The following is a 55360-nucleotide window of genomic DNA, read 5'->3' as shown; positions in this document are numbered from 1 at the left end:
CCCGGCGGCCTGGTCGGCAGCCGCGGCCAGCGCTACCAACTGGTGCTGGGCGGGCCGGACTACGCCGAACTGGCGCAGTGGCGCGACCGGGTGCTGCAGCGGATGGAATCCAACCCAGGCATCCAGGACCCGGACTCGGACTACAAGGAGACCCGGCCGCAGATGCGGGTGAACATCGACCGCGAGCGCGCGGCCGACCTGGGCGTGTCGGTGCAGGAGATCGGCAGCACCCTGGAGACCATGATGGGCTCGCGCCGGGTCACCACCTACGTGCAGGAGGGCGAGGAGTACTACGTGATGCTGCAGGCCGGGCGCGACAAGCGCATGGACCCGTCCGACCTGGCGCGCACCTACGTGCGCGGCGGCGGCGGCGAGCTGGTGCCGCTGTCCAACCTGGTGACCCTGAGCGAGCTGGCCGAGCCGGGCACGTTCAACCGCTTCAACCGCCTGCGCGCGATCACCATCAGCGCCGGCCTGGCGCCGGGCTATTCGATGGGCCAGGCCCTGGCCTGGACCCGGCAGGTGGTGGCCGAGGAACTGCCGGACTACGCCCAGATCGACTGGAAGGGCGAGTCGCGCGAGTACCAGGAGGCCGGCGGCGCGGTGGTGCTGACCTTCGCCCTGGCGCTGCTGATCGTGTACCTGGTGCTGGCCGCGCAGTTCGAGAGTTTCCTGCACCCGCTGGTGATCATGCTCACCGTGCCGCTGGCGGTGCTGGGCGCGCTGATCGGGCTGTGGGCCACCGGCGGCACGCTCAACCTGTTCAGCCAGATCGGCATCGTGATGCTGATCGGCCTGGCGGCCAAGAACGGCATTCTCATCGTCGAGTTCGCCAACCAGTTGCGCGACCAGGGGCGCAGCGTGGCCCAGGCCATCGCCGGCTCGGCACGGGTGCGGCTGCGGCCGATCCTGATGACCTCGGTGGCCACCGTGGTCGGCGCGGTGCCGCTGGTGGCCGCCGGCGGGCCGGGCTCGGCCAGCCGGGCGACCATCGGCATCGTGATCATCTTCGGGGTGAGCTTTTCCACCCTGTTGTCGCTGTACGTGGTGCCGGCGTTCTACGCGCTGCTGGCGCCGTACACGCGCTCGCCCGAGGCGCTGGCCCAGGCATTGGAGAAGCTGGAAGCGGAAACGCCGGCGGTGGGCGGGCACGACTGAGCGCATGACTTCCGTCACGTCTGCCTCGCGGGCGGACGTGTTCCACTCCGGCGATACGTCTTCGGAGGTACCGCCATGCGCCATGTCCTTGGCCTGCTGCTGGCGCTGACCAGCGTGTCCGTCCACGCCGTCCCGTCCGATGTACCGCGAGGGCGCCTGCCCGGATGGGCCGTGCCGCGCCACTACGCGCTGGAGCTGAAGGTCGACCCGCGCCAGGACGCCTTCCAGGGCCAGGCCCGCATCGAGCTGGCGCTGGAGCAGCCTTCCGACCACGTCTGGCTGCACGGCAAGGACCTGGAAGTATCCCGGGTGGCGGCGGTCACGGCCGACGGCGGGCGCGTCCCGGCGCAGTGGCGGGTGGCCGACGCGCAGGCCGGCGTGGCCCGGGTGGACTTCGGCCGCCGCCTGCCGGCGCAGACGCTGATTCTGGAGCTGCATTACTCGGCGCCGCTGAACAGGCAGTTGCAGGGCCTGTACAAGGTCGTCCACCAGGGCCGGGCGTACGCGATGACGCAGATGGAGCCGATCAGCGCGCGCCATGCCTTCCCCGGCTTCGACGAGCCGGCCTTCAAGACCCCGTTCGACCTGAGCCTGACCGTGCCGCAGGACGACGTGGCCCGCGCCAACACCGCCGCGGTGGAGACGCGCGCGGCCGGGCCGGGCTGGAAGACGGTGCGCTTCGCCACCACGCTGCCGCTGCCGACCTACCTGCTGGCCTTCGGCGTGGGCCCGTGGGACGTGGTGGATGGCCCGGCCATCGCGCCCAACCGCTGGCGTGGCCAGGCCGTGCCGTTGGCCGGGGTGGCCGCCCTGGGGCAGGGCGGGCGGATGCAGCGCGCGCTGGCGCAGGCCCCGGCGATGATCGAATGGCTGGAGGCGTACTTCGACTACGGCTACCCTTTCGGCAAGCTCGACCTGGTCGCCGCGCCGGACTTCTCGGCCGGGGCGATGGAGAACCCCGGCTTCGTCACCTTCCGCGACTGGCTGCTGCTGCTGGACGGCGATTCGCCGGCCCGCAACGTCAAGGGCTCCTTCAACGTCACCGCGCACGAGCTGGCGCACCAGTGGACCGGCGACGTGGTCACCATGGCGTGGTGGGACGACCTGTGGCTCAACGAGGCCTTCGCCACCTGGCTGCAGCAGAAGATCACCATGGCCCTGCGCCCGGAGTACAAGGCCGGGCTGGACCGCGTGGGCAGCGCGCAGCGGACCATGGGCGGCGACAGCCTGGTCAGCGCGCGGCGCATCCGCCAGCCGATCACCGGCAACGGCGACATCGAGACCGCCTTCGACGGCATCACCTACCAGAAGGGCGCGGCGGTGCTGGCGATGTTCGAGGCCTTCGTCGGCCCGGACGCGTTCCGCCAGGGCATGCGCGACTACCTGCGCAAGCACGAGTTCGGCAACGCCACCGCGCTCGACCTGATCGACGCCATCGCCGCCGCAGCCGGCAAGGGCGAGGACTTCAAGGCTGCCTTCCGCAGCTTCCTCGACCAGCCCGGCGTGCCCTACCTGCACGCCCGCCTGGCCGGCGCCGATGGCCAGGTGCGCCTGGAGCTGGAGCAGCAGCGCTACCTGCCGGTGGGTTCCACCGGCAGCGCGGCGCAGCGCTGGGGCGTGCCGGTGTGCGTGCGCTACGGCGCGGCCGGCGGCGCCCGTACCGCGTGCGAGCTGGTGGACGAGGCTCGCGGCGAGATCCCGCTGCCCGGCGCCGCCGCCGACACCTGGGTGATGCCCAACGCCGGCGGCAGCGGCTACTACCGCTTCAGCCTGCCGCGCGCGCAACTGGCCCGCCTGGCGGCGCAGGCACCGTCGCTGGACGAGGCCGAGCAGCTCACCTACGCCGACGCCCTGGGCGCGGCCTTCGCCCGTGGCGACGCCGATGCCGCCGACGTGATCGAGGGCTTGCGCGGGCTGGCCCGCTCGCCCTCGCCGGAGGTGGCCACCGCGCTGCTGGACCGCTTCAACTGGATCTGGACCCACCTGGCCGCCGACGACGCCCAGCGCGCGGCGCTGCGCGAGGCGGCCAGCGCCGCGTTCCTGCCGCGGCTGCAGGCGCTGGGCTACCGCCGCCAGCCCGGCGAGGCCATGGAGGACGCCGAGTTGCGCGTGGAACTGGCGGGCCTGCTGGGCATCCGCCTGGAACTGCCGCAGGTGCGCCAGGCGCTGCTTGCCCAGGCCGAGGCGGTGCTGGCCGGGCGCGACGGCGCGCTGGATTTCTCCGCGGCCGACCCGGACCTGCTCGGCAACGTGCTGGCGGTGGCGGTGCAGGAGCGCGGCGAGCCGGCGGTCTCGCGCCTGATCGCCGCGCTGGGCCGCAACGGCGATGCGGTGCAGCGCAACGCGATGATCGCCGGCCTGGCGATGGCCCGCGATCCGGCGCAGTTGCGCCGGGTCCGCGACCTGGCCCTGGGCGAGCGGGTCAAGGTCGGCGAGATGGCCGGGCTGCTGATGGGCGGCCTGGGCGATCCGCAAATCCAGCGCAGCCTGTGGCCCTGGTTCAGCGCCCACTTCGACCGCATCGTCGCGCGCACCGGGGTGTTCGCCGCCGGGCGCCTGCCGATGCTGGGCGCCGCCGGCGGATGTTCCGTGGCCGCGGCCGAGCGCCTGGAGGCGTTCTTCCAGCCGCGCCTGGCCACGCTGTCCGGGGCCGACCGCGGCCTGGCCCAGGCCAGCGAGTCGGTGCGGCTGTGCGCGGCGCTGAAGGCGGCCCAGGACCCGGGCGCGATCCTGCGCTGAGCGGGCGCGGCGCGCGGGCGCGCCAGGGCCTTCCCGCGGCCGCGCCACGCGCCGCCGCCGGACGTTCCCGGCACGCCGCGGACTCCGGGACGGCGCCGCGCATCTCCCCAGGACGGTGCGCGTTCCCGCCGCGGCCCGCATGGGGGATCATGGGCCGCTTCGGGGAGCGCACGGGGAGCGCATGAAGAAGATCGACTACGTCTCGCGGATGGAAGGCCTGGACGCGCTGCGCGGCTTCGCCCTGTTCGGGCTGTTCATCGTGCACATGCCCGAGCTGTTCGAGCTGTACTGGGTGAACCCGGCGACCGACCCGCTGCAACGGGCGGTGCACGACGCGGTATGGCTGCTGTTCGCCGGCAAGGCGTTCGCGCTGATGGCGCTGTGCTTCGGGGTGAGCTTCTTCATCATCATGGACCGGTCCGCGCAGCGCGGCGTGGACTTCACCGGGCGCTTCGTGTGGCGGCTGCTGTTGCTGGCGCTGATGGGGCTGGCGCACGGGCTGTGGTACCGCGGCGACATCCTCGAGGTGCTGGCGCTGATGGGCCTGTTTCTGGTGCCGTTCCACCGGGTGCGCAGCAACCGCGCGCTGGTGGCGCTGGCGGTGCTGTGCCTACTGCAGCCCTCGATGCTGGCGCAGATCGTCGCCGGCCTGTGGGGCGCGGAATGGGCCAACCGCCCGCCGGCCTACTGGGACATCGCCATCTCCGGGGTCTATCTCGATGGGAGCTTCCTCGACACCGTGCGCATCAACGTCGTCGAGGGGCACGCGCAGAAGTGGAGCTTCATGTCCGGGTCCGGCCGCCTGAGCCAGATCATGGGGCTGTCGCTGATCGGCATGGTGCTGGGCAGGATCGGCTTCTTCGCCCGGCCGCAGGCCTTCGCGCGCGCGCGCCATCTCGGCCTGGCGCTGGCGCTGGCCGCGGCGGTGGCGCTGTATTTCGCGCGCGGGCCGCTCGGCGGCCTGGTGCCGGCCAGCGAGGCGATGTTCATGCCGCGCGACCGGGCCTGGGCGCTCCTGGGCAGCCTGTTCGACCTGTCGGCGATGGCGGTGCTGATGCTCGGCTTCCTGTCGCTCTACCACGGCCCCGGACGGCGTGCGCTGGGATCGCTGGCGCCGGCCGGGCGCATGACCCTGAGCCTGTACGTGGGGCAGTCGCTGGTGTTCGTGCCGGTCTTCTACGGCTACGGCCTGGGCCTGTACGCCAGCATGAGCCAGGTGCAGGCGGTGCTGCTGGGCCTGGCCGCCTTCGCCGTGCAACTGGTGTTCGCCCACCTGTGGTTCCGCCGGTTCTACTACGGGCCGCTGGAGTGGCTGTGGCGCGCCGGCACCTTCCTGACCACGGGCGTGCCGTTCGTGCGTCCGCGCACCGGTGCCGTGGCGCCGCCGCTGCGGCCGGCGGCCGAGGCCGAGGGCGCCGGCTGAAACCGGCCGTGCAGTCGCAGGCGGCTACCGGGGTGGCCTCCATGGCGGCCGGCGCGCCGCAGGTCCGGCGCTGCGCGTCCCTGCGGATGCGGTTATCTTTCCGGGATGCGGGCGGCGTGGTGCCGCCCGCGTCCTTTCCCGTTCCCGCACCGCCAACACCCGGAGATCCGCGCCCGTGGAAGCCCTTTTCGTGTGGTTGAACGGCGTCATCTGGAGCAAGGCGCTGATCGCGCTGTGCCTGGGCGCCGGCCTGTGGTTCAGCTTTCGCACCCGCTTCATGCAGGTGCGTGGCCTGGTCGAGATGACCCGGCTGACGTTCAGCGGCCAGTCGTCCGAGGCGGGCGTGTCCTCGTTCCAGGCGCTGGCGCTGTCCATGGCCGGGCGCATCGGTATCGGCAACATCGCCGGCGTGGCCACCGCGATCTACTACGGCGGCCCCGGCGCGATCTTCTGGATGTGGGTGATGGGCTTCCTCGGCGCCTCCACCTCGTACATCGAGTCCACCCTGGCCCAGATCTACAAGGAGAAGGACGCCGAGGGCCGTTACCGCGGCGGCCCGGCGTACTACATCGAGAAGGCAATGGGGCTGAAGTGGTATGCGCTGGCCTTCGCCTTCGCCACGCTGGTGGCGGCCGGCCTGCTGATGCCGGGCGTGCAGGCGAACGCCATCGCCGACAGCATCGTCAACGCCTGCCGCGGCGGGTTGTGCGGAAGCCTGGAGGGACAGTGGCTGGGGATGCCGGCGCTGACCGCGTTCAAGCTGGGCATCGGCCTGGCGGTATCCGCACTGCTGGCCGTGATCATCTTCGGCGGCGTGCGCCGCATCGCCACCTTCGCCGAGGTGGTGGTGCCGTTCATGGCCGTGGGCTACATCCTGATGGCCATCGTGGTGATGGTGGTCAACTACGACTTCGTGCCGGAGATGTTCCGCATCATCTTCTCCAGCGCGTTCGGCATGCACGCCGGCTTCGGCGCGATGCTGGGCCTGGCGGTGGAGTGGGGCGTCAAGCGCGGCATCTACGCCAACGAGGCCGGCCAGGGCACCGGGCCGCACGCGGCCGCGGCGGCGGAGGTCTCGCATCCGGCCAAGCAGGGCTACGTGCAGGCGTTCGCGATCTACTTCGACACCATGCTGATCTGCACCTCCACCGCGTTCCTGATCCTGGCCACCGGCATGTACAACGTGGCCGGGCCGGACGGGACCATGCTCCAGCATGCGCTGCCGGGCGTGGAGCCGGGCTCGGGCTTCCCCCAGCACGGCATCGAGTCGGTGCTGCCGGGCTGGGGTGCGGGCTTCGTGGCGATGGCGCTGTTCTTCTTCGCCTTCACCACGATCATGGCCTACTACTACATGGCCGAGACCAATCTGACCTACCTCAACAACCACCGCGCGCGCCCGCGCCGGGTGCTGCTGCTGCGGCTGGGCATCATCGGCATGGTGGTGTTCGGTGCGGTGCGCACCGCCGAGATGGCCTGGACCCTGGGCGACATCGGCGTGGGCCTGATGGCCTGGCTGAACATCGTCGCCATCCTGATCGTGCAGAAGCCCGCGCTGCTGGCGCTGCGCGACTACGAGCGGCAGAAGAAGCTGGGCCTGGACCCGGTGTTCGACCCGGACGCGCTGGGCATCCGCAACGCCGGCTTCTGGAAGGGACGGGGCTGAGATGGCCGGCCCGTGGGATCGCGGCCCGCGGCCGCCACGGCCGCGACCGCCCCGCGGCGATGCCCTGCCGGGTGCACGTGCGCGGCCGGAGGCCGCCACCGGCCCGCGTGCGGACGGACTGCGTCCTGCATCCGCGCCGCCGGTGGAGGGCCGCCCACCACGATGGCCGGACCGGCAGGCGCCGGCCGAAGCCACGTCGACGTCGACGCGACCGGCGCGGCGCGAGGAGTTGCGGCTGTACGGGCTGAATGCGGTGCAGGCGGTGTTCGAGCGCCGTCCCGGGGCGATCCGCAAGGTCTACCTGGCCGAGACGCGCATCGGCGCGCTCAAGTCGCTGCTGGCCTGGTGCGTGAAGCAGCGGGTGGGCTACCGCGTGGTGGAGGCGGCCGACCTGGACCGGCTGGCGGGCAGCGCCCATCACGAGGGTGTGGTGGCCGACGTGCTCAGGCCCGAGCCGATGCCGCTGGCCGCTTGGCTGGATGCGTTGCCGGCCGGTGCGCCGGCGCCGGCGATCTGGCTGGACGGCGTCGGCAACCCGCACAACTTCGGCGCGATCCTGCGCTCGGCCGCGCACTTCGGCGCGGCGGTGCTGTTGCCCGCGCACGCGCCGCTGGCGCTGTCCGGCGCGGCCGCGCGCGTGGCCGAGGGTGGCGCCGAGGCGGTGCCGCTGGTGCGCCTGCCGGAAGGCGCCGCGGCCCTGGAGCGGTTGCGCGGCGCCGGCTTCGCCCTGGCCGCCACCGTGGTTCGCGACGGCGGCGACCTGTTCGCCGCGACGCTGCCGCCGCGGCTGGTGTACGTGATGGGCGCCGAGGGCGCGGGCATGGACGCGGCCCTGGCCGCGGCCTGCGACCTGCGCCTGTCCATTCCCGGCAGCGGCGCGGTGGAAAGCCTCAACGTGGCCGCGGCCACCGCCGTGTTCCTCGCGCAATGGGCCGCGTCGCGTCGCTGACCGCACAAAGACGTGGCGGTTGGCGAGCGCTGCGTGGCATGCCCGGCATGTCCTCGCTCCGGAGCCTTTTCGCCGGTTGAAGTGGGCTTCTAATAAGGGGCGCGGTGCGGGATCAACGGGTCAGGCGCACCGCCGCGCCGCCGCTGGGGGACAGGTCCAGCTTCAGCGTGCGGTGCCCGGCGTCGATGCGCCGTTCCTCGCGGCGCACGTCGGTGGGCGCCTGGCCGTCGTGCCACAGGGTGGCGCGATGGCCGGCATCCGCCAGGAAATCCAGCGGCACTTCCAGGGTGCGCGCGGTCTCGTCGGTCATCGCGCCGATGTACCAGTCCTCGCCGGCGCGGCGCGCGACCACGATGTACCGGCCGATCTCGCCGGCCAGCACCCGGGTTTCGTCCCAGGTGGCCGGCACCGCGGCGATGAAGTCGGCGCCGGCTGCGTCCACGTACACGTCCGGGCTGTCGGCCACCATCTGCAGCGGGCTCTCGTAGACCACGAACATGGCCAACTGGTGGGCGCGCGTGCCCATCACCTGGGGGCCCTGGAAGTGCACCTGGAACGCCTCCGGCGTGGCGTTGCGGAAGCCGCCGGGGGTGTAGTCCATCGGCCCCAGCAGCATCCGCGTGAACGGCAGCACCAGGTTGTGGGTGGGAGTGATGCGCCGGCTCCACTTGTTGTTCTCCGCGCCCAGCACGCCTTCCTGGGTGAGGTACTGCGGCCAGGTGCGGGCGAGCCCGGTGGGGCGGTAGGCGCCGTGCAGGTTGAGCATCAGCCGGTGCCGCGCGGAGCTGCGCATCATGCGGTGGAAGAACTCCACCATCTGCTGGTCGTCGCGGTCCATGAAGTCGACCTTGACGCCCTTGACGCCCATCCGCGCGTACTGCGCGAACACCGCGTCCATGCGCGGCTCCAGCGATCTCCAGTGCGCCCACACCCAGATGCCGACGCCGCGCTGGCGCGCGTATTCGATCAGGCCGGGCAGGTCGAGCTGGGGGATCGGGCGGGTGATGTCGGCGTCTTCGTTGTAGCGGCCGTTGCCGGTGCTGCCCGCGTACCAGCCGTCGTCGATCAGCATGTACTCCAGCTTCAGCGCGGCGGCGTGGTCGATGTAGCGGCGGATGGTGGCGGTGTTCATGCCCGGCTCGGGCACGTCCGGTGCCAGGCCGCCGGACCACCAGTCCCAGGCGGTCTTGCCGGGGCGGATCCACGAGGTGTCTTCGATCGGCGTGGGCGGGTTGAGGCTGGAGATGAGGTTGGACTCGACCAGCGCGCCCGGGCCGTCGCCGAGCATCAGCACGCGCCACGGGGTGAGGTGGCCATCGCGCGCCACCTCCCCGCGCGGCAGGCGCACGGCGAGCTGCGGGGTGTCCAGCCGCGGCGAGAGCCTGGCTTCCACGCCCAGGCGGCCGTCGCCGCGGCCGGACAGGTACATGCCGGCGTAGCGGTCCAGGTCGGCCTCGGCGATGGCGAGGGTCGCCGTGCCCTGGCCGGTGCCGCACACCAGGGGCAGTTCGATCAGGTGGTGCGGACGCAGGCGCGAGGCGGCGATCGGATCGTACTCGCCCTCGTGGCTGGTGCCGAAGCGGCCCAGGTTGAGCGCCCAGCAGGCGTAGTCGCGCGGGAACACGAAGCCGGTCAGCTCCTCCTTCACCACCAGGTCGCCCTGGGCGGGCAGCGGCAGGCGGTAGCGCAGGGCGATGCCGTCGTCGTAGGCGCGCACGACCAGGCCCAGGCGGCGGCCCTGCGTGTCGGCCAGGTCCACCTCCATCTGGCGGTAGTGGTCGCGCACCCGGCTGGCCTTGCCGGCGACCAGGGCGTAGGTGGAATCCGATTCGCTGCGGCGGCTGGCGACGATGCGCAGCCCGCGCTCGATGCGGTCGTCCTCGCCAAGCTGCACGCCCAGCGGCGAAGGCAGCAGCACGGGCTGGCCGTTCCAGGCCACCGCGTAGTGCGCGTGGCCGCCTTCGTCCAGCGACAGTTCGACCACGGCCTTGCCGTCGGGCGACTGCAGGCGCAGCGGCGCGGCCTCGGCGGCGCTGGCGCGCGGCAGCGTGGCGGCCAGCAGGGCGATCAGTGCAAGCGTGCGGTGTATCGGCATTCCCGGCGTCCCCCCATCCATAACGAAAGCGGAGGGTAACCGCCCATGCGCGCGGTGTCTGGAATACCTGCTCTGCGCGTGCGGCATAACGGCCGCCGTGCGGGGCCACCGCGCGCCCGGCCGGCGCGCGGGCCGGCTCAGTCCTTCGCCGAGCTGCCGAAGTCGCCCTCGGCCTCGGCCGCCAGGTAGGCGAATACCGCGTAGGCGGCCACGTTCTGCGCCAGCGCGGCCGGGTCGATCTTGTCCAGGGTGTCGTCGGCGGTGTGGTGCAGGTGGAAGTAGTCGCTGCCGTCCTGCGCCAGCCAGGCCCAGGTCGCGCCCTTGGCCGCCAGCGGGATGATGTCCGGGCCGGGGCTGCCCTGGCCGGGCGCGTACTCGATGCCCAGCGGCGCCAGCGCCTGGGCGATCTGCGCGGTGGCCGCGCGCGCATGCGCGGGCGCGCCGGTGTCGAAGGCGTAGATGCGGCCGGCGCCGAAATCGCTCTCGGCCGCCAACTGGTGCAGGGCGATGTCGGCCGCGTGCTCGGCCGCATACGCCCGGCCGCCGTGCAGCCCCTGTTCCTCGTTGGCGTAGGCGACCACGCGGATGCTGCGCGCCGGGCGCCGCGGCATCCGTCCGATCAGGCGCGCGGCGGCCAGGGTGATGCCGATGCCGGCCGCATCGTCCACCGCGCCGGTGCCCAGATCCCAGGAATCCAGGTGGGCGCCGATCAGCACCACTTCCTTCGGCCGGCTACGCCCGGTGATCTCGCCGATCACGTTCTGCGAGGTGTACCGCCCGTCCCAGCCGCAGTCCAGCGCCAGGCGCACCGTCACCGGTCCGCGCGCGGCCAGGCGCGCGAGCTGGTCGGCGTCGGGGATGCTCAGCGCCGCGGCGGGCACCGGGGCGAGCCCTTCGTCGTAGCGGGTGATGCCGGTATGCGGCACGCGGTGGTTGTCGGTGCCGGCCGAGCGCATCAGGAAGCCGATGGCGCCCTTGCGGATCGCCGCCGAGGGCCCGCGCGAACGCACCGCGCCGCCATCGCGGTAGCCGCTGCCGTCGCGCGCGGCCTGCATCTGGAAGTCGACGAAGGCGATCTTGCCGGCCAGCGAACCCTCGGGCGCGGCCTCCAGCGCGGCCAGGTCGGCGAAGCGCGCCACCTGCGCCTGGACCGTGCCGCCGGGGCTGCCGCCCAGCGCGGTGATCGCCAGCGGCTGCGCATGCGCGCCGACCACGGCGGCGCTCTCGCTGCGGCGCTCCCACTTGGGGAAGGTGACCGGCTCGGTCCAGACCCGGTCGAAGCCCAGTTCGCGGAACTTGGCCTGCGCCCAGGCCACCGCGCGCGCGTCGGCCTCGCTGCCGGCCAGGCGCGGGCCGATCTCGGTGGTCAGCGATTCGGCGATCTTCCAGCCGGTGTCGTCGGCCAGCGCGCGCTCGCGCAGTTGCGCGGCCTGTTCCAGCGCGGCGGCGGGGATGCGGGTTTCGGCGGCGTGCGCCGGTGCCGCGGCGAGGGCGGCGGCCAGAGCGGCGGCGAGCAGGGCGTTGCGCATGGCGCGGGCTCCGATGAAACCATGGAGCCTAGCAAACGCGTCCTTGCCGCTCACGTGCAGGCGGTCACGCATCGGCGCGCCGGCCCGGCGTTCCTGCGGGCGCCCTGCGCAGGGCGGCCCCCGCTCTTCTCGCCACCGCGCCTGCGTCAGCGCCTGAGCGTGTCGCGGATCTCGCGCAGCAGCAGCACTTCCTCGGTCGGTTCCGCGGGCGCCGCCGGGGCCTCCTCGTGCTTGCGCGACAGGCGGTTGACCACCTTCACCAGCAGGAAGATGGCGAAGGCCACGATCACGAACTGGATCATGGTGTTGAGGAACTCGCCGATGCCGATGGTCACCGCCGGCACCGCCTCGCCGGCGGCGTCGACGCCGGCTGCCTTGAGCGTCCATACCCACTGGGAGAAGTCGATCCCGCCGATCAGCAGGCCGATCGGCGGCATGATCACCTTGTCCACCAGCGCGGTGACGATCTTGCCGAACGCCGCGCCGATCACCACGCCCACGGCCAGGTCGATCACGTTGCCGCGCATCGCGAATTCCTTGAACTCGCCGATCATGCCCATGTCGCTCTCCTCTCCAGTCGATGGCTGTCTTGGCGTGCCCGCGCGCGGCGGGCACGGGCGCTAGCCTAACCCGGGCGGCGGCGCCCGGGTCAGCGGCCGATGCCGCCATGCAGGGTGGCGATGCCTTCCAGTACCGCCTCGTAGCGGTCGCCCGGCCGCAGCGCGGCCACGCCGGCGGGCGTGCCCATGAACACCAGGTCGCCGGCGCGCAGCGCGTAGAGCCTGGAAAGCTCGTGCAGGATCTCCGCCACGTCCCAGATCAGGTCCGACAGCGGCGCGCGCTGGCGGCGCTCGCCGTTGACCCGCAGCTCCAGCATGCGCGGCGCCAGCGCGCCGGCCTGGCCGGCCGGCACCAGTTCGCCCACCGGCGCGGAATGGTCGAAGCCCTTGGCCGTGTCCCAGGGCAGGCCCCGAGCCTTGGCCGCGGCCTGCAGGTCGCGGCGGGTGAGGTCCAGGCCCACGGTGTAGCCGAACACCAGCGCTTGCGCGCGTTCCACCGGCAGCACGCCGGCCGGCGCGTCGCGGCCCAGCGCGACCACCAGTTCCACCTCGTGGTGCAGGTCGGCGGTCGCCGGCGGGTAGGGCACCTGGCCGTCCACGACGATGGCGTCGGCCGGCTTCATGAAGAACACCGGGCGGCCGCGTTCCTCCTTCGAGGCCGGCGCGGCCGCGCCCATCTCGCGGGCATGCTCGGCGAAGTTGCGGCCCACGCAATAGATGCGGCGCACCGGGAAGCCGCCGCCGCCGCGCACGGGGATGCGCGGCACGGGCGGGACGGGGATCACATCGGTCATGCGGCGGTCCGTGGGATGGGCGCAGCCGCGCCCGGCGTCAGTGCGGCGAGGGCAGCACCGGCTTGCGCAGCACGCGGTATTCGGCGTCCATCACATGCCCGGCCTGTCCCGTCGCGGGGCGCGCACGGCCGCGCAGCAGCTTCCAGGCCAGGCCGGCGGCGATCATCGCCGCGCCGACGAATACGCTGAAAAACACCAGCAGCGCCAGCAACGCCACGCCGACCAGGCCCAGCGCCACCCGCAGCAGCGGCGCGCGCGGCTTGCGCGGCGAGAACAGGGCGCCGAGGAAGGCGGTGTCGAAACGGAACGTGCGGAATCGCATGAAGGGATCGCGTGCCAGAATGGCGCAGGCCGGCAGTATCGGCCGGATGCCTGGCGAGGTTGTGATGGGTTCGTTAAGCGATGGCGTTGCGGCGGGGGCGCCGGGCACGGCGCCGTTGATCGATCTTGCGGCCCTGGCCGAGGGCGGCCTGGCCGAGGTCCAGGCGCGGCTGGGCGAGGACGAGGAATCGCTGATCCTGCACCGGTGCGGCGACGCGGTGCATGCCTGGATCAACGTCTGCCCGCACGCCGGGCGGCGCCTGGACTGGGCGCCGGGACAGTTCCTGAAGAGCCGCGAGGGCCACCTGGTCTGCGCGGTGCACGGCGCCGCGTTCGGCCTGCCCGGGGGCGTGTGCGTGGCCGGCCCGTGCCGGGGCGATGCGCTGCGCCCGGTGGCCGTGGAAGTGCGCGACGGCCAGGTCTGGCTGGCCGCCGCCCGCCTCACTTCCAGAACATCAGGTTGACCACCGTCACCGCGATCACCGTGTACAGCAGGCACATCGGGGCGCCGACGCGCCACATCTGGCGCGCGCCGTAGCCGGCCGGGCCGGTGATCATCGAGATGATCGGGTTGGAGCCGGTCATCAGGTTGTTGGAGGCCGACAGCGCGGTGATCAGCGCGAACGCGGTGGGGTCGCCGCCCACCGCCAGCGCCAGGCTGATGGCGATGGGCACCATCACGATGGTCGCGCCGACGTGGCTGATGACCAGCGAGAAAGTGGTGGTCAGCAGCGCCAGCACCACCTGCAGCGCCCATGCCGGGGTGCCGTCGGGCAGGTTGGCCAGGGTGTTGCCGGCCACCCAGGCGGCCGCGCCGCTGCTGTCCATCGCCCAGCCCAGCGGGATCAGGCCGGCGGTCAGGAACACGGTCTTCCAGTTGATCGCCGAATAGGCCTCGTCCATCTTCAGCACGCCGGTCAGCAGCATGCCGGCCACGCCGGTCATCAGGGTCAGCGCCACCGGCAGCTTGGCGGTCAGCGCGATGAGGATGGTGACCGCGAAGATCGCCATGGCGATCTTGAACTTGTGCGGGCGCTGCTCGCCCTTGGGGTAGTCGGTGACCACGGCGAAGTCGCGGTTGCCGGCGGTGCGCCGCAGGTCCTGCCAGAAGCTGTGGAACACCAGCATGTCGCCGGCGCGCAGCTCCACCGCGCGCACGTCCTCGCGGATCACCTTCTTGTCGCGGTTGATCGCCAGCAGGCTGATCCCGGAGGTGTGGCGCAGGCGCAGTTCGCGCGCGGTCTTGCCGATGTAGCGAGAGGTCGGCGGCACCACCGCCTCGGAGATGCCGGCGCGGGCCGGGTTGAACAGGTCGCCCAGGTTGCGCAGCCGCGAGGACATGCGCAGGAACTGGTTCTGGGCGAAGTCGGCCACCTGCTGGCGCGGCCCCATCGCGCCGATCACGCTGCCCACCCAGATGCGCATGTCGGCCGGCGGCGCCAGCCGGGTGTCGTTGCCGGACTTGAGCGCCAGCAGCAGCGGGGCCTCGTGCAGCGACTCGGCCTCGGCCACCGACATGCCCACCAGCGGGCTCTCGGCGGTGACGGTCAGCTCGAACACGTCGCCGTCGATGCCGTAGGTGCGGGCGAAGTAGCCCTCGGTGCTGGACGGGGTGACGTTCTCGCCGGAGCCCTTGCCCTCGGCCTCCGCCTCGGCCAGCTTGCGGTTGCCGTAGAAGCGGAAGTACAGCAGCGAGGCGATGAGCAGGGTCACGCCCACCGGCGCCGGGGCGAACATCGGCAACGGCTCCAGGGTGGCCATGCCCGAGGGCAGGTTGTTGTTGGCCGACACCAGCAGGTCGTTGAGCAGGATCAGCGGCGAGGTGCCGACCATGGTCAGCGCCGCGCCCATGATGATGGCCGAGGTGATGGGCAGCAGCAGCCGCGACAGCGCCATCCCGGTGCGCGAGGACAGGCGCGCGGCGACCGGCAGGTACAGCGCCATCACCGAGGGGTTCTGCATGAACGCCGAGTTGATGCCGGCGATGGCGCTGGTCATCAGCACCAGCCGCTGCTCGATCCCGCGGCCGCGCCGCAGCAGCCAGCTCGCCAGCCGGTTCAGCGCGCCGGTGCGGTCCAGGCCGGCGCCCAGGATCATCGTGGACATGATGCTCATGACCGCGTTGCTGGAGAAGCCGCTGAAGATCTCCTCCGGGGCCACCAGCCCGGTGATGCCCAGCACCACCAGCACCACCAGCGCGATCAGGTCGGCGCGGATGCGGTCGAACAGGAACATCGCCATCGTGAACCCGACCAGGCCCAGTACCAGGCGCATCTCGTTGGTCAGGGTCAGGCCGGAGTCCATTGCGCGCCGGGGTCCTTAGGGCGAGGCGGTGGCGGGGCGGCCGCGGGCGGCGCGGGCGCGGGAGGTCGCTGCGGTGTTCATGCCGGGTCCGAGTCTAGCGCCGGCGCGCCGGTGCGGTCGTAGAGCAGGTCCCACACGCCATGGCCCAGCTTCAGGCCACGCTGCTCGAAGTGGGTCTGCGGCCGCCACGGCGGGCGCGGCACGTGGCCGCGCGGGCCGGCGCGGTTGGCCAGGCCGGGGGTGGCCTCGAGCACGTCGAGCATGTGCACGGCGTACGGCTCCCAGTCGGTGGCCAGGTGCAGGCGCCCGCCCACGCGCAGCTTGCGCGCCAGCAACGCGGCGAACTCCGGCTGCACCAGGCGCCGCTTGTTGTGCCGCTTCTTGTGCCAGGGGTCGGGGAAGTAGATGCGGATCTCGTCCAGCGCGCCGTCGGCGATCTCGTCGCGCAGCACCTCGACCGCGTCGTGGTGGTACACGCGCACGTGGTCGCTGCCGTCGGCGGCCAGCGCGTTGAGCAGGCGGCCCACCCCGGGCGCGTGGACCTCGATGCCGATGTGGTCGCGCGCCGGGTCCTGGCGGGCGGCGAAGCGCAGCGCCTCGCCGTTGCCGAAGCCGATCTCCAGCACCTTCGGCGCGGCGCGGCCGAAGGTGGCGTCCAGGTCGCGCACCGCGCCGGCGTAGTCCAGGCCGAAGCGCGGCCAGGCCTGCTCGAACGCGCGCTGCTGGGCCGGGGTGAAGCGGCCCTGGCGCAGGACGAAGCTGCGGATCGCGCGGCGGCCTTGTTCGACCGTGTAGGGTTTTGGAGGGGCCTTGTTCAAGGTCTGCTCGTCATTTTTCCGGAGGGGCGGCCGCCTCCCATGGCGCCCGCGCGGCGGCCTGTGGGAAGCACGCCCCGGCGCGGCGGTGCCGCCGCGGGGCTCACCCGATCAGGCCGTCCACCGGCGAGGAGGCGCTGGCGTAGCGCTTGCGCGGGACGCGCCCGGCGAGGAACGCCTCGCGCCCGGCCTGCACCGCCTTCCTCATCGCGCCGGCCATCAGCACCGGGTCCCTCGCGCCGGCGATGGCGGTGTTCATCAGCACGCCGTCGCAGCCCAGTTCCATGGCGATGGCCGCATCCGAGGCCGTGCCCACGCCGGCGTCGACCAGCACCGGCACCTTGGCGTTCTCGACGATCTCCAGCAGGGTGTAGCGGTTCTGGATGCCCAGGCCCGAGCCGATCGGCGCGGCCAGCGGCATCACCGCGCAGCAGCCGATCTGCTCGAGCTGGCGGGCCAGGATCGGGTCGTCGGAGGTGTAGACCATCACGTCGAAGCCGTCGGCCACCAGCAGTTCGGCGGCCTTGAGGGTCTGCACCACGTCCGGGTACAGGGTGCGCTGGTCGCCCAGCACTTCCAGCTTCACCAGGGTATGGCCGTCAAGCAGCTCGCGCGCCAGGCGGCAGGTGCGCACCGCCTCATCGGCGGTATAGCAGCCGGCGGTGTTGGGCAGGATGGTGTAGCGCTCCGGCGGCAGCACGTCGAGCAGGTTCGGCTCGCCAGGAGTCTGGCCTATGTTGGTGCGGCGGATGGCGACGGTGACGATCTGCGCGCCGGCGGCCTCGGTGGCGCGGCGGGTCTCGTCCAGGTCCTTGAACTTGCCGGTGCCGGTGAGCAGGCGCGAATGGAAGGTCCGGCCGGCGATGACCAGCGGATCGGGCGTGGGGGCGGTGTCCATCGCACGATTATGGCGCGATGCGCCGCCGGGGAACAGGCGAGGGCGCGGGTGGGTGCGGAGTGCCGCTCAGCCGCCGCCCAGCGCGTGGACGATTTCCACCTGGTCGCCGTCGGCCAGCGCATGCCCGGCATGGCGGCCGCGCGGGACGATCAGGCCGTTGACCTCCACCGCCACGCGGCGCTCGGCCAGGCCCTCGGCATCCAGCAGCGCCGCCAGCGTGATTCCCGCCGCGAGCGTGCGCGGCTCACCATTGAGGACGATGTGCATGGGCGGGATTGTCGCATCGTTCGCCGCGTGCCGCAGCGCGGCGCGGGCGGGACCGCGGGCGCCTGCCGGCCATTCGTGTCCGTACGCCACGGCCGCTAAACTCCCGGCATCTCCGGCGCCGCGCGCCTTCACCCGAATCCCGACCCCCAAGGAGTTGCACATGTCCTTCCCCCGCCCGATCCGCTCGGCGCTCGCCGCCGCCCTGGCCCTGGCCTGCGCTCCGGCGCTGGCCGGCGAGTACGCCGGCACGGTCTTCTTCGGCGACAGCCTCACCGACGCCGGACACTTCAAGGACCAGTTGCCGGCGCCGCTGCAGCCCATCGCCGGCAAGTTCACCACCAATCCCGGCCTGGTCTGGGCCGAGCACGTGGCCGACTACTACGGCGGCGATGGCCGTACCGACAACCAGGGCGGCGACAACTATGCGCAGGGCGGTTCGCGGGTGGCGGTGGCCAATGGCGTCGCCGAATCCACCGTGTCCCAGGCCGCCCGCTACCTGGCGGCCAACGGCGGCAAGGCCGACCCGGACGTGCTGTACACGGTATGGACCGGCGCCAACGACATCTTCGCCATCGCCGGCGCCGGCGCGCCGGTGCAGGAGACCCTGGCCACCGCGGTGGGCGGCGTGGTCCAGATCGTCGGATCGCTGGAGGCGGCCGGCGCGCGCTACGTGCTGGTGCCCAGCATGCCGGACATGGGCATCACCCCGGACGCTGCCGCCGCCGGTCCGTTGGCGCAGGCCGCGCTGACCCAGTTGGCGTCCGGCTACAACGACGCGATGTACGGCGCGCTGGCCCAGGCCGGGCATCGCGTCATCCCGCTGGACACCTTCAACATGCTGCGCGAGGTGCTCGCCAGCCCCGCCGCCTACGGCCTGCGCAACGTCACCGAGACCGCGTGCCTGCCGCCGGGCGGAAGCTCCCTTGCCTGCTACCCGGCCGCCTACGTGGCCCCGGACGCGGCCGACACCTACCTGTTCGCCGACGGCGCGCACCCGACCGGCGCGGTGCATGCGTTCCTGGCCGACTACGCGGTCTCGGTGCTGGAAGGCCCGCGGCTGGTGTCGGTCGTGCCGCATTCGGCCACCGTCATCGGCCGTTCCCGCGCCGACCAGGTGGCCGGCCACATCCTCGCCCGCCCCGAGGCCGAAGGGCTGCGCTGGTGGGGCGGCCTGCGCGCGGACAACCAGCGCTACGGCCATGCCGACCTGTACGACGGCGTCGCCCCGGCCGGCCTGTTCGGCATCGACTGGAGCGACGGCAGGGGCCTGGTCGCCGGCACGTTCGTCGGGCATGGCCGGCTGGACGCGGACTTCGGCCTGGGGCGCGGCGACTTCACCCAGACCGAGTCGACCCTGGGCGGCTTCGTGGGCTGGTACGGCGAGCGCGCCTGGGTCAACGCCCAGGCCAGCTACACCCGCCTGGACGTGGAGGTGAACCGCGAGGTGGCGATGGGCCCGGCGGTGCGCCGCCACGCCGGCGACACCGACGGCCGCAACACTGCCTTCGGCGTGTCCGGCGGCTACGCGTTCGGCGAGGGCGCGGTGCGCCACGGGCCGGTCGCCGCGCTGCTGTGGCAGCAGGTGGAGCTGGACGGCTGGCGCGAGAGCAACCTGTCCTCCAGCGCGCTGGCCTACCCGGAGCTGTCGCTGGACTCGCTGGTCGGCAGCCTGGGCTGGCAGGCCAGCTACGACGCCGGCGCCTTCGTCCCCTACGCGCGCGCCACCTGGGACCACGAGTTCGAGGACGCGCCGGCGCAGGCCCGCGCGCGCCTGCAGACCCTGCCGGACCTGGAATACGCGGTGCCCGGCCTGGACATCGACGGCGACTACGGCACCCTGGTGCTGGGCGCGCGCTTCGGCCTGTTCGGGCTGGCCGCCGACCTCGGCGCCCGTACCACGGTGGGCCGCAAGGGCGGCAGCGACAACGGCGTGTTCCTGAGCCTGTCCGGCGGCTTCTGAGCCGCGGTACCGCGGCGCGACGGCCGTCCTGCGTTGCGCCGCGGTACCGCCGCCGCATAGACTTCATGCCTGTGCGGGTGTAGTTCAATGGTAGAACTGCAGCTTCCCAAGCTGCTAACGTGGGTTCGATTCCCATCACCCGCTCAAATCCACTGAAGGCCATGGAGCGCCACTGACGTCCATGGAGCGCTACGAATCATTGGCCAATCAGGGGCTTAGGCCCCTTTTTCGTGGCTGTGACGTTCCAGGGACGTCCACCGAATTCCACCTACAGCCAGTCCTTTTTAGTCCACTTTTGGGGCCTTTTTCCAAGGGCCGTAAGCGATGGACTCGCTTGGGTGTCGCTGGCCGGCAGCGCTAGGATCTTCGTTTGCGACTCGGGTCAGGAGCGAGCGTCATGCCGCTCACGGACATTGCCGTCCGCCAAGCGCGCGCCACCGGCAAGGCCTATACCCTTGGGGATGGGCGTGGAATGGCGCTCAACGTGGCCGCCAACGGCAGCAAGAACTGGCACTTCCGCTACCGGTGGCTGGGCAAGCAGCGGCGCATGTCCTTGGGGACCTACCCGGAGGTCAGCCTCAAGGAGGCGCGAACCCGTAGGGAGGCTGCTCGGGCTCTGGTGGCCCGCGGGGTGAATCTCCAGGAGTATCGTAAGCACGAACGACTCGTCCGACACATGGCGGAGGAACAGGTCTTCCAGACAGTCTTCGACACTTGGGTCGAGCATCGTCGTCTCAGCCTGAAACCCAAGCGCCAAGGCAGCTTGCTGCAGATCCAGCGGATCTTCCGGAAAGACATCCCGCCAACGCTCAGGAAGCGGTCGATATACGACATCAGCCGAAGCGATCTGGTCGCCGTGCTGGCAAAAATTGAAGCGCGCGGTGCACTCACCATTGCCCAGAAGTGCCGGCTCTGGCTCCGGCAGCTCTTCCGGTTCGCCATGGTCAAGTTCCCGGGACTCGAGCGCAATCCCGCGCTGGATCTGGATGCCGTTGCCCTGCCGAGGGTGCCAGTTGCCCACAATCCCTTCCTGCGGGTGGAGGAATTGCCGCTGCTTCTGCAGGGTCTGTCAGGCTATCGGGGCGACCAGCAGATTCGACTTGGCCTGCGCCTGCTGTTGCTGACAGGCGTACGCACGGGCGAATTGCGGTCCGCGACGCCGGATCAGTTCGATCTCGAGCGGGGGCTCTGGGTTGTTCCTGCGGTACTCGTGAAACAGCTGCAGTTGACGATACGCAAGCAAGGCAAGCAGTCGCAGGACGTGCCGCCCTACGTCGTCCCCTTGTCGAATCAAGCTCTTGAAGTTGTACGCCAGTTGCTTGGTTTCGTACGACCAGGTCAGCGCCACCTTCTGTCGCAACGCGGCGATGTAAAGAAGCCGATCAGCGAGAACACGCTGAACCAGGCACTCGAATCATTGGGGTTCAAGGGGCGTCTGACTAGTCACGGCATCCGCGCCACCATTGCCACCGCGTTGAACGAATACGGCTACCCCAAGGCTTGGATAGACGCCCAACTGTCGCATGCGGATGCTGAAGGTGGTGGTACAGCCTACAACCATGCCGAGTACATTGAGCAGCGTCGGCGCATGATGCAGGACTGGGCTGATCGTTTGGATCAGATGGAGCAAGGCGCTGTCGCTGTGACGAGTGCGTCGACAATGGGACCTGCGGTTGCTTCGCGAGATGCAGAAAAGGAGCAGGTCGCCCGCGTCCTTTACTTGGAGGGCGGCACGATGGTTATCATAGTTCCGCCTGGTTCCCCAGATTTGGTGAAGGGATCCGCCATTTCTGTTTCGGACTCTTCGGCATTACGGTTGCCGCCATCAGCCTGCGATAGGCTGGAGGCTTACGAAGCACCGCACAACCTTCCGCTGTCGGCGTACGCCGTGCTTGCAAGGAAGTCTTGCGAACAAATCATTGGGGATATCAAGGCCAGACGACTGCTTGCGCTTTCCCTGGATGACCGGGGATGCCGGATTCCTGATTGGCAGTTAGATCCAACCAAGTATCTGTTGACCCTTACCGTGTTGACCCATGCGGATCAGGCTGATGCTTGGGATGTCTATTGGGCGCTTTCCAGGTCAATGGGGCGATTGGGATCACGAGCGCCCTTAGAGATGGTTACATCGAGCACAATCCTTGAAGTTGGCGAGATCGTGTGTGCTAGCCTTCGTGAACGAAGATTAGATGCCTAGTCTTTGGATAGTGAGTGTGGTCTGCTTCCGACCCAAGGCGGTCATTCAGAAAGTCGTTTGCAGTGTATACCGGCACACAACGTTTAGCCGGATGACGGATCAGGCTTGGAGGATTTCGTTGGACAATCCCTACGTCGTCGCAGGGCCTTCGCGAGACAGTTCGGCGATGCCGAATACGCTTTGAAGCGATCCGGCCGGATTCGGCTAAACAAGAAGACTGCCGAAGCCGATTGGGATGCGTTCGCCCGTGATCTCGGGCCAGAATTCTTCGCCGCGGTCGTCGACAATGGCATCGCTAAGACCCTGGTCGGCGAGCCGCCGCGTCGGCTGATGAACGACCTTGTATGGGCACCCGAAATACCCGTGCCCTTAATGAACGTGCACGAGTTAATTATTCAAGGCGTTTGCCGAGTGCGAAATAGCTACCTGCATGGCGAGAAATTCCGCGGTGGGCCGGATGGCCAGTGGGAGCGCGACGTGACACTCATAAAGGAAGCCCACGTCGTGCTGCAGGCGGCCCTTGCTTGGTCGGGCCGCGCGAACGCCTGACGCGTTAATCGCTATGCTAGCGGGGTTGAAAACCAGCGAAGGGGCGACCGGATATTTGAGGGTGCCGAACATCGTTCTGCCGGTTAAGATTGAGCCGGCGGCGGCCGAGAACTTCTAGCGCATAGCGAGGATCGGGAGTTCCTGACCAGGGGGAGGTATTTTGAAATTCATCCATTCTGCTGACTGGCAACTCGGCAAACCGTATGGGCGCTTCGAGCCCGAAGTCCGGGCCGGCCTTAGCGAGGCGCGGTTCGAGGCAATCGACACACTTGGGCGCGCAGCGGCCGAACATGGGGCACAGCACGTCGTCGTTGCCGGTGACATCTTCGACACCGAAGGGCCCGAGGACCGGACGATCGTGCAGGCTATATCCCGGATGAGCCGTCATAGCTGTCGCTGGTGGCTGCTTCCCGGCAACCATGATTTCGCGCGCAATGGCGGATTATGGGATCGCGTCCGTCAACGGGCGAGCGATAACATCGTCATCTTGTCGACGCCCGAGCCGGTCGAGATGAACCCCGGCGTCTGGCTGCTGCCGGCGCCGCTTGAGCATCGCCACAATCTCGAAGATCCCACCGCCCGTTTCGACGCCATGGAGACGCCCGGCGCGATGCTGCGAATCGGCCTCGCGCACGGTTCGATCCGCAACTTCGGCTCACAAGGCGAAACGAAGAACCAGATCGCGCCAGATCGCGCACGCCGATCGAACCTCGACTATCTGGCGCTCGGCGACTGGCATGGGGCACTCCGCGTCGATGGTCGCACTTGGTATGCCGGCACGCCCGAGGTCGACCGCTTCCAGCGGGATGATCCCGGGCAGGCCCTGGTCGTCGAGCTTTCGACGGGTGCGGAGCCGTCCGTCACGCCGATCCGCACGGGCCGATTCCAATGGCTTCTGCGGGATTGGATGGTCGGCGACCAGGCCGCGTTCGATGCCGAGTGCGAATTGCTCCTCGGCGCGATCGACGCGCCCACAACGCTCCTGCACCTGACGCTGGCTGGTATCACCAGTCTCGGGGATCGGATTGGCATGCTAGCGCGGCTCGAACACGATATCGGGCATCAGCTGCGCTATCTCGACGTGCGCGCGGATGATCTGGTGGGTCGGCCGAGCGAGGAAGACATTGCAAACTTGGCCGTCGAGGGCATGCTCGGGGCGGCGGCGGCGATGCTCAATACCAGGATCGAAGGTGGTGGCGAGGATGCGGTGGTCGCGAAGCGGGCCCTCGAACGCCTCTTCGTCGAATATAGCCGAGAGGAGCCGGCATGAGCCTCGTCATTCGTCGCATCGCGGTGGAGAATTTCCGGAAATTCCGCGCGCCCGTCATGATCGAGGGTCTCACCGACGGCCTCAATGTCGTCATCGAGCCCAATGAGACGGGCAAGTCGACGCTTCTCGAAGCCTTGCGCGCGGCCTTTTTCGTCCGCTTCAACACGCGCAATCAGCTTGCCCAATCCTTCGCACCGCATGGCGATGCGGTCGGTCCCGAGGTCGAGGTCGCTTTCGAGGTCGATGGCGCGCCGTGGTCGGTGACCAAGCATTTCTTGCGCAGCGCATCGGTCGAGGTCTCGGGGCCTCAGGGCCGTGCGCAAGGGGAGGAGGCCGAGGCGCGCTTGAATGCGCTGCTCGGTTCGGTCCGCGACACGAGCCGGGGCGGCGATGTCGCGACCTATGGCGCACTCGGTTTACTCTGGGTCGCCCAGACCGAGGCCTTGTCTGTGACCGCGCCCGGCCAGATCGTTCGCGACAGCGTCACCTCTACGCTCGAGGCGGAAGTCGGGTCGATCATGGGCGGCGCTGCCTATCGCCGCGTCAGGGATCGCGTCGAGGCCCAGTATGAGCTCTACTGGACACCGACGGGCCAGAAGCGTGGCCGGCAAACCGACGCGCGTGAGCGGCTCGAGGCCGCCGAGACCACGGCGCGCGAAGCCGCGGATCGATTGGTCACGCTGGAGCGCAGCTTCTCAGATGTCGAGGCGGCTCGTGCCCGCCTGAAGATTATCCAGCGCGAGATGGCGGACAACACGGACGCGCAGACGCGTAGCGACCTGGTTGCATCGCTCGATATCGCGCGAGCGGCGGCCCAGATCCTCACCACCCGTCGTGCCGAGCAGGAAGCGATCAACGGCAAGGTAAAGGCTCTCGCGGACCTTCGGCAACGCCACGACGATGCGACGCAGGCTCGGACGAAAGCGGACGCCGCGCTGACCCAGGCAAGCGAGCGGCGTCTCGGGGTCGCCGACACATTGTCGGCCGCGAAGCAGAAGGTGGTGGATGCGCGCACCGGGCTCGATGCCGCGCGCACGGACCGCCAGGCCGCGCGAACGGCCCTGGTAGAAGGCGAAGAGCGGATCCGACAAAGCCGTCGCGGTGTAGCGGTCCAGGCCGCGCGCCGCCGGCATGCCGACCTCCTGAAGCTCGAGGAACAATACAGCACCGCGAAAGCGCTTTCCGACATGGCGATCGCTCCGAAAGTGCTGACGTCGCTTGAAGATCATGACCGCGCCGTTGCGGAAGCGCTGGCAGTGGTGAACGCCGGCGCGACCCGGATTGCGTTGTCCGGCTCAGCGGACGGCATCACGATCGATGGCGAGCCAATGGTACTCGGTGCGCGCACCCTCGACCGCGAGGTCCAAATCCGCTTCGGCGCCGCCGAGCTTCAGATCACGCCGCCGGCGTCTGCCGCCAGCGCCGCAGAGGTCTTGGCGTCTGCGCTTCGTAAGCGGAAAACGGCACTCGACGATCTCGGTGTCGTCGATCTTGCTGCCGCGAGAGCCCGCAACGAGATCGCCAGGGATGCCGCAGCCGACCTGCGAGCCTTGGAGGCGCGCATCGAAGCCGCGACGCCCGCCGACGATGTCCTTCAGCTCGCCGCTGGATCCGCCGCGCTCAAGCTGTTCGTCGCCGAGCTCGGCGAGGAACGGGCTGCAGGGGAGGAGGAGCTTCTCGATATCGCGGCGCTCACGAAGGCGATGGAGACGGCCGATAGCGCCGCAGCTCGCGCCGAAGGGGCCCAGGACAGCGCCATCGAGGCCCTGCGTCGCGCCGAGCAGGAGGAAGCACCGCTTGCGACGGCAGAAGCAAGGGCCGCGAGCGATGTCGCCAACGCCGTCAGCGCGCTCGAGGCGATCGAGCGGCGAGTTGAATGGGCGACGCTCACCCAAGATCTGGCCAAGGCGCGCGAGCAGGCCGCCGAGGCTTCGGTCAAGGTTGAAGACGCACTCCGCGATGCCTCTGCGCACGACGTCGCGACCATTACGCGCAAGATAGAATTGATCGATGCGAGGGTGCGCACGGCTGGGGAGACCCTCACGCGCCTCGAGACCGATATCGCGCGCCTTGAAGGGACGATCGAGAGCGAGGGCGGGCTTGGCCTCGCCGATCGGACAGCTGCGGCCTCCGAGGAAGTCGAGGCGGCTCGTCTTGCTCTTCAGCGCATCACCGATGAAGCGGAAACGCTGAAGGTGTTACGGAGCACCCTCGACGCCGCCCGTAACGAGACGTCGGCAAAATTTGTCGGTCCGGTGGCGGCGCGGGCGAAGCGTCATATCGAGCGCCTGCTGCCTCAATGCGAGCTCACCTTTTCAGAGGATCTCGGTCTCGAAAGCGTAATCCGTGGGGGCGTGGACGAAAGCTGCGCAAGCCTGTCGCGCGGCACGCAAGAGCAGCTTGCCGTCCTAACGCGGATTGCATTTGCCGATATGCTGTTGGAGCAGGGGAAGCCCGTGTCGCTGATCCTCGACGATCCGCTGGTCTATTCCGACGATGCCCGTCTCGACACCATGATCGAGATTCTGTCGGAGGCCGCGACCCGCATGCAGGTCGTCCTTCTCACCTGCCGCGATCGCGCATTCAGACATGTCGCTGGAAATCGGATCGCGTTGTGACCATAAAGTCATCAATCGCCGGTATGCGATCATCGAGAAACGGGAACGACCGAAAAATGGGGATTTCGATGACGAACGAATGCGAACGTGACGTCCGCGCGGCAGATCACCGCAGGGGGTAATGGTGGCCGATCGGAGCGCAGTTTCAACGATTGCTGGCTATTTCTATCAGTTCGATCGCTCGATCCTTAGCATCCTGGGTCTAACGGGTGCGAATGACTCGGTGGCGATCGAATGCATTGAGGATATCGATGTCCATACGGCTACGGAAACGACCGCCGTCCAGTGCAAGTATTACGAGAAATCCGAGTATAATCATTCAGTTATCAAGCCCGCCATCATGTTCATGCTCGCGCATTTCAAAGCGGGCCTCACGGCCGGCCGGCCAGCGATCCAGTATCAACTTAGTGGCCATTTTGCGTCCGGGCAAGACAAGTTGGTGCTCCCGTTCGATATTGGCTTCCTCAAGACCAATTTTCTCACCACCGCATCAAAAGAGAAGACGGTCGAAAAACATGAAGAGCTGGGAGTCAGTGACGCGGAGCTCGAGGACTTCTTGAAACTCCTATCGATCGACGTGAATGCGGCGAAATTCGAGGACCAGTTTCAGGCGATCATAGAGAGACTTGTCAAACAGTTTAGCTGCTCACCGTTCGCGGCCGAGTATTTTTACTATAACAGCGCCCTGCGGGTTATCAAAGAACTGGCGATTGAACCGGACGAGGCTCTGCGCGTCACAACGAAGGCGGCCTTCATAGAGCGAATAGATACATCATCGTATCTCTTCGATGAGTGGTTCATCACTAAGCTCGGCGCGGCCAAATATTATCGCGGGCTACGCAACGAATTTTTCGCAGCAGGCGTCAATGTCTCTCCGGCAGACCGGCTTTTCATCATCCATCCGGCTGGCGACACTTACAATCGGAACGCGGTCAAAACTCTTCTGAAGACCATCTCCCGGAAGTATTCCAAGCTGTCCAAACGGGATGCGAAGCCCTTCTCTCCCTATGTTCTGCTCGTCGGCATCGATGATAGCGAACTTGCCGGTCTCAAGCAGGAGCTGCACAACGAAGCCGTTCGCTTCGTCGACGGCTACGACTTCAAGGGTGCCCAGTTCGACGCCGGTTCGATCTCCCGACCGGCTTCCGCCAGTGCCGGTCCGGCCCTGAGGCTATTCTGCGATCTGGCGGAGGCGCGGCAGACCTTTCTGTCGTTCCAGCGCTCCCGCGAAATCTATGAATTCTATCGCAGTGAGCCGGTTGAAGACTTTGGTGATGGCGCCATCAGCCATACCCGATTTCAGATTCCCAAGTACGAAGATATCGACAAGATCATTTAGGGGATAAGTATGAGTGATGTAAAAGCCGAAGTCGTCGCTGTCTTTCCTAACAAGGTCAAGATCGTTGTCGATGACCTGGAGAATTTCAGGATCGCCGAGGAATCTCTCCGTGTCGGCTCATATTTGAAGATCGCCGACAATGAGAATGCGGTACTGGTCGCCATCATTGAAAATTTCCAGATTCAGGCGCGCGACGACGGCAGCCAGGATTATGTGATCGAGGCTTTCCCGCTCGGCGTTCTACGCGATCAGAAGTTTGAGCGCGGCGGCGACGCCTTGGCGATCCCGCCAAAGACCGTCCAGCCGGCGACGATCGACGATATCCGCTTAATCTATGGCAGCTCGTTGCCCGTGAAGGACCGCTTCTGCTTTTCGACGCTTGCGACCAATAAGGAGGTCGAGGTTCCCGTCGACGGAAATAGATTCTTCAACAAGCATATCGCGGTGGTCGGTTCTACGGGCTCCGGCAAGTCGCACACCGTCGCGAAGATCGTTCAGAAGGCGGTCGGGGCGAAGGGCGATTATACTCTGAACAACTCTCACGTGATCATATTCGATATCCATTCAGAATATCGTGCGGCCTTTCCGGAGGCGAATTTCATCGACAGCGCCAGCCTAGTTCTCCCGTACTGGATGCTGAGCGGTGAGGAATTGGAGGAGTTCTTCCTCGACACCGAGACGAACGATCACAATCAGCGCAACGTGTTTAAGGATGCCGTGATCCAGAGCCGTAAGGCGCACTTCACGGGAAGTGATGACGACAAGAACCGAATCCATCTGGACACACCGCTCCCGTTCGACATTCGCGACGTTCTGGCCCACGCCAACTATCGCAACACAGAGATGGTCGACAGCGGCGAGGTGTATGCTGCGAGCAACAAGGAGAAGGCCGGGCAGCCGAAGCTCACGCAGGGCAGCCTCTATGGGCGGCTGACCAACTTTGTGAATCGTCTCGAGAGCAAGATCAACGACCGGCGCCTCGACTTCTTCCTTGGCGAGAAATCCAAGTCAATCTCTTTCGAGGAAACGCTCCGATCCATTCTCGGCTACAGTACGGGCAAGCAGCACAACGTCACCGTCATCGATCTCAGCGGCGTGCCGTTCGAGGTTCTGAGCATCACGGTCTCGCTGATCTCGCGGCTGATCTTCGAGCATGGCTACTTCTACAAGCGCCTGCGCTGCGCCGCCGATCCGCAGGAAAAGATCAACAACGATGCACCCATTCTTCTCGTTTACGAGGAGGCGCACAAATATGTGCCGAACAGCGAACTATCGAAGTTCCGGGCGTCGAAGATGTCGATCGAGCGCATCGCCAAGGAGGGGCGCAAATATGGCATTACCTTGCTCCTCGCGAGCCAGCGGCCCTCGGAGATCTCCGAGACGATCTTTTCACAGTGCAATAATTTCATCGCCATGCGCCTGACCAATCCGGTCGACCAAGGCTATGTCCGCAAGTTGCTGCCGGACTCGCTGGGAACGCTCATCGACAAGATGCCGGCTTTCAAGCAGGGCGAGGCGCTGCTGGTCGGAGAGTCGATCGCCCTGCCGTCTGTAGTCCAGATCGAGGTCTGCACGGTGGCTCCAGCATCGACTGATATTCCCTACTGGGATCTCTGGCAGCAGCAGTGGAAGGATCTTGCGATCGACAAGATCCGCGACGAGTGGTTGCGCCGCTAGTCAGGCGATAAGGGGCGGCAGCCGAAAAATTATTGTCGACCATTGTGAGCATTAATCTGCAAATTGGGCAGTGGTGTTGGAACGTGCCTGACACCAGTCTGGGCAGGTCCGATGTCGGCTGGGCGAACTTTGTACGTCGGCTTCTGGCCGATTGTGGTCAGAACCTAGTCATATGAAGCCAACATCGTCAGGTAGGGCGCCATGGCTTTCCATGCGCCTGCCTGCTCGGCGAGTTGGGCGATCTCGGCAGGCGTGGCCTTGCGTTGGCGCAGCGTTTCGCGCATCGCTTTGATGACCACTGCTGTCCCGAGCATACGACGGTAGCGAAACAGGTCGACGATCGTCTTGGTGACACCATAGATTGGGACAGGGGTCTGCCCGATCACGTGATATTCGACGTTGGTTGCCAGCAGTTCGGGCGGGAAGCGGACGATCCGCACGGGTGGGTAGGTGATACGAGGGCGCCAGTCCTGCTTGCTCAGCGCCACCCAGACGTGGGCAGGGAGCTGATCAGTCAGGCCGTGGAAGGCCAGCGCCGAGGTCAGGCAGATGACACCCTTCGGGATCAGCTTGGCCACCTCCGCCAGCGAGTACTGCTGGTCGAGTTCCTCATCGGCGAGCCGGTACAGTCCCCGGGCTAGCCGCGTGATCGCGCCATCCCGTTCCAGCCGTGAGACGGTTGCGGCCGTAATTCCGGTCTCACCGAACTCGCGCAGACGCATCATCCCGCGACTTGCTAGCAGCGAGAGGACCCGTTCCCGCTGGGAGACTCGGGACGCGGACATGCGATAGGAAACCTCGGCCAAAATGAAAAAGTGCAGAGGTTTTAACACATACTCCTGCCCGGGGTGTCGCCAGCCGCCAGAACTCCTCGTCGTCCCGGTGGTATGCCTCGTCGTCCACACGACCCCCGGGGCGATTGGTTTCACAAGGGGGTGTAGTGTGGGTCTGCACGATGTTGCGGAGCGGACCATGCCGACTATTCATGAACAGGCCACCGTCACGGCGACGGGGCGACTCACCCTTCCACGATCGGTCCGGCAAGTGCTGGGAGTGGGGATCGGTGATGCCGTGGCGTTCGATGTGCACGACGATGACCGGGTCGTAATCAGTCGTGTGAGCGGCGAACACGAAGATCCGGCCATCCAGGCTTTCCTGGGTGTACTGGCCCGGGATATCCGGCGTGGCAAGCGTGTCCGGCAGCTTCCGAAAGCGTTGATCCAAGCCATGCAGACGCATGGCGGCAGTGGCGTGGATCCAGACGAGGAGATCGAGGGCGACGTCGCGCTCTGACGCGGGCAGGGTTAGGGGTGGTCTGTAGCCGCACGAAACTCCGCATGGGCCGAGAAGGCTCCCGCCGTCAGGTTGATGTCGGCGCCTGCGATACCCGCCCTGCGCGCAGCGTCTTGCCATCCATCGACCGCTGCCACGACTTCTTTCACGACCTGTTGGGCCTGGTCGTCGCCAAGCCCGTAGAACGCCGCCGTGCTGAGAGTCGTCTCCAGGCTCGGCCGGTTGTCCGCATCATCAAGGTTCAGGACGTGCTCGGCCTTGTCGATGTTCGGGTTGACGTCGAAGGCGGGGGCCAGTCGCCACCCTGTTTCGCCCAGCACGAACCCGTGGTTGCGCAGATGGTCGTCCCGGTTGCCGACGGCCACGTTGAAAGCGATGCGCCGGAACAACTGCGCCAGGTCGGCATCCGCATGCGCGGCGTCGCCTTGGGCGCGCAGGAATTGCGCCAGTTCGAGGTAGCTGGTGCCTTCGCTGTGCTCCTTGCGAAGCAAGGTCATGGCCGAGGCATAGAAGCGCCGCGTGCCCTGCACACGGTCGAAGCGTTGGACGCAGAAGGTGTGGAATTCGTTGTTCAACCGGACCAGCTTGGCAGGCGGCACATCCACGCCGGCCTTCCGGGCCAGGGTATGCGCCACGTACTCCCAGGCCCCCACGTCCCTGTCGTCGTCCCGTGCAGGGAACTTGCCGATCCAGAGGGAACCGTCGGTTTCCGTGAAGTTGGCCTTCGGCCGTGCGCCGCCGAGGGATGCGCCGGGTGCCACCAGTACGGCGAGCCATTTTCGCAACGCGTCGAGATCGTCGATCCGGCGGCTGCTGAGCTGATAGGCAACGGCCTCAAGTTCGCGCAGGGTGGTCACCGGCGGGGCCGCCATCTTCTCGTTGCCAAGGAAGGTGTCGGTACCTGCCCGGCGAAAGCGCAGCGCCCCCTGGCGCGTCAAGTCCTGCACGCCGATCAGGAAATCCCAGGCATAGAGGGTGCGGGGCGTCCGGTTCTCGTCCTTGGCCTGCAGCGCCTCGCGGCGCTTCATCAGGGTCTGGCCCCAACGATCGGGCGAGGAATCCAGGAAGATGCCGAAGTTGCCGAGCTCTGGTTTCGGGAAGAAGGGGGATTCGTCGAGCGACAGATCCGGATCGAGCGCGAAGGCCCGAGGGTCTTTAAGCCAGTCGCGGTCGTAGTGGAAGCGGATCTGGCCGCGGTCATGCGCCAGCGTGCCGACCTGGCAGGCTGGGCCGAGGTCGCTGTCGAGCCACACTTCCAGTACGTTGTCCGGCGGGCTCATGACGAGGGCTTCGTGTCGGGCGGCGGGGCTGGATCGGTGCGCTTGCCGGCGGCGCGTGGCCGCCGCGCCGGTGGTGCCAGGGCCAAGTCTTGGAGCTTCCGTCCAACTTTGTCGTCGGCGGCAAGCGCTTGTAGATCGTTCTCCAGGCCGAGCACTGCCAGTACCCGGACGTAGGAGCCCAGTGTGGCTCCCGGGTCGCCGGCTTCCACCTTATACAAGGTGGTTCGCGAGATGCCCGCCCGCTGCGCCACGACGGCGTTGCTCAGCTTGCGCCGCAGCCGGGCCAAGCGCAGCCGCTCTCCCAGTTCGGAGAGTAAGCGTTGCTCTTGAGGGAAGACGATGGGTGGTTTGCGGGGCATGTTTTCTATTCTAGACATAAAAACTTTATATTGTCTATAATAGAGTTAAATTCGCTAAGGCTGGCGCTGCTTAGCCGGGCGGCCCTAGCCTGGCAACTTGATGCAGTACAGATAGGGCCAGGATGCCTGCGACTGCTCCCGGAGACCGGACATGCTCGTCAAGCTCACATCAAAGCGCCGGATCACCTTGCCGACGGCTGTCGTGCCCAGTCTTGGGGAGGCCGAGTACTTCGAGGTCACGATTGAAGGTGATCGTATCGTCCTGACCCCGGTTCCAACTCAGAAGGCTTATGCCGTTCGCGAAAAGCTGCGGCGGCTGGGAATTACCGAGCAGGATGTGGAGGCGGCCCTCGATTGGGCACATCAACAATGACGCGCGTGCTGGTTGGCTTCAGAAGCCGCTGCGCGCCTTCGGCTACAAGACCGCCGACGCCCTGATCCAGGAAGGCCGGGTCGATGCGGTCATCGCCTATTTGGAATCGCTCGCCGGCGGTGCGGCTGGATGATCGTCGCGCCCTTCGGTGAGGGGAAGGACGCCACTTGGAGTAGTGCGACCTCGTGCCGCGCTGACCACGGGCGGGATGCGCCTGTCGGCGGAACTATGTCGTTGGCTGTTGGTAGCCGTCGCTGGTTCGTGGTGGACGCGTGCATTGCCGGGCTTTCGACGTGTGGTTTAGACTAAGTCCAAGTAGCAGTCCAACTCGCAATGGACGGCTAGGAAAATCGTTATTACTCAACGGGTTATGGGTTAGATTCGATTCCCATCACCCGCTCCACTCTTCCCCCGGCCCGGCGTGCAAGCGGCCGGCGGTGCGAAGATTCCCGCAGGGGGTTCGATCCCCAACGGTCCTGCCCAGGGCATCCTTCTAGCTAGCATCGAGAATCCCAAGGCCCTCGCTGCCGGTCCGCCCTTCGGGCCGCCAACGCCGCCCTCCGAACGCCGCGCTCAACTTGTGCCGCGGCGGGGCCGATAGAAACCCGGTCGGGCGCCGCCCGGCCGGACCGCGCGCCTCCGTACCGGTGCGCCCGCAATCGGGGAAACCATGAAGCACTTGCTCGTTGCCGCCGCGCTGGCCGTCGCCATGCCCGCGGTCGCCCAGGCCGAAGACCTGGTATTCACGCTGGAGAACGGCACCGGGGCCGTCGTGGTCTATTTCCATGCCTCGCCCGCGGACGTGGATGAGTGGGAGGAGGACGTCCTCGGTTCGGACGTGCTGGGGCCGGGCGAATCAGTGAGCGTGACCATCGCCGATGGCCGCAGCCAGTGCAGCTACGACATGCGCTTCGAGTTCGACGAGGATTCCGGCCTGGAGGTGCTGGAGGACACCCAGGACCTGTGCGAACTGGGCCGCTATAAAATCACCGATTGATGGCGGCTAATGGCGGTCCATTGATGGGGTGGGCCGCCGCCCGTCTGCCGCCGCCCGTCTGCCGCCGCCGGCTCCAGTCGACGACAGCACGCGGAGCCACGAGGCGCCGGCGAGCAGGCAGGGCGGCCGCGGCCGTACCCGGCGCCTATGCGTCGGGATGCGGCGTCGCGTTTCCATGGCCGGGCACCGGCTCCCGTGGGACCGCATGCGCTGCCGGGCCCGCGTCCGCGCGGCGCGCACGTGGCACGCGGCCGTGCCATCATCGCCCCGGACCGCGTGCCCGGCCACGGACCGGCACGCGAGGCAATCGATGTGATCGGGAGGGAGTGCCATGGGGATTCGCCGTCGGCCGCAAGGGCCGTGCCTGCTGTTGCTGCTGGCCTGCACGTGGACGCTGCAGGCGCAGGATTTCGCCTGGCCTGGCACCGCGAAGGCCGCGGTCAGCCTGGCCTACGACGATGCGCTGGATTCGCAGTTGGACAATGCGGTGCCGGCGCTGGACCGGCATGGGTTCAAGGCCACCTTCTACCTGACCCCCGGCCGCGGCAACCTGCCCGGGCGGGCGCAGGAATGGCGCGCGGTGGCCGGCCACGGGCATGAACTGGGCAACCACACCCTGTTCCACCAGTGCGATGGTTCCCGCCCGGGCCGCGACTGGGTGGAGGCGCACCGCGACCTGAGCACCACCACCGCCGCGCAGATGCAGGACCAGGTGCGCGCTGCCAATGCCTTCCTGCAGGTGCTGGACGGGCGCACCGAGCGCACCTTCACCGCGCCCTGCGGCGACCGCGGCGCCAGCGACGGCGAATACGTGGATGGCGTGCGCGAGCTGTTCGCCGGCATGAAGGTCAGCCAGGGCGCGCACGCGGCCCGGAGCATGGCCGACTTCGACCGCTACGCGGTGCCGATCGAGGCGCCGGAAGGCGTGACCGGCGCGCAGTTGATCGCCCGGGTGGAGGCGGCGGCGCGCAGCGGCACGGTGGCCGCGTTCACCTTCCATGGCATCGGCGGCGACTACATGAGCGTGTCGGCCCAGGCGCACGAGGAACTGCTGGACTACCTGGACCGGCACCGGGACGTGTACTGGACCGCCACCTTCCTCGACATCGCGCGCTGGGTGCGCGACCGGGAGGCGTCCGCCACGCCGTGATCCATCGCGGCGCGGTGGAGCGCGGTTGTAGGAGCCGGTTGCATCCGGCGACCCGCCATGCCCGGCGTACCGGCACCTCCTATCGTCCTCAGCCCGCTTCCTGCATCCGCCGCCATTGCCGCGGCGAAAGCCCGCTGCACACCTTGAACGCGCGCGACAGCGCGGTCTCGCTGCCGTAGCCGACCTCCATCGCCACCCGTTTCAGCGGCCAGCCCTGGCGCATGGCCTTGCGCGCCAGGTCCAGGCGCCAGCGCTGCAGGTAGGCGCCGGGGGGGCAGCCGACGGTGTCGCGGAAGGCGTTGGCGAAGGCGCTGCGCGACATGCCCGCGCACGCGGCCAGGGTCTCCAGCGACCATCCGCGCGCCGGTTCGGCATGCATGGCCGCCAGCGCATGGCGCAGCCGCGGGTGGGCCAGCCCGGCCAGCGGCCCGGCCTGGACCCGCCCATCCTCCATCAGTTGCCGCAGCACCTGGATCAGCACTACCTCGAACAACCGGTCCAGCATCGCCTGGCGCCCGCAGTTGCGCGCGAACGCTTCCTCGAACAACAGTGCCAGCACGCCATCGCCGCCGGGCAGGGTGCGCAGCGGCAGGCAGGTGAAGGCGGGCAGGGCGGCGGCGATGGGATGGCCGGCGCCGCCATCGAACAGCAGCCGGGCGCAGGCCAGGTCGGCGCCGTGGCGCGGGTCGGTGCGGAAGCGGTGCGGCTGCGCCAGCGGGTAGAGCAGCAGGCTGGGTTCCTCGATGCGGGCGACCGCGGCGCCGTCGTGCAGCACCTCGACCGTGCCGCTGCGGATCAGGTGCAGGTAGCCGCCCTCGCCGTCCTCCAGGTCGCGGATCCCGCATACCGCGCCGGCATGGAAGGCGCGGGCGCTGAGCGGGGAATGGGCCAGCAGGGCTTCCAGGCGGTCGGTCATGGCGATACTCCAGGTCGGGTTTCAGGGACTCCCTGTTACGCAAAGTATCGTCCGGACGGGCAGAGTATGTCCCTGCCTGTGTTCGATCCCCTCCATCAGCCAAGGAGCTGTGCCATGTCTTCCCCCGAAAAGGTCCTCTACACCGCCCAGGCCACCGCGACCGGCGGCCGCGATGGCCGTGCCGTGTCTTCCGACAACGTGCTGGACGTGCGCCTGTCCGTGCCCGCCGAGCTGGGCGGCGCCGGCGGTCCCGGCACCAATCCCGAGCAGTTGTTCGCCGCCGGCTATTCGGCCTGCTTCCTGGGGGCGCTCAAGCTGGTGGCGGGCAAGGCCGGGGTGGCGCTGCCGGCCGATACGCGGGTCGGCGGCCAGGTCGGCATCGGCCCGAATGCGACCGGCTTCGGGCTGAAGGTGGAGCTGCGCATCTCCGCGCCGGGTGTGCCGCAGGAAAAGCTGCGCGAGCTGGTCGAGCAGGCGCACATCGTGTGCCCGTATTCGGATGCCACCCGCGGCAACATCGAGGTCGCGCGCATCGTCGAGTGATCGCGTCGGCACCGCCGCGACGATCACCGCGGCGGTGCCGACGGGCCCGGTGCCGCCGCCAAGCGGCGCGCCGTCAGCGGCGCGGCCGGGGGGCCCCTTTCTTCGCCGCGGCCGCGCAAGCGGCCGGCTTGCCCGCCGGCCGCTTGCGCGGCGCGGGCGTGGGCGTGGGCGCGCCGCCAGCGTCCTGCCCCGGCAGCGGCGGCATCAGCGCCCGCCAACTGCGGAACAGCGCTTCCCAGGCCGGGTCGCTCACCGCGGCGGTCAGCCCGGCATCGTCCAGGGCGCCGACGGTGCGGCGCTGCCAGTCCTGCACCGCGTCCTGCAGGCCGCGGGAAAAGGCGGTCTGTGCGGCCACCGCGATCTGGGCGATGGCCACGTGGTCGTCGGGGCGCGGTTGCAACTGGCGCCAGAAGGCCTCGGCCGGCAGCGATGCCAGCGCCTGCCAGTCCTGGGAGCGCAGCATCGCCTGGAGGCCGGGCTCGGGCCCGGCCATGCCGCCGGCCAGGCGCTGGCCGAAATCGAGCCAGTGCCGGCTGCTTTCCTGGATCAGGCGGCCGATCCGCGCCTGCAGTTCCAGGTTGGCCTGGTACAGGGCCAGGGGAAGTCCAGCGGGGTCGTTCATGCGCGTGTCCTCGAAGTAGGGGGACCGCGAGGCGCATGGCCGCAGCCGGGTGCAGCGGCGTGGCGGCCGGGCGCATCGCATCGCGAGGGTCGGGCGGCCCCTGCGACGATCCACGCTAGCCTTCCTGGCCTGCGCCGGCAATGGTGCGCCGACGGCCGGACGCGGCGGGGGGGCGGGTCCCTGACGATGGACGCGGGCGGTCCGGCTGAAGCCGGCTCCTACAAATGCGCTGCACCGGCCGGGCCACTGCGGGCGCCGGGTTCAGCCGGCGATACGCCCGGCAGCCAGGGACCGCCGCCATGCTGCTCAGTGCGCGGCGACCACCCGGTTGCGGCCGGCGTGCTTGGCCTCGTACATCGCCCGGTCGGCGCGGCGGACCAGGTGGTCGCGTTCCTCGCCGAGCTGGCGCACCGCCACCCCCGCGCTGAAGGCCACGCAGATGCGACGGCCCTCGTGCCGCAGCGGCCGCGCGGCCAGTTCGCGCTGCAGGCGGTGCACCGTGGCGGTGGCCTCGTCCAGGCCCGATCCGGGCAGCAGCAGCACGAATTCCTCGCCGCCGTAGCGGAAGACCGCATCGCTGGCGCGCAGGCCTTCGCGGATCACCTCCACCACGTGGCGCAGCGCGGCGTCGCCGCCGGCATGGCCGTGGTCGGCGTTGAGCTTGCGGAACGCGTCCAGGTCCAGCACCGCCAGGGCCAACGGCCGGGCCTCGCGTTCGGCGCGGGCCACCTCGCGCTCGTACAGTTCCTCGAAGCCGCGCCGGTTCAGCGCGCCGGTCAGCGGGTCGGTGGCGATCAGCTCGCTGACGTCGCGCAGTTGCGCTTCCAGCTCGCGCACCCGCGCCTCGGCCGCGTCCACCTCCTCGCGCGCGGTAGCCATCTGCGCGCGCGCGCGCTGGGCCTGTTCCTGCAGGCGCACGGTGTCTTCCAGGACCTCGTCCAGGCGCTTGCCCAGCTCGGTGATGCTGCGCGCCTGGCGCACCGCCTGCATGTGGTTCTCCAGCCGGCTCTGGAACTGGCCGGCGCTGGCAGACATGCCGTCCAGGCGCTCGACGAAGGTCACCATCATCCCGCGCATGGCGTCCTTGGAGTCGACGATGCCCTGCTTGAGCAGGCCCTGCTGGTAGACCATCTCGCGCAGGCCCTGGCGGGTGGCCTCCAGGGTCTGCCGGTCCGGGTCGCCGGCCAGCAGCTCGCGCACCACCGCCACTTGGCCTTGCAGCCAACTGCCGTCCTCCAGCAGCTCGGCCAGGTTCTCCAGCAGCAGGTCGAACAGGCTCAGCATCAGCGCCTGCTGCTCGGTCGCGTCGCCGGCGTGCACGCCGACCTGGTGGCACAGCTCGCGCACGCGCCGGGCCAGCGGCGCCAGCTCCTTGCCCGGCTGCCATTGCTTCAGCTCGCTGCCCAGGGCGCTGGACTCGTCGGCCAGCGCCGGCAGCGGCTGCAGCAAGGAGGCCAGGGCCACGCCGACGGCCTGGCGCAGCAGTTCGCGCAGTTGCTCGGACTCGGCCGCCGCGCCGCTGGGCGCATCCAGGCTTTGGGCGAATCCGCGCAGGTACTTGTCCAGGAACTGGCGCAGCACCCGCGCACAGGTGGCCCAGTCCTCGCCCTGGCAGGCCGACTGCAGGCGCCGTCCCAGGTCGCCCAGTTCCCCGGGCAGCGCGGCCATGTCCTCGGCGAAGGCCGGCAGCAGGGCCCGCGGATCGTGGGCGGCCGCTTCCAGCGCCGCCGGGACGGCGGCCGCGGCGGGTGCGTGTGCGGAGGCGGGGGCTTTGCTGCGGATGACCATGCGGGACTCCGTTTCCGCCGGCCACGCGCGCCGTGGCGCATGGCCGGAAAAGGGGCGGGACGCCTGCCTGGCGGTTCGGCGGGCGCGGGCCTGAATATGCGACGGTACGCCGCCGGCGCCCCGGCGTGAAGCCGGCGGGGCCGGACGGCGGCGGCCGGGTGGGCAGGGCGGCCGGTCCGTGCGAGGCTGGCGGCTTTCCAAGAGCGACGGAGGTGGCATGGATATCGGCATGATCGGTCTGGGCAAGATGGGCGCGAACATGGCCCAGCGGCTGCAGCGCGGCGGGCACCGGGTGGTCGGCTACGACCCGGGCGAGGCCGCGCGCCTGGGCCTGGAGGAGCGGGGGCTGGAGACGGCCGACTCGCTGGCCGCGCTGGTCGCCGCCCTGCCGGCGCCGCGCACGCTGTGGCTGATGGTGCCGGCCGGGGCGCCGGTGGATGCCACCCTGGAGGCGCTGCGCCCGCTGCTGCAGGCCGGCGACGTGCTGGTGGACGGCGGCAACTCCAACTATCGCGACAGCCAGCGCCGCGCCGGCCAATGCCGCGAGCAGGGCGTGCATTTCCTGGACTGCGGCACCAGCGGCGGGGTGTGGGGCCTGGGCGAGGGCTACAGCCTGATGGTCGGCGGCGACGCCTCCGCGGCCGAGCGCCTGCGGCCGGCGTTCGAGGCGCTGGCGCCGGCGCCGGACCGCGGCTGGGGCCGGGTGGGGCCCAGCGGCGCCGGGCATTTCGCCAAGATGGTCCACAACGGCATCGAGTACGGGATGATGCAGGCCTACGCCGAAGGCTTCGCGATCATGCAGCGCAAGGAGTCGCTGGCCCTGGACCTGCCGCAGGTGGCGGAGATCTGGCGCCACGGCAGCGTGGTCCGTTCCTGGCTGCTGGACCTGACCGCCGATGCGCTGGCCGACAATCCCGCGCTGGAGGGCATCGCCCCCTACGTGCCCGATTCGGGTGAAGGCCGCTGGACCGTGGCCGAGGCGATCGACCTGGACGTGTCCGCGCCGGTGATCACCCTGGCGCTGCTCGAACGCCTGCGCTCGCGCGAGGACGATTCCTTCGCCGACAAGATGCTGGCCGCGCTGCGCGACCGCTTCGGCGGCCACGGCGTGCGCCAGGGGTGATCGGCCGGGCGGCCCGCGGGCTTGCGCGCCGCCGCCGGGCACGCGTACACCGCCTCTGCGTGGCCGTGCGCCGCGATGCCGCCTGGACGGGGCGGGGCTTCGTCGCGGCGCCGCGGCCGCTCAGCCGGCGAAGGCGACCTCGCGCCCCTGCGCCGCGCTGGCGATGCCCGCGTCGATCACCCGCATCGCCAGAAGCGCTTCCTGCGCGGTGACCGGCGGCGGCGCGCCGTCCACCAGCGCGTCGCGCAGCCGCGCGTAGTAGGCGGTGTAGTCGCCGCGCGGCCCGGTGGCCGCCGCCTCGCGCACCGTGCCATCGGCGTCCACCCGCAGCCAGGCGCCCGGCTGCGGGTCGCGGCCCCAGTCCGCGCCGCCGGGCGCGTGGCCGGCGCGCAACGCCTCCTCCTGCGGATCCAGCCCGTGCTTGATCCAACTGCCGCCGGTGCCGTGCGCGGCGAAGCGCAGGCCGTGGCCGGGTACCAGCGTGCCGGCATGCAGCAGTACGCGCAGGCGCGCGTAGCGCAGGCGCACGTGGAACCAGTCCACCGCGCTGGCGCCATCGCGCTGCCGGCCCAGGTCGGCGCACACCGCCAGCGGCGGGCCGAACAACTGCAGCGCCTGGTCGACCAGGTGCGGACCCAGGTCGTACCACAGGCCGCTGCCCGGTCCCTCGCGGTCGCGCCAGCGGTCGGGCACCTGCGGGCGGAAGCGGTCGAAGTGCGAGTGCAGTTCCATCACATCGCCCAGCCCCCCGGTCTCCACCAGCGCGCGCAGGGCGAGGAAGTCCGCGTCCCAGCGGCGGTTGTGGAAGACGGACAGCACTCGGCCGGCCCGGCCGGCCGCCTCGATCATCGATTCCGCCTCGGCCGCGTCCAGCGCGAACGGCTTGTCCACCACCACGTGCTTGCCCGCGTCCAGCGCGGCCAGCGCCAGCGGCGAATGGGTGTGGTTGGGCGTGGCCACCACCACCAGGCCGATCGCCGGGTCGGCGAACGCCTGCGCCGGGTCGGCCACCACCCGCGCATGCGGGTGATCGGCGGCGACAGCGGCCGGGTCGCGCGAGACCACCGTGTGCAGGCGCAGGCCCGGCGTGGCCGCGATCAGCGGTGCATGGAACACGCGGCCGGCCAGGCCGTAGCCGAGCAGAGCGACATCGAGCGGGGCGGGCATGGGCGGTCTCCGGAGGACGTGGGCATTACACGCGCCGGCAGAGGCCCCGGCAACCTCGGTGCGTCGGCGGCGGCCGTGACGTGCGCCTCATCGGGCTGAATCGTGCACAACCTTCACGCCGGAATTCACCGCTGCTGTACGGCCCGCGGCCGACACTGCGCCCACACCCGAACGGAGACCCATGCACATGCGCAAGAATGCCTCGATCCTCGCCGCCACCCTGGCCGCCTTCCTGTTCTCGGGCGCCGCGCTGGCCAACGATGACACACCCCACAAGAAGCCCGCTGCCGACGCCGAATCGGCGCAGCCGGTCAACGACACCTGGATCACCACCAAGGTCAAGTCCAGCCTGCTGGCCGACAACGACGTGTCCGGCACCAAGATCGAAGTGGACACGGTCAACGGCGTGGTGTTCCTCACCGGCACCGCCCACACGCAGGCCCAGGTGGACGAGGCCAAGCGCATCGCGGCCGAAATCGACGGCGTGTCCCGGGTGGATGCCTCGCGCCTGAAGGTGGCCGCGCGCTGACGCGACCCGATACCGGTTCACTGGCGGCCCGGAGTGACGACGGGACGCCACGGCGGCGCGGGGCCTCGGCTCCGCGCCGCCTTCTTTCGTGCCGCCCGAGCCTGCGCCGTATCCCTGCCTGCAGGAACCCACTCCGGTCGACGCCCCGGCCCGATGCCCGGATGACCGCCACGCGGGCCTCGTTGCCCCGGCGTCGCCGGCACCCGCAAAACGGCGCGCAGGGTGGCCCCGCCCAGGAGCGCTCGATGCGTCGCTCCCTTTCTCCGGCGGCTTCTTCGCGACCGTGGAACGGCTTCCCTCCAAGCCCTCCGCTAGAATCGGCCATCGTCCCCCGCAAGCCTCCCGGACCATGCCCAACGACGCGATGCCCGTCGACCCCCGAGTCGAGTCCTTGCTCGCGCGCATGACGTTGGAGGAGAAGGCCGGCCAGTTGAGCGTGTTCGCCGACATGGTCCGGCCCTTCGCCCCGGACGTGAACCCGGAGGCCAACCGGCGCAACGCCGACGAGGTGATCGAGCAGGTGCGCGCCGGTCGCGCGGGCACGCTGTTCAATGGCGTCGGCGCGGCGCAGGGGCGCGAGATCCAGCGGGTGGCGGTGGAGGAGAGCCGGCTCGGCATCCCGGTGCTGCTGGCCGCCGACGTGATCCACGGCATGCGCACGGTATTCCCGATCCCGCTGGGCGAGGCGGCCAGCTTCGAGCCGGAGCTGGCGCGGCGCACCGCCCGCGCCACCGCGGTGGAGGCCACCGCTGCCGGCATCCACTGGACCTACGCCCCGGCGGTGGACATCGCCCGCGACCAGCGCTGGGGCCGCGGCGCCGAAGGCGCGGGCGAGGACACGTTCCTGGGCTGCGCGTTCGCCGCCGCGCGGGTGCGCGGCTTCCAGGGAGAGGACCTGCGCGCCCCCGATTCACTGCTAGCCACGGCCAAGCACTTCGCCGCCTACGGCGCGGTGGCCGCCGGCATGGACTACAACTACGTCGAGATTTCCGAAGGCACCCTGCGCGACGTGCACCTGCCGCCGTTCAAGGCCGCCTTGGACGCCGGCGCACTGGCGGTGATGACCGCCTTCAACGACATCAACGGAGTGCCGGCCAGCGCCAACCGCGCGCTGCTCACCGGCGTGCTGCGCGAGCAGTGGGGCTTCCCCGGCCTGGTGGTGTCCGACTACACCGCCGACATGGAGCTGGTCGCCCACGGCTACGCCGCCGACGACCGCGACGCCACCTTGCGCGCCTTCACCGCCGGCATGGACATGAGCATGCAGAGCGGCTTCTACGCCGAGCACCTGCCGGCCCTGGTCGAGTCGGGCCAGGTGACGCTGGAGATGCTGGACGCGGCCGTGCGGCGGGTGCTGTCGGTGAAGGCCGCCCTCGGCCTGTTCGACGATCCCTACCGCTCGCTGGACCCGGTGCGCGAGGCCGACGCCTCGCACCTTCCCGCGCACGAGGCGCTTGCGCGCGAGGCCGCGCGGCGCTCGATCGTGCTGCTGAAGAACGAGGGCGACGCATTGCCGCTGCAGGGCGGCCGGCGCATCGCCCTGGTCGGCCCTTTCGCGCGCGACGTGGACAACATCGAGGGCTGCTGGACGCTGTTCGGCGACCGCTCGCGCTACGTCGGCCTGGAGGCCGGCATCCGCGCCGCGCTGCCGCCCGGCGCCGTGCTGGACGTGGTCGACGGCTGCGCGCTGGAAACGCCGCTGGACGGCGGCGTCGATGCCGCCGTGGCGGCCGCGCGCGATGCCGACGTGGTGCTGCTGGCGGTGGGCGAGCCGCAGCGCTACAGCGGCGAGGCGCAGTCGCGCACGCAGATCGTGCTGCCGGCCGTGCAGCAGGCGCTGGCCGAGGCGGTCGCCGCCACCGGCACTCCGCTGGTGGTGCTGCTGCGCAACGGCCGCGCGCTGGCCCTGGAGGGCGCGGTGCGCGACGCGCAGGCGATCCTGGTCACCTGGTTCCTCGGCAGCCAGACCGGGCATGCGGTGGCCGACGTGGTGTTCGGCCGCCACGGCCCGTCGGCGCGGCTGCCGGTGAGCTTCCCGCACGATTCCGGGCAGCAGCCGTATTTCTACAACCATCCACGCACCGGCCGGCCGGAGACGCCGCAGATGTCGGAGTTCAAGGCGCGCTGGCGCGAGCAGCCCAACGCGGCGCTGTACCCGTTCGGTCACGGCCTGGGCTACGGCCGCATCGAGTATGGCGCCACTACCGTGGACGCGGCGGCGCTGGCGTGGGACGGCACCCTGGCCGTGCGCGCCAGCGTGCGCAACGCCGGCACGCGCGCGGCCGAGGAAGTGGTGCAGTTGTACCTGCACGACCGCGTGGGCAGCCGGGTGCGCCCGGTGCGCGAGCTCAAGGGCTTCGTCAAGCTGCCGCTGGCGCCGGGCGAGAGCCGCGACGTCGTGTTCGAGCTGACCCGCGAGCAGGTGGCGTTCACCCGCGCCGACGGCAGCTTCGGCGCCGAGCCCGGCCGCTTCGACGTCTGGATCGCGCCCTCGGCGGCGGCGGGGGAGCCGGTCAGCTTCGAACTGCTGCCGCCGGCCGCGTCCTTGCCGTGACCCTGGCGCCGGCCGTACCCGGCGCCTACAGGCGCAGTGCTGCGTTCGAACGCGCGGCCGGCGCTCAGGAATCGCGACGCGGGAACCGGTAGATCGCTGCGCCCACCAGCAGCGCGATGCCGACCGCCGCCAGGTTGTCCGGGCTGGCGCTGGCCAGCAGCCCCAGCGACAGCAGCAGCGCGGCCACCGGAACCAGCGGCCCGCCCGGCAGGCGCAGGGCATCGGGACGGTCGCGGTAGCGGCGCGCCAGCACCAGTACCGCCGCGGCCGTGCCCATGTAGGACAGCAGCCGGGTGACCATCGACAGCAGCGCCAGTTCCACGAACGAGCCCCACAGCGCCAGCGCCAGCGCGATCGCGCCCTGGACGAGGATGGCCGCGGCAGGCGTGCGGAAGCGCGGGTGCACCGCGGCCAGGAAGCGCGGCCCGTAGCCGTCGGCGGCCAGCGCGTACAGGAAGCGCGGCCCCAGCATCATGGTGTTGCTGTTGGTGCCCAGGATCGAGACCGTCGCGCCGACCGTCAGCAGCAGCGCCAGCCCTTCGCCGCCGAAGCGCGCCGCCGCGTCGGCCAGCGGCGTGGCCGAGTCGGCCAGGCCGGGCAGGGTGCCCTGGGCGACGAGCTGCACCAGCACGTAGACCAGGGTCACCGTGGCGATCATGGTCAGCAGCGCGAACGGCACGTCGCGGCGCGGGTTGCGGTATTCGCCGGCGGCGGCGGGGATGTTCTCGAAGCCGGCATACGCGAACAGCAACAGCAACGCCGCCTCGCCCAGCCGGCCCAGGTCGGCGGCGGCCGGCGGCCCGCCGGCCAGCGCCCACGACCAGTCCACGTAGAACAGGCCGATGGCCACGAACAGCAGCAGCGGCAGCAGCTTGCCGATCACCAGCGCCACCCCGGTGCGCGCCGCCGATTTCACCCCGATCACGTTGACCGCGGTGAGCAAGGCCAGCGAGACGGCGATCACCCCGGTGCGCCCCGCGCCGGCCGCGGCCGCCGGCCAGAAGCGGCTGGTCGCATCGGCCAGGCCGTTGCTCAGCGAGGCGGCCGAGGCGATGCGGGTGAGCCAGATCATCCAGCCGATCTCGAAGCCCACGAACCGGCCGAAGGCCTCGCGCGCGTACAGGTAGCTGCCGCCGGGCTGGTCGAAGTAGCTGGCCGCCTGCGCGTAGCACAGCACCAGCAGCGCCACCACCATCCCGGCCAGCAGCACCGCCCACACGCTGGCCGGACCAAGCAGCACGAAGGTGGCGGCCGGCAGCAGGTAGATGCCGCTGCCGACCACGTCGTTGATGGACAGGCCGACGATCTGCCAGCGCCCGACCGCGCGGACCAGCCCCGGCGATGGGCCGGGGTCGCGCGCGGCGCTCATCCGGCCCCCTGCGGCAGGGCCCAGTCGCGCGCGAGCCGGCGGTACTCGGCCGCCGGCAGCAGCACGAAGCGCGGCCGCGCACGCGGGTCGAGCCAGGCCAGCAGTTCGCGCATGCCGGCCTCGTCCATCGCGGTGCAGCCGGCGGTGGCCTCGCCCGGGCTGCGCCACAGGTGGACGAAGATGCAACTGCCCGCGCCGGGCAGGTTGCCGGGGTTGTGCGCGATCACGATGCCCAGGCGGTAGCGCGGGTCGCCGTCGCGGTGCAGGTCCAGGCGCATCGGCTCGGTGGAGCCGGCCACCGCGTCCGCGCCGACGTCGCGCGCATCGACGATGCGGTTGTAGAGCGGCGAATCCGGCACGTCCATGCAGTAGTGCCCGCGGCGCATCGGCGCATAGGGCAGTGCGGTGGCGGCCGCATCGGCATAGCCGAAGGCCGTGTCCAGGGCGAACGCGCCGGCCGGGCTGCGGCCATCGCCTTCGCGCTTGCGCGGGCCCCGCGCCGCATCGCCCGGTGCGTGCAGGCCGATGCCCCATGCGCTGCCGTGCCGGCCGATGGCCACGGGGCGCGATGCGCCGGCCTCGTGCCAGGCCGCATCGTCGGCGTCGCGCCGGTAGCGGCGCAGCATGCCGTGGTCGGCGTCCCAGCCTTCGGTGGTCACCAGCACGAGCTGGCGCGCGCCATGCAGCGGTCCGTGTGCGGGCGCGTGTGGCGGGGCGTGTATGGGCGCGGCCTGGAGGGCGGCCGCGGCGATGCCCGCCAGCGCCAGCGCGGCCGCGCACGCCCGCCCGTGGCCGGGGCGGAAGCGGGAACGCCGGTGATCGGGAGCGGTGGGCGCCATGCGGTTTCCCCATGAAGCGGATGTCGCTGTGGATGTCGGTGGCCTGCCGTGCGGCATGCGCCGATCCTGGTGCGGCGCCGACGCCCTGGCAACCGTTGCCCCGTTCATCGCGGCAGCGGCTGCAGGCCGTCGATGGCCTCGATGCCCAGCCCGGGTGCGTCGGCCAGCACGATGCGCGGGCCGTCGAACGCCACGCCGCCGGCCACCGGGTTGGCGCGGGCCAGCGAGGGGCCGTCCAGGTCGGCCTGGACGAGGGTGTCGGCGCGCGACACGGCCAGGTGCGCGGCCGCGCCGGCGCCGATCGCCGATTCGACCATGCAGCCGATCATGCAGCGCACGCCGTGGACCGCGGCGATGTCGACGATGCGCGCGGCCTGGTGGATGCCGCCGGCCTTCATCAGCTTGATGTTGACGATGTCCGCCGCGCGGCGGCGGATCAGCTCGACCGCCTGGGCCGGGCCGAACACGCTCTCGTCGGCCATCACCGGGGTATGGATGTGGGCGCTGACGTGGGCCAGGCCATCGATGTCGGCGGCCGCGACCGGCTGCTCCAGCAGCTCGGGCAGGATGCCGGCGTCCTCCAGCGTGCGCATCGTGCGCACCGCCTGGCGCGCGCTCCAACCCTGGTTGGCGTCCAGGCGCAGGCGCGCGCGGCCGCCGACGGCGGCGTGGATGGCGCGGACCCGCTCCAGGTCGGTACCGGTGTCGCGGCCGACCTTTATCTTGAGCGCGTCGTAGCCCTGTTCCACCGCGGCCACGGCCCGGGCCACCATCGCCTCGACGGTGTCCAGGCCGAGGGTGGTGTCGGTGCGCAAGACCGGCTCGCCGCCGCCCAGCAGCCGGTACAGCGGCGCGCCGTGCAATTGCGCCCACGCGTCGTGCAGGGCGATGTCCACCGCCGCCTTGGCGCTGGGGTTGCCCGCCAGCGCGCCTTGCACCAGCGCGCAGTTGCGGTTGAGTTCGTCCACCGGCCGTCCGATCAGGCGCGGGCCGATGTGGCCGGCGATGGCCTCGACGATCGAGGCGTGGGTGTCGCCGGTGATCGCCGCGGTGGCCGGCGCGCTGCCGTGGCCGGTGCGGCCGTCGTCGGTGCGCAGCAGCACCACCACGTCCTCGATGGCTTCCACCGTGCGCAGTGCGGTGCGGAACGGGGTCTTCAGCGGCACGCGCAGCATGCCCAACTCAATGGCGGCGATTCTCATGGTGCGGCCGCCGGCCGGATCCGCTGGATGGCGACCATGTGGTCGACGTAGGGCCGGCCGTCGCCGGCCAGCATCGGTTCCAGCGGCGTGACCACCACGCCGTTGAGCCTGCCTTCGGCCACGGTGCCGTCGGCGGCGCGCCAGCGGCCGCCATGGATGTCGTGGATCACGTAGGTCATGCCGTCCTGCCGGCCGATGGCCATGAGCACATGGCCGGGAATGTAGACCAGGTCGCCGGGCCGCAGCGCGCGCACGGCGGCCATGCGCGCGGCATGGCCGTCCCGCGGCGCGAACGCGATGCGGTCCAGGGCCGGGCTGGCAGCCTGGTCGCCGGTGTTGCGCGGCAGCAGCACGCCGAAGCTGCGGTAGACCTCGGAGACAAAGCCGCTGCAGTCGCGGGTGCCGTGCGCATGGCCCCAGCCGTAGCGCTCGCCGAGGAACTTGAACGCCTGGCCGATGAGGTGGGCCGGGGTCAGCGGCAGGTAGTCGCCGGCCATGTCCGCCGCGCGCGGGACCAGCGCCGGCATCGCCTGCAGGCGCCCCTCGGCATCGCGTACCGGCAGTTCGACCACGTGCGCGGCCACCGGGAGCTGGCCATGGACCGGCTGCTCCGGCGGCCAGTCCGCGCGCAGCGGCAGGCGTACGCCCATCTCCAGCGGCAGCGCCGACACGCGCGGTTCGCCGGGGGCGATGGCGGTACGCACGTGCGCGCCGGTGGCCACCCGATAGGGCGTGCGCCGCGCGTAGCCGAGGACGGCGTCGCGCCCGCCCAGGGCGACGTCGGCGGCCGCGATCCACGCCAGGTAGCGCTCGCTGGCCACGAACAGCCAGCGGCCGTCGCGGCTTTCGTGCAGCACCGCCACCGCATCGCCGGGGAACAGCGCCGACTCCTGGAAGCGGTCGATGTCGGTGTCCCGCGGCGAGGAGAAAGCGCTCGCCCGGGTGGGGAAGGTGCGCAGGTCGGCGCGGCGCACGACCAGGCCGTAGTGCAGCGGCCGTTCCGGCGCGATCGCCTCCAGCGCCAGGGCGCGCCGCAGCATTCGAAGGGAACGCGGCGGCAGCGGCGTGCCGTGGCCGTCGTACAGCGGGTTCGCCGGCAGGACGGACAGTGCCTCGATCCGCTCGCGCACCCATGCGCGCGGCAGCGGGTCGGGCAGCGTGGCGAGGTCGTGGATGGAGGGGTCCAGCGCACGCATGCGCGCGTTCTGCGCCTGGATGCCGGCGCGGTCCAGGATCGGCCGGTCCGGTTCGGCCAGCTTCGCGATCCAGTGTTCGGGAGACAGCGCGTCGGCGTCCACGCTGGCCATCACCGGCAACGCTTCGGCTTCCGTGGCTGTGCCCGGCAATGGCGCGGCGAGCGCCAGCACGGCGGCGGCCAGCACGGCGCAGCGGCGGGCACCGGTACGCGCGGGCAGGGGGGCGGCCACCGCGCATGCGGGCAGCGTGGCGAGGGGGCCGGTGTTCAAGCGCATCGCGTTCCCGTATTCCGGCATGCGCCGGCAAGTGTAGCCTCCGGCACGCTGGCGACGGCCGCCTTCCCGGAGGATCCGTGGACGACAGGCGCGCAAGCCGGATTCCCATCGTCCAGGCGGCGGGATTACCCTGGGTTCCACCACGGCCCGGCCCCTGCAGCATGAACGTGCCGATTCCAGGCGAGCGTCGCACCGGGGCCACCCCGCCCCTTCCGCGTGCGGGCAGGGCATCCGCCCGCCGCGCCGTCTGTCTTCGCCTCCTCGCGCTCGCGCCCTTTGCGCTGGCCGGCATGCCGGCGATGGCGGCCGAACCGATGCCGCCGCCCGCCGGCGACGCGGCCGCCGCGGGCATGGTCGACGTGCGCACGCTGGCGCCGGACGTCCAGGTGGAACTGCGCTATGCGGGCAGCGACAACTTCACCGGTGCACCGGTGCCGGGCTACGAAGGCGGCCGCTGCTGGTTGCTGCGGCCGGCGGCCGAGGCCGTGGCGCGGGTACAGGCTGCGCTGCGGGCGCAGGGATTGGGTCTGCGCATCTACGATTGCTACCGCCCGGTGCGCGCCGTGCGCAGCTTCATGGCCTGGGCGGACGGGCCGGACGATCCGGCGCTGAAGGCGCGCTGGTATCCGCGCGTGGACAAGGCGGCCCTGGTGCCCGGCTACATCGCCGCGACCTCCGGGCACAGCCGCGGCGCCACCCTGGACGCGACCCTGGTCCGCTGCGGCGCCGATGGCTGCGCCCCGCTGGACATGGGCACGCCGTTCGACTTCTTCGACCCGCTGGCCCACACCGGCGCGGCGGCGATCGCGCCGGCGCAGCGCGACCACCGCCAGCGCCTGCGCGCGGCGATGGCCGCGCAGGGCCTGCGCAACTATCCGCAGGAGTGGTGGCACTACACCCTGCACCCGGAGCCCGACCCCGGCACCGCCCATGATTTCCCCGTGCGCTGAGGCTGCGATGATCGACTGGCTGGAACTGCGGTGTCCCTATTGCGGCGAGCCCATCGACGTGGCGGTCGACGCGGGCGCGGGCGACCAGCAGTACGTCGAGGATTGCCAGGTGTGCTGCCGTCCCATGGTGATGACGGTGAGCGTCGAGCAGCCGGAGGGGCCCGCCCGCGTGGTCGCCCAGCGCGAGGACGAGGCCTGAAGCGGCGGCGCCGTTTAGACTGTGCGTTCCCGTCGCATGCCGCTCCTCAATGAACCTCTCCCTGCACACCGGTCTGCTCGGCGCTCTCGAAGCCGGGCTGATCGCCTTCCTCATCGGCGTGGCGGTATACGCCGGCTGGGCCTGGGTGTGCCGCCGCGCCGGGCTGTCCATCGGCCAGGCGGTGGGCTGGGGCGCCGCGATCGCCGTGGTCGTGGCCGCCGGCATCGACACCTGGAACCTGTTCTACCTGGGCGTGGCCAAGCTCGAATCGCCGCTGTACGCACGCCTTGCGCTGGCCGGCATCCATGATGCCGACCACCTGGGCGCGCGCGTGCTGCTGGAAGTGATCGGATCGCTGTGCGGCACGGTGCTGGGATGGTGGCTGTTCAGCGGCCGCTTGGGCGTCGATGCCGCCGCCGCGGACGGCGATGAGGCGACGTAGGTCGCAGTTTCCGGTGGGTTGAACCTTCGCCTAACCGGCTCCTCATGCCTGGCTAACCGATGCGGTAGACGTTCGTCGCCGCGCGGTGGTTAACCCCATGTCGAGGCGCCGGTCGCGCCGCAAGGGCGATTCATGCGCCGCCGGGCAAGTTCATGGCCGTGGATGGCAAGCACGCGTCCACGCCCATCCCTTCCGCAGGAGCATGCCATGACCCACCCGCGCCTCATCCCTGGTTTCCTCATCCTCGGCCTGGCCGCCGCGCCGCTGGCCATGGCGCAGACTGCGCCGACCGACGCGCAGCCGGCGCAGGCCGAGTCCACCCATGCGCCAGCCACCGGCGCGGCCGAGCAGCAGGCGCATCAGTCCGCCGCCCGCGGCGAGGGCCTGAGCTGGGCGGACCTGGATGCGGACGGCAACGGCAACCTGAGCCGCCAGGAAGCGCAACGCCACGCCGGCCTGGCCAACGTATTCGCCGAGGCCGACAGCGACGCCGATGGCGAGCTGACCGGCGACGAATACCGCAGCTACGTCCAGAAGCAGCAGGCGGACGCCGCACAGGAGTGACCGCGCCACCGTGCGCGGCGTGCTTGCCCGCCGCGCACGGCGGCGTACCCGGGCGGGCGCCCCGCGTTCTTCGGCGCCTCCCTCCCGCGCGCGAAGACTTTGGGACGTCCCACTCTTCGTTGTAGGAGCCGGATACAGCCGGCGACCCACAGTACACCCCACCGCCGCGCAACCCGCCACCGCGTTATCCTGCGCTCCCGCGCAAACCGGTGGCCACTCCCATGCCCGATATCAGCCTGGTCGGCTTCGACGGCGACGACACCCTCTGGCGCAGCGAGGACTATTACCGCGCGGCCGAGAAGCAGTACGAGGAGATCATCGGCCGCTACGTCGACCTGCACGATGCCGGTACCCTGCGCCATCTGCTCGAGGTGGAGCGCCGAAACCTCAAGGTGTTCGGCTACGGCGCCAAGGGCATGACCCTGTCGATGATCGAGGCGGCCATCGAGCTGACCGACGGCCGCATCGCCGCGCGCGACCTGCAGCGCGTGGTGGAGATCGGCCGGGCCACGCTGCAGCATCCGGTGGAGCTGATCGACGGCATCCGCGAGGCGGTGGCCGCCATCGCCTCGCGCTGGCCGGTGGTGTTGATCACCAAGGGCGACCTGTTCCACCAGGAGGACAAGATCGCCCGCTCCGGGCTGGGCGACCTGTTCCCGCGCATCGAGATCGTCTCGGAGAAGGACCCGCCCACCTATGCCAGGGTGCTGGCCGAATTCGGCATCGATGCATCGCGCTTCGTGATGATCGGCAACTCGCTGCGCTCGGACATCGAGCCGGTGGTGCGCCTGGGCGGGTGGGGCGTGCATGTTCCCTATCCGCTGACCTGGGCGCACGAGGCCGAGCACGGCCTGGCCGAAGCCCATCCGCGGGTGCTTTCCGTGCCATCGCCGGCGCAGCTCGGCGAGGCGGTGGCGCGCATCGTCGCGATGGGCGCCAACGACGGCTGAACGCATCCGCCGCCGCGCGCGCGGCGGCGGGTTTCCGGGCGGCCGGGTTAAAGCACGGTTCACCGTGTTCGCGGCACCTTCACTCCAACACCCGAGGGAAGTGCCCGCCATGACCGCAAAGCCGATCGTCCGCCGCATGCGCTCCGCCTGGATGTTCGCGGCCCTGCTGTCGTTGTCGTTGGGCGCCGGGGCGGCGGCCGCCGTCGTGCCGCTGCGCGCCGAGGCCACCGACGTGCAGGTCCGGGTGCTGGTGGACGTGGCCGACCTGATCTTCCGCAGCGGCCACCCCTACTACTACGAGCGCGGCTACTACCAGCCGGTGGTGATCGAGTACGACCCTTGGCGCCGCCCGGTCTACTACCGCTACGTGGCGCGCCCGGTGGTGGTGCACGTCCCGCCGCCGCCGCGCTACCACGTGGTGCATCCGCCGCGCCCCTACTACACCGCGCCGCCGCGGCACTACACCCCCGCGCCGCCGCACTATCGCACCGGTTACGGGTACGACGACCGCCATTCCGACCGCTCCCGCGCCCACCATCGCGACTCGCGCCGCGGGTACGGCCATTCGCAGGGGCGCGGCAGGAACTGACACGCCGCGGCCTGGGTGCTCAAGGCTCACGAAGCCATGGCCGCGCGTCGCGAAGGCGCGCGGGCATCCAGGGTCGTGGCGTCGCAACGGCCAGGGATACGCTGCTTTTCCTTCCGCTCGTCGCCAGGCCGCTTCGCCCCAGCCCTGACAGCCGCGCCCGGCTGCGGCAGAATGGCCGCATGCGCCGCCAGCCAATGCCGCATCCGGTCACGCGCATCGCCCTGGGCCTGTTGCTCTTGCTGGCGATGCCGCCGGTGCTGCTGGGCGCACCGGCGCCGCTGCCCGCGCACTACGCCACCGGCGACGAATGGCTCGACGCACACCTGGCCGACATCGACCGCTACGCCTCCCGCCATCCCGCCGCATTCGCCGCGGAAGTGGAGCGCTATGCCGGCGTTCCACGCGACTACGTACGCGGCCTGCTCGCCCAGCCCGGCTGGCAGGCCGGCGATGCCTGGTTCGCCTGCTTCCTGGCGCGCGCGCTCGAGGCGACCTGCCGCAGCGTCGTGCGTGCCCGGGCCGGCGCCGGCGCGCAGGCAGGCTGGTCCCCGGCGATGGACGGCCTCGATACCGGCACGCGCGAACTGGCACAGGTCCGCCTGGCGCTGGCGGACAGTTACCGGCGCTGGGCGCGGCCGTTGCAACCGGATGCGGCGCTGGCGCGCGCCCTGCGCGAGCGCGAGGCGAATACCCCGGAACCGAAGGAGTCCCCGCCATGAACACCATCATCCTGCTCTACGATTCCCAAGGCTGGGAGCGCGCGCAGTGGCCCGACGCCCCGCTGGTGACCGACTGGAATGGCCGCAGCGTATCCCTGCGCGCCGGCCCGCGGACTCCGCTGCCCCAGGACGGACGGGACTGGCCGCCGGTGGCGGTCTACGCGCCGGACGAATTGTCCGAGGAAGAATTCCAGAGCCTGTACGAAGCCCACCGCCCCGGCATCGTGGAACTGGGACTGCATTACTGAGCAAGCGCGAGCGCGACGCCTTTGGCCATGACGAACATCCGCTTCAAGGCGAAACTGTTGCGGCCGGCAAGCCCGAAGGGCGCGGCCTGGACCTTCCTCGTCCTGCCGAAGGACGCCAGCGCGAAACTGCCCACGCGCAGCATGACCACCGTCGAGGGCACCCTCGGCGGCCATCCCTTCCAGGCCACGCTGGAGCCGGACGGCCAGGGCAGCCACTGGCTCAAGGTGGGCCGTGCGCTGCGGGAGGCGGCCGGTGTCGTCGCGGGCGACACGGTCGCCGCCGAAGTCGCGCCGGTAGCGGTGGAGCCGGAGCCCCGGGTTCCGCCCGACCTGAAGAAGGCGTTGGCGGCCGCGCCGCCGGCACGGACGCAATGGTCCAGCCTCAGCCCCGTCGCGCGCCGAGACTGGATCCACTGGATCGCGTCCGCGAAGAAGGCGGAGACGCGCGAGCGACGGATCGCCAACGCCTGCGACATGCTCGCGTCCGGGAAGCGACGCGCCTGCTGCTTCGACCGCTCCGGAATCTACAGCAAGGCCCTGGGCGCCCCCGAGCCGGCGGATTAGGCCACCCGGGACGAGCCGCGACGCCACGGTTCGTACTGCCGTGCCGTCGCGGAGCTAGCTGTGTAAACCCATGAGGTTGTTCAGCGGCAGTTGGAGTCGGCTGATAGGGGGCTTGTAGCCCAGGCTGGCATGCGGTCGATGCCAGTTGTAGCGGTGCAGCCAGTCAGGAAGTGCCTGCTGGCGCTGGTGGGAGTTGTCATAGGAACGGGCGTAGGCCCATTCGCGCAACGCGGTCTGGACCAGCCGTTCGGCCTTGCCGTTGGTGCGTGGCGTATAGGGCCGTGTGCGCAGGTGTCGCAGCCCCAGGCGCTGCAGGAGTCGGCGGAACCGCCGGCTCCTGTAGCAGGCCCCGTTGTCGGTCATCACCCGGGTAAAGGTGACGCCGAGGGTTCGGTAGTAGCGCAATGTCTGCAGCAATGCGCGACAGGCGCTGGAGCCACGCTCGTCGTTCTCGATGGTGCCGAAGGCGACCCGGGAGTGGTCGTCGATGGCCAGATGGACGAACTCCCATCCGGCGCCGTCGGATGCGCGTTGGAGATCACCGGTGACCCGGTGTCCGGGCCGCCAGAAGCGCCCCAGTTTCTTGATGTCCAGGTGCAGCAGGTCGCCCGCCTGCGGGTACTCATAGCGGTTGTCCGGGCGCGCCGGCGCGAGCTCCGCCAGTCGATGCAGCCCGGCACGCTGCATCAGTCGGGCGATGGTGCTCGGCCCGACGGGCAAGGCCAGCGAGATCTGGCGATAGGTCTGTCGCTGGCGGCGCAGCGCGATCACCTGCGCAACCCCCCCTGGCGGGGTTGCCGTGGGGGATCGGAGAGGACGCGAGGAGCGGTCATGCAACCCGTCCAGGCCCTCCTCGCGGAAACGGCGGAGCCACTTGTACGCCGTGCGGATGCTCACCCCGGCGGCGTGGGCGGCTTCCTCGACCCGCAGGCCGTGATCGATCACCCGCTCGACAAGCAGGGCTCGACCGCGAGGCGTAAGACGGGCATGTTTATGCAGGTTCATCCGGGGCTCCTGGGGGGCTGGGTTGGCTTCGCAACCCCCATCTTCCAGAGATGCCCCGGATAAACAACCTACTGAGAGATCACAGCTAGCCCGGTGTGCGTCGCCAGTGACCTGGGCGTCCAAGGTCCAAGGAACGTGTACCCGGCAAGTGACTCGGCAACGGTCGGGTTTATCCTTGCCATTTTCGTATGCGCTATCGCGCACTGAGCCGTCGTGGGGGCGAAAATCTAGTGCGCCCAGGAGGCGCGCGCCCGATTTATGTACATGATTTTATTTGTGAAATATTGAAATAGTCGCCCCTGAAAAACTCATCCCACGCATGACGTACAGCCGTTTCCGCGCATTTCCTGCGTGCCGGCACTCCCCGTTTTCGCTACGCTGAGCGCTGTTTCCTTGCAGTCTGGAACCAGCGCATGCGCAAGCAGCCCG

General features: G+C 70.0%; 52 protein-coding genes and 1 tRNA gene (1 of these 53 cut by a window edge). 32 read left to right on the top strand and 21 right to left on the bottom strand.

The genetic code is table 11. From position 1 onward, the window contains the following. The 5 genes from HNR76_RS11045 to HNR76_RS11025 all read left to right on the top strand — a co-directional run. On the top strand, positions 1–1158 hold the final stretch of the coding sequence (locus HNR76_RS11045) for an efflux RND transporter permease subunit (RefSeq protein ID WP_162310355.1). 1977 nt of this gene lie to the left of the window's left edge; 1158 of the gene's 3135 nt are visible here — the last part of the coding sequence; its start codon lies beyond the left edge, outside the window; its stop codon occupies positions 1156–1158. Between the two features lie 75 nt (positions 1159–1233). Continuing rightward, positions 1234–3897, top strand: coding sequence for a M1 family metallopeptidase (locus tag HNR76_RS11040; protein ID WP_162310356.1), 2664 nt, complete (start codon positions 1234–1236; stop codon positions 3895–3897). A gap of 181 nt (positions 3898–4078) precedes the next feature. Beyond that, on the top strand, positions 4079–5320 hold the full coding sequence (locus HNR76_RS11035; protein ID WP_211373169.1) for a DUF418 domain-containing protein: 1242 nt from the start codon (positions 4079–4081) through the stop codon (positions 5318–5320). A 175-nt stretch (positions 5321–5495) separates the two neighbouring features. Continuing rightward, positions 5496–6983: an alanine/glycine:cation symporter family protein gene (locus HNR76_RS11030; protein WP_162310357.1), complete on the top strand. Its 1488-nt coding sequence runs from the start codon at positions 5496–5498 to the stop codon at positions 6981–6983. A 1-nt stretch (position 6984) separates the two neighbouring features. After that, positions 6985–7932 (top strand): TrmH family RNA methyltransferase, encoded by a 948-nt coding sequence (locus HNR76_RS11025; RefSeq protein ID WP_162310358.1) that lies wholly within the window; start codon positions 6985–6987, stop codon positions 7930–7932. 112 nt (positions 7933–8044) lie between these two features. Here the strand turns inward: HNR76_RS11025 and HNR76_RS11020 are convergent, their stop codons facing one another. The 5 genes from HNR76_RS11020 to HNR76_RS11000 form a co-directional block, all read right to left on the bottom strand. Further along, on the bottom strand, positions 8045–10027 hold the full coding sequence (locus HNR76_RS11020) for a glycoside hydrolase family 97 protein (RefSeq protein ID WP_162310359.1): 1983 nt from the start codon (positions 10025–10027) through the stop codon (positions 8045–8047). Positions 10028–10164: 137 nt separating this feature from the next. Beyond that, on the bottom strand, positions 10165–11556 hold the full coding sequence (locus HNR76_RS11015; RefSeq protein ID WP_162310360.1) for a M28 family peptidase: 1392 nt from the start codon (positions 11554–11556) through the stop codon (positions 10165–10167). 146 nt (positions 11557–11702) lie between these two features. Next, the gene (mscL, locus tag HNR76_RS11010) at positions 11703–12116 is read right to left on the bottom strand and encodes a large-conductance mechanosensitive channel protein MscL (RefSeq protein ID WP_162310361.1); all 414 of its coding nucleotides are present in this window, start codon (positions 12114–12116) and stop codon (positions 11703–11705) included. 89 nt (positions 12117–12205) lie between these two features. Beyond that, complete coding sequence (locus HNR76_RS11005; RefSeq protein ID WP_162310362.1) at positions 12206–12910, bottom strand: fumarylacetoacetate hydrolase family protein; 705 nt, start codon at positions 12908–12910, stop codon at positions 12206–12208. 37 nt (positions 12911–12947) lie between these two features. Beyond that, positions 12948–13232 carry a hypothetical protein gene (locus HNR76_RS11000; protein ID WP_162310363.1) on the bottom strand — a complete coding sequence of 95 codons (285 nt, stop codon included), beginning with the start codon at positions 13230–13232 and terminating at the stop codon, positions 12948–12950. 64 nt (positions 13233–13296) lie between these two features. Here HNR76_RS11000 and HNR76_RS10995 point away from each other — a divergent pair, with 64 nt between their 5' ends. Beyond that, positions 13297–13695 (top strand): Rieske (2Fe-2S) protein, encoded by a 399-nt coding sequence (locus HNR76_RS10995; protein ID WP_162310423.1) that lies wholly within the window; start codon positions 13297–13299, stop codon positions 13693–13695. Here HNR76_RS10995 and HNR76_RS10990 read toward each other — a convergent pair. The 4 genes from HNR76_RS10990 to thiS all read right to left on the bottom strand — a co-directional run bounded on the left by HNR76_RS10990 (position 13673) and on the right by thiS (position 17515). Further along, positions 13673–15535 (bottom strand): SLC13 family permease, encoded by a 1863-nt coding sequence (locus HNR76_RS10990; RefSeq protein ID WP_162310364.1) that lies wholly within the window; start codon positions 15533–15535, stop codon positions 13673–13675. The two genes, HNR76_RS10995 and HNR76_RS10990, sit on opposite strands and share 23 nt — an antisense overlap. A 77-nt stretch (positions 15536–15612) precedes the next feature. Continuing rightward, positions 15613–16353: a tRNA (guanosine(46)-N7)-methyltransferase TrmB gene (gene trmB / locus HNR76_RS10985; RefSeq protein ID WP_162310365.1), complete on the bottom strand. Its 741-nt coding sequence runs from the start codon at positions 16351–16353 to the stop codon at positions 15613–15615. A 100-nt stretch (positions 16354–16453) separates the two neighbouring features. Beyond that, on the bottom strand, positions 16454–17248 hold the full coding sequence (locus HNR76_RS10980) for a thiazole synthase (protein ID WP_162310366.1): 795 nt from the start codon (positions 17246–17248) through the stop codon (positions 16454–16456). 66 nt (positions 17249–17314) lie between these two features. Continuing rightward, positions 17315–17515 (bottom strand): sulfur carrier protein ThiS, encoded by a 201-nt coding sequence (gene thiS / locus HNR76_RS10975; protein WP_162310367.1) that lies wholly within the window; start codon positions 17513–17515, stop codon positions 17315–17317. 160 nt (positions 17516–17675) lie between these two features. Here thiS and HNR76_RS10970 point away from each other — a divergent pair, with 160 nt between their 5' ends. The 8 genes from HNR76_RS10970 to HNR76_RS10935 all read left to right on the top strand — a co-directional run bounded on the left by HNR76_RS10970 (position 17676) and on the right by HNR76_RS10935 (position 29125). After that, positions 17676–19475 carry an autotransporter outer membrane beta-barrel domain-containing protein gene (locus tag HNR76_RS10970; protein WP_162310368.1) on the top strand — a complete coding sequence of 600 codons (1800 nt, stop codon included), beginning with the start codon at positions 17676–17678 and terminating at the stop codon, positions 19473–19475. Between the two features lie 73 nt (positions 19476–19548). Further along, a tRNA-Gly gene (locus tag HNR76_RS10965) sits at positions 19549–19619 on the top strand. 253 nt (positions 19620–19872) lie between these two features. Next, positions 19873–21672, top strand: a complete 1800-nt coding sequence (locus tag HNR76_RS10960) for a tyrosine-type recombinase/integrase (RefSeq protein ID WP_162310369.1) — start codon at positions 19873–19875, stop codon at positions 21670–21672. A 105-nt stretch (positions 21673–21777) separates the two neighbouring features. Further along, positions 21778–22221: a hypothetical protein gene (locus HNR76_RS10955; protein ID WP_162310370.1), complete on the top strand. Its 444-nt coding sequence runs from the start codon at positions 21778–21780 to the stop codon at positions 22219–22221. Between the two features lie 160 nt (positions 22222–22381). Next, positions 22382–23491, top strand: coding sequence for a metallophosphoesterase family protein (locus HNR76_RS10950; RefSeq protein ID WP_162310371.1), 1110 nt, complete (start codon positions 22382–22384; stop codon positions 23489–23491). After that, positions 23488–26109, top strand: coding sequence for an AAA family ATPase (locus tag HNR76_RS10945; RefSeq protein WP_162310372.1), 2622 nt, complete (start codon positions 23488–23490; stop codon positions 26107–26109). The genes HNR76_RS10950 and HNR76_RS10945 overlap by 4 nt, the downstream gene beginning before the upstream one ends. Before the next feature lie 121 nt (positions 26110–26230). Then, positions 26231–27448 (top strand): DUF4297 family anti-phage-associated protein, encoded by a 1218-nt coding sequence (locus tag HNR76_RS10940; RefSeq protein WP_162310373.1) that lies wholly within the window; start codon positions 26231–26233, stop codon positions 27446–27448. A 9-nt stretch (positions 27449–27457) separates the two neighbouring features. After that, positions 27458–29125: an ATP-binding protein gene (locus tag HNR76_RS10935; protein ID WP_162310374.1), complete on the top strand. Its 1668-nt coding sequence runs from the start codon at positions 27458–27460 to the stop codon at positions 29123–29125. A 164-nt stretch (positions 29126–29289) separates the two neighbouring features. Here the strand turns inward: HNR76_RS10935 and HNR76_RS10930 are convergent, their stop codons facing one another. After that, complete coding sequence (locus HNR76_RS10930) at positions 29290–29910, bottom strand: type IV toxin-antitoxin system AbiEi family antitoxin domain-containing protein (protein WP_162310375.1); 621 nt, start codon at positions 29908–29910, stop codon at positions 29290–29292. Positions 29911–30097: 187 nt separating this feature from the next. Between HNR76_RS10930 and HNR76_RS10925 the strand changes: the two genes are divergently transcribed. Continuing rightward, a complete protein-coding gene (locus HNR76_RS10925) occupies positions 30098–30418 on the top strand; it encodes a type II toxin-antitoxin system PrlF family antitoxin (protein WP_162310376.1) in 321 nt (106 codons plus the stop codon). A gap of 11 nt (positions 30419–30429) precedes the next feature. Here the strand turns inward: HNR76_RS10925 and HNR76_RS10920 are convergent, their stop codons facing one another. After that, positions 30430–31698, bottom strand: coding sequence for a type II toxin-antitoxin system HipA family toxin (locus tag HNR76_RS10920; protein ID WP_162310377.1), 1269 nt, complete (start codon positions 31696–31698; stop codon positions 30430–30432). After that, on the bottom strand, positions 31695–32057 hold the full coding sequence (locus HNR76_RS10915) for a helix-turn-helix domain-containing protein (RefSeq protein ID WP_162310378.1): 363 nt from the start codon (positions 32055–32057) through the stop codon (positions 31695–31697). Before HNR76_RS10915 ends, HNR76_RS10920 begins: the two co-directional genes overlap by 4 nt. Before the next feature lie 151 nt (positions 32058–32208). Between HNR76_RS10915 and HNR76_RS10910 the strand changes: the two genes are divergently transcribed. From HNR76_RS10910 to HNR76_RS10895, 4 genes are all read left to right on the top strand, one after another. After that, positions 32209–32430, top strand: a complete 222-nt coding sequence (locus HNR76_RS10910) for an AbrB/MazE/SpoVT family DNA-binding domain-containing protein (RefSeq protein ID WP_162310379.1) — start codon at positions 32209–32211, stop codon at positions 32428–32430. Continuing rightward, entirely contained in the window at positions 32348–32563 is a 216-nt protein-coding gene (locus HNR76_RS15755; protein WP_425503968.1) for an antitoxin Xre/MbcA/ParS toxin-binding domain-containing protein, read from the top strand. Before HNR76_RS10910 ends, HNR76_RS15755 begins: the two co-directional genes overlap by 83 nt. Before the next feature lie 537 nt (positions 32564–33100). Further along, complete coding sequence (locus HNR76_RS10900; protein WP_162310380.1) at positions 33101–33427, top strand: hypothetical protein; 327 nt, start codon at positions 33101–33103, stop codon at positions 33425–33427. A 331-nt stretch (positions 33428–33758) separates the two neighbouring features. Beyond that, complete coding sequence (locus HNR76_RS10895; RefSeq protein ID WP_162310381.1) at positions 33759–34577, top strand: polysaccharide deacetylase family protein; 819 nt, start codon at positions 33759–33761, stop codon at positions 34575–34577. Positions 34578–34665: 88 nt separating this feature from the next. On the opposite strand, the gene HNR76_RS10890 is transcribed toward HNR76_RS10895, so the two are convergent. Continuing rightward, complete coding sequence (locus HNR76_RS10890; RefSeq protein ID WP_162310382.1) at positions 34666–35493, bottom strand: AraC family transcriptional regulator; 828 nt, start codon at positions 35491–35493, stop codon at positions 34666–34668. Between the two features lie 114 nt (positions 35494–35607). Between HNR76_RS10890 and HNR76_RS10885 the strand changes: the two genes are divergently transcribed. Continuing rightward, positions 35608–36036 carry an organic hydroperoxide resistance protein gene (locus tag HNR76_RS10885; RefSeq protein WP_162310383.1) on the top strand — a complete coding sequence of 143 codons (429 nt, stop codon included), beginning with the start codon at positions 35608–35610 and terminating at the stop codon, positions 36034–36036. 73 nt (positions 36037–36109) lie between these two features. Here the strand turns inward: HNR76_RS10885 and HNR76_RS10880 are convergent, their stop codons facing one another. Together HNR76_RS10880 and HNR76_RS10875 are read right to left on the bottom strand one after the other, a co-directional pair. Then, positions 36110–36658 carry a hypothetical protein gene (locus HNR76_RS10880; protein WP_162310384.1) on the bottom strand — a complete coding sequence of 183 codons (549 nt, stop codon included), beginning with the start codon at positions 36656–36658 and terminating at the stop codon, positions 36110–36112. 306 nt (positions 36659–36964) lie between these two features. Continuing rightward, a complete protein-coding gene (locus HNR76_RS10875) occupies positions 36965–38446 on the bottom strand; it encodes a GGDEF domain-containing protein (protein WP_162310385.1) in 1482 nt (493 codons plus the stop codon). A 217-nt stretch (positions 38447–38663) separates the two neighbouring features. Between HNR76_RS10875 and gnd the strand changes: the two genes are divergently transcribed. After that, the gene (gene gnd / locus HNR76_RS10870) at positions 38664–39569 is read left to right on the top strand and encodes a phosphogluconate dehydrogenase (NAD(+)-dependent, decarboxylating) (protein WP_162310386.1); all 906 of its coding nucleotides are present in this window, start codon (positions 38664–38666) and stop codon (positions 39567–39569) included. 120 nt (positions 39570–39689) lie between these two features. On the opposite strand, the gene HNR76_RS10865 is transcribed toward gnd, so the two are convergent. Further along, positions 39690–40736 (bottom strand): oxidoreductase, encoded by a 1047-nt coding sequence (locus tag HNR76_RS10865; RefSeq protein ID WP_162310387.1) that lies wholly within the window; start codon positions 40734–40736, stop codon positions 39690–39692. A gap of 187 nt (positions 40737–40923) precedes the next feature. On the opposite strand from HNR76_RS10865, the gene HNR76_RS10860 reads away from it, so the two are divergent. Continuing rightward, the gene (locus HNR76_RS10860; RefSeq protein ID WP_162310388.1) at positions 40924–41265 is read left to right on the top strand and encodes a BON domain-containing protein; all 342 of its coding nucleotides are present in this window, start codon (positions 40924–40926) and stop codon (positions 41263–41265) included. A 364-nt stretch (positions 41266–41629) separates the two neighbouring features. Further along, positions 41630–43819, top strand: coding sequence for a glycoside hydrolase family 3 N-terminal domain-containing protein (locus HNR76_RS10855; protein ID WP_162310424.1), 2190 nt, complete (start codon positions 41630–41632; stop codon positions 43817–43819). Between the two features lie 64 nt (positions 43820–43883). Here HNR76_RS10855 and HNR76_RS10850 read toward each other — a convergent pair whose 3' ends face one another. The 4 genes from HNR76_RS10850 to HNR76_RS10835 form a co-directional block, all read right to left on the bottom strand. Further along, complete coding sequence (locus HNR76_RS10850) at positions 43884–45188, bottom strand: APC family permease (protein ID WP_162310389.1); 1305 nt, start codon at positions 45186–45188, stop codon at positions 43884–43886. Next, positions 45185–46027 carry a L,D-transpeptidase family protein gene (locus HNR76_RS10845; RefSeq protein WP_246429116.1) on the bottom strand — a complete coding sequence of 281 codons (843 nt, stop codon included), beginning with the start codon at positions 46025–46027 and terminating at the stop codon, positions 45185–45187. The genes HNR76_RS10850 and HNR76_RS10845 overlap by 4 nt, the downstream gene beginning before the upstream one ends. 104 nt (positions 46028–46131) lie before the next feature. Further along, a complete protein-coding gene (locus HNR76_RS10840) occupies positions 46132–47229 on the bottom strand; it encodes a dipeptide epimerase (protein WP_162310390.1) in 1098 nt (365 codons plus the stop codon). Further along, positions 47226–48695 (bottom strand): C40 family peptidase, encoded by a 1470-nt coding sequence (locus tag HNR76_RS10835; protein WP_246429115.1) that lies wholly within the window; start codon positions 48693–48695, stop codon positions 47226–47228. Before HNR76_RS10835 ends, HNR76_RS10840 begins: the two co-directional genes overlap by 4 nt. Before the next feature lie 305 nt (positions 48696–49000). Here HNR76_RS10835 and HNR76_RS10830 point away from each other — a divergent pair, with 305 nt between their 5' ends. The 9 genes from HNR76_RS10830 to HNR76_RS10790 all read left to right on the top strand — a co-directional run bounded on the left by HNR76_RS10830 (position 49001) and on the right by HNR76_RS10790 (position 53926). Then, entirely contained in the window at positions 49001–49651 is a 651-nt protein-coding gene (locus tag HNR76_RS10830) for a M15 family metallopeptidase (RefSeq protein ID WP_425501770.1), read from the top strand. Beyond that, the gene (locus HNR76_RS10825) at positions 49632–49850 is read left to right on the top strand and encodes a CPXCG motif-containing cysteine-rich protein (protein ID WP_246429114.1); all 219 of its coding nucleotides are present in this window, start codon (positions 49632–49634) and stop codon (positions 49848–49850) included. The genes HNR76_RS10830 and HNR76_RS10825 overlap by 20 nt, the downstream gene beginning before the upstream one ends. Before the next feature lie 49 nt (positions 49851–49899). After that, on the top strand, positions 49900–50292 hold the full coding sequence (locus HNR76_RS10820) for a hypothetical protein (RefSeq protein WP_162310392.1): 393 nt from the start codon (positions 49900–49902) through the stop codon (positions 50290–50292). Positions 50293–50499: 207 nt separating this feature from the next. Then, entirely contained in the window at positions 50500–50856 is a 357-nt protein-coding gene (locus HNR76_RS10815; protein WP_162310393.1) for an EF-hand domain-containing protein, read from the top strand. A 221-nt stretch (positions 50857–51077) separates the two neighbouring features. Continuing rightward, the gene (locus tag HNR76_RS10810; RefSeq protein ID WP_162310394.1) at positions 51078–51806 is read left to right on the top strand and encodes an HAD family hydrolase; all 729 of its coding nucleotides are present in this window, start codon (positions 51078–51080) and stop codon (positions 51804–51806) included. 109 nt (positions 51807–51915) lie between these two features. Beyond that, the gene (locus tag HNR76_RS10805) at positions 51916–52395 is read left to right on the top strand and encodes a hypothetical protein (protein ID WP_162310395.1); all 480 of its coding nucleotides are present in this window, start codon (positions 51916–51918) and stop codon (positions 52393–52395) included. Between the two features lie 179 nt (positions 52396–52574). Further along, a complete protein-coding gene (locus HNR76_RS10800; RefSeq protein WP_162310396.1) occupies positions 52575–53114 on the top strand; it encodes a hypothetical protein in 540 nt (179 codons plus the stop codon). Continuing rightward, positions 53111–53362, top strand: a complete 252-nt coding sequence (locus tag HNR76_RS10795; RefSeq protein ID WP_162310397.1) for a hypothetical protein — start codon at positions 53111–53113, stop codon at positions 53360–53362. The genes HNR76_RS10800 and HNR76_RS10795 overlap by 4 nt, the downstream gene beginning before the upstream one ends. 27 nt (positions 53363–53389) lie before the next feature. Next, positions 53390–53926: a YdeI/OmpD-associated family protein gene (locus tag HNR76_RS10790; protein ID WP_162310398.1), complete on the top strand. Its 537-nt coding sequence runs from the start codon at positions 53390–53392 to the stop codon at positions 53924–53926. Between the two features lie 54 nt (positions 53927–53980). Here the strand turns inward: HNR76_RS10790 and HNR76_RS10785 are convergent, their stop codons facing one another. Beyond that, positions 53981–54931: an IS481 family transposase gene (locus HNR76_RS10785; protein ID WP_162310399.1), complete on the bottom strand. Its 951-nt coding sequence runs from the start codon at positions 54929–54931 to the stop codon at positions 53981–53983. Positions 54932–55360: the final 429 nt, after the last annotated feature.

Origin of the sequence: Pseudoxanthomonas broegbernensis (assembly GCF_014202435.1) — a bacterium.
GTDB classification, from domain to species: domain Bacteria; phylum Pseudomonadota; class Gammaproteobacteria; order Xanthomonadales; family Xanthomonadaceae; genus Pseudoxanthomonas; species Pseudoxanthomonas broegbernensis.
The sequence above is the reverse complement of the archived record's forward strand: the minus strand, read 5'-3'. Positions and strand labels throughout refer to the sequence as shown.

Bases quoted from the DNA above. Each gene is read 5' to 3' on its own strand.
- HNR76_RS10935 (WP_162310374.1), top strand. From the start codon at position 27,458: ATGAGTGATGTAAAAGCCGAAGTCGTCGCTGTCTTTCCTAACAAGGTC.
- HNR76_RS10865 (WP_162310387.1), bottom strand. From the start codon at position 40,736: ATGCCCGCCCCGCTCGATGTCGCTCTGCTCGGCTACGGCCTGGCCGGC.
- HNR76_RS10800 (WP_162310396.1), top strand. From the start codon at position 52,575: ATGCGCCGCCAGCCAATGCCGCATCCGGTCACGCGCATCGCCCTGGGC.
- HNR76_RS11005 (WP_162310362.1), bottom strand. From the start codon at position 12,910: ATGACCGATGTGATCCCCGTCCCGCCCGTGCCGCGCATCCCCGTGCGC.
- thiS (WP_162310367.1), bottom strand. From the start codon at position 17,515: ATGCACATCGTCCTCAATGGTGAGCCGCGCACGCTCGCGGCGGGAATC.
- gnd (WP_162310386.1), top strand. From the start codon at position 38,664: ATGGATATCGGCATGATCGGTCTGGGCAAGATGGGCGCGAACATGGCC.
- HNR76_RS10960 (WP_162310369.1), top strand. From the start codon at position 19,873: ATGCCGCTCACGGACATTGCCGTCCGCCAAGCGCGCGCCACCGGCAAG.
- HNR76_RS10995 (WP_162310423.1), top strand. From the start codon at position 13,297: ATGGGTTCGTTAAGCGATGGCGTTGCGGCGGGGGCGCCGGGCACGGCG.
- HNR76_RS10890 (WP_162310382.1), bottom strand. From the start codon at position 35,493: ATGACCGACCGCCTGGAAGCCCTGCTGGCCCATTCCCCGCTCAGCGCC.
- HNR76_RS10840 (WP_162310390.1), bottom strand. From the start codon at position 47,229: ATGAGAATCGCCGCCATTGAGTTGGGCATGCTGCGCGTGCCGCTGAAG.
- HNR76_RS10880 (WP_162310384.1), bottom strand. From the start codon at position 36,658: ATGAACGACCCCGCTGGACTTCCCCTGGCCCTGTACCAGGCCAACCTG.
- HNR76_RS10795 (WP_162310397.1), top strand. From the start codon at position 53,111: ATGAACACCATCATCCTGCTCTACGATTCCCAAGGCTGGGAGCGCGCG.
- HNR76_RS10850 (WP_162310389.1), bottom strand. From the start codon at position 45,188: ATGAGCGCCGCGCGCGACCCCGGCCCATCGCCGGGGCTGGTCCGCGCG.
- HNR76_RS10810 (WP_162310394.1), top strand. From the start codon at position 51,078: ATGCCCGATATCAGCCTGGTCGGCTTCGACGGCGACGACACCCTCTGG.
- HNR76_RS10980 (WP_162310366.1), bottom strand. From the start codon at position 17,248: ATGGACACCGCCCCCACGCCCGATCCGCTGGTCATCGCCGGCCGGACC.
- HNR76_RS10895 (WP_162310381.1), top strand. From the start codon at position 33,759: ATGGGGATTCGCCGTCGGCCGCAAGGGCCGTGCCTGCTGTTGCTGCTG.
- HNR76_RS10805 (WP_162310395.1), top strand. From the start codon at position 51,916: ATGACCGCAAAGCCGATCGTCCGCCGCATGCGCTCCGCCTGGATGTTC.
- HNR76_RS10785 (WP_162310399.1), bottom strand. From the start codon at position 54,931: ATGAACCTGCATAAACATGCCCGTCTTACGCCTCGCGGTCGAGCCCTG.
- HNR76_RS10945 (WP_162310372.1), top strand. From the start codon at position 23,488: ATGAGCCTCGTCATTCGTCGCATCGCGGTGGAGAATTTCCGGAAATTC.
- HNR76_RS10910 (WP_162310379.1), top strand. From the start codon at position 32,209: ATGCTCGTCAAGCTCACATCAAAGCGCCGGATCACCTTGCCGACGGCT.
- HNR76_RS10885 (WP_162310383.1), top strand. From the start codon at position 35,608: ATGTCTTCCCCCGAAAAGGTCCTCTACACCGCCCAGGCCACCGCGACC.
- HNR76_RS10925 (WP_162310376.1), top strand. From the start codon at position 30,098: ATGCCGACTATTCATGAACAGGCCACCGTCACGGCGACGGGGCGACTC.
- HNR76_RS10845 (WP_246429116.1), bottom strand. From the start codon at position 46,027: ATGGCGCCCACCGCTCCCGATCACCGGCGTTCCCGCTTCCGCCCCGGC.
- HNR76_RS11000 (WP_162310363.1), bottom strand. From the start codon at position 13,232: ATGCGATTCCGCACGTTCCGTTTCGACACCGCCTTCCTCGGCGCCCTG.
- HNR76_RS10815 (WP_162310393.1), top strand. From the start codon at position 50,500: ATGACCCACCCGCGCCTCATCCCTGGTTTCCTCATCCTCGGCCTGGCC.
- mscL (WP_162310361.1), bottom strand. From the start codon at position 12,116: ATGGGCATGATCGGCGAGTTCAAGGAATTCGCGATGCGCGGCAACGTG.
- HNR76_RS10830 (WP_425501770.1), top strand. From the start codon at position 49,001: ATGGCGGCCGAACCGATGCCGCCGCCCGCCGGCGACGCGGCCGCCGCG.
- HNR76_RS10825 (WP_246429114.1), top strand. From the start codon at position 49,632: ATGATTTCCCCGTGCGCTGAGGCTGCGATGATCGACTGGCTGGAACTG.
- HNR76_RS10920 (WP_162310377.1), bottom strand. From the start codon at position 31,698: ATGAGCCCGCCGGACAACGTACTGGAAGTGTGGCTCGACAGCGACCTC.
- HNR76_RS10875 (WP_162310385.1), bottom strand. From the start codon at position 38,446: ATGGTCATCCGCAGCAAAGCCCCCGCCTCCGCACACGCACCCGCCGCG.
- HNR76_RS10855 (WP_162310424.1), top strand. From the start codon at position 41,630: ATGCCCGTCGACCCCCGAGTCGAGTCCTTGCTCGCGCGCATGACGTTG.
- HNR76_RS11020 (WP_162310359.1), bottom strand. From the start codon at position 10,027: ATGCCGATACACCGCACGCTTGCACTGATCGCCCTGCTGGCCGCCACG.
- HNR76_RS10860 (WP_162310388.1), top strand. From the start codon at position 40,924: ATGCGCAAGAATGCCTCGATCCTCGCCGCCACCCTGGCCGCCTTCCTG.
- HNR76_RS10900 (WP_162310380.1), top strand. From the start codon at position 33,101: ATGAAGCACTTGCTCGTTGCCGCCGCGCTGGCCGTCGCCATGCCCGCG.
- HNR76_RS11025 (WP_162310358.1), top strand. From the start codon at position 6,985: ATGGCCGGCCCGTGGGATCGCGGCCCGCGGCCGCCACGGCCGCGACCG.
- HNR76_RS11015 (WP_162310360.1), bottom strand. From the start codon at position 11,556: ATGCGCAACGCCCTGCTCGCCGCCGCTCTGGCCGCCGCCCTCGCCGCG.
- HNR76_RS10930 (WP_162310375.1), bottom strand. From the start codon at position 29,910: ATGTCCGCGTCCCGAGTCTCCCAGCGGGAACGGGTCCTCTCGCTGCTA.
- HNR76_RS10990 (WP_162310364.1), bottom strand. From the start codon at position 15,535: ATGGACTCCGGCCTGACCCTGACCAACGAGATGCGCCTGGTACTGGGC.
- HNR76_RS10915 (WP_162310378.1), bottom strand. From the start codon at position 32,057: ATGCCCCGCAAACCACCCATCGTCTTCCCTCAAGAGCAACGCTTACTC.
- HNR76_RS11040 (WP_162310356.1), top strand. From the start codon at position 1,234: ATGCGCCATGTCCTTGGCCTGCTGCTGGCGCTGACCAGCGTGTCCGTC.
- HNR76_RS10940 (WP_162310373.1), top strand. From the start codon at position 26,231: ATGGTGGCCGATCGGAGCGCAGTTTCAACGATTGCTGGCTATTTCTAT.
- HNR76_RS10790 (WP_162310398.1), top strand. From the start codon at position 53,390: ATGACGAACATCCGCTTCAAGGCGAAACTGTTGCGGCCGGCAAGCCCG.
- HNR76_RS15755 (WP_425503968.1), top strand. From the start codon at position 32,348: ATGCCGTTCGCGAAAAGCTGCGGCGGCTGGGAATTACCGAGCAGGATG.
- HNR76_RS11035 (WP_211373169.1), top strand. From the start codon at position 4,079: ATGAAGAAGATCGACTACGTCTCGCGGATGGAAGGCCTGGACGCGCTG.
- HNR76_RS10970 (WP_162310368.1), top strand. From the start codon at position 17,676: ATGTCCTTCCCCCGCCCGATCCGCTCGGCGCTCGCCGCCGCCCTGGCC.
- HNR76_RS10820 (WP_162310392.1), top strand. From the start codon at position 49,900: ATGAACCTCTCCCTGCACACCGGTCTGCTCGGCGCTCTCGAAGCCGGG.